This is a genomic window from Stenotrophomonas sp. 2694, from assembly GCF_040548715.1.
GTDB classification, from domain to species: domain Bacteria; phylum Pseudomonadota; class Gammaproteobacteria; order Xanthomonadales; family Xanthomonadaceae; genus Stenotrophomonas; species Stenotrophomonas indicatrix.
The window spans coordinates 169,772-226,074 of record NZ_JBEPSG010000005.1; the positions used below are offsets into that span (position 1 = coordinate 169,772).

The following is a 56,303-nucleotide window of genomic DNA, read 5'->3' on the forward strand; positions in this document are numbered from 1 at the left end:
GCGGTGGCGGCCGCCGGAAGTTCAGGGGCATCGGTCATAGCAGGGATCTCATCTGGAGCAGCAAGCGGATGCGCTCGCGCAGGGCGGAGGAATCATGCGGCGAAGGCGGAGTGAGGGCACTGGCGACTCGACTGACGGGCCATTGCAACACTGCGGCGATGGCCTGGTCGCGCGCAGCACCGTCGAGTGCCGCAGCGACGGGCGCGCGCAGGCGCAGGCGGTGCAGGAACAGCGCCTGCACGGCCAGGTACAGGCGCGTGCCATGGCCGAAGCGCAGCAGCAGTTCGCCACTGGCGCGGACGTGTTCCAGCAACGAACGGCGTTCGACCACCGGCGCGGGCAGGGCACTGCCGAAGCGTTGCGCGCGTGACCACAGCCAGCCGAGGATCGCCAGCAGCAGCGGCACCCACAGCGGCCAGCCCTGGTAGAAGATGCGCGCGCCCAGCGAGGGCGGGCGGCTGCCGTATACCAGCCACATCGTGCCGCGCCCATAGTTGGGATCGAGCAGGTAGCGCGTCAGGTCGCGGTGCGAGAGGTCATGCAGGCCATCGCGGGCAACGGCATCGGCGTCGACAGTGCGGCGGCGTGTTGATGCGGACGGGCCTTCACCGCGCATGACGTCCATGTCCGCCAGCACGTCGATGCGGCCCTTGCCGTGCGGCAGGCGCGCGAACACCAGTCCTTCCTGGCCACCCCAGCGGCGCTCGGCCGTGGCGTTGGCCTGGAAGCCCAGGCTGAAGCGCCGACCGCCGCAGAACTCGACGTGGCTGGGATCATCCACCACGTGGAAGGGTTGGCAGTCGCTGCCATGGAACAGGCTGTCCACGCCGATCCTGTCCAGCAGGGGGCCCTGCGTGCTGCTGGCATCGTCCTCGGCCGGTGGCTGCGTGCGCAGCAGCAGATGGCCACCCGTGCCGACCCAGTCCAGCAGGGCCTGCGCAGTGCGCGGCGGCATGTCGGCGGTATCCTGCAGCAGCACCACCGTATCGGTGGCGGCCAGTGGCATCTGTGCCAGGTCCAGCCGCTGCCGGGACTGCACCTCGATGCCGTCGGCGCGCAGCGCCTGGCCCAGCACATACAGCGGGTTGTAGCTGGCTTCGCCCTGTGGCGGCAGCACGACGGTCTCGGTCACCTTTTCATGCGTGCGCAGGAACAGGATGGTCAGCGGCACCCCGAGCAGGACCAGCGCGCCGAGCAGCAACGACCAGAACAGGCGCGGGCTCATGCCTGCCACCCGTACTGCTGGCGCAGCGTGCTGGCCAACGCGTCGAAATCGCTGCGGGTAGGCAGGCGCCCGCCGTAGGCGGCGTACTGCCACATGCGCACGATGCGCGCGAACAGTTCACGGTCGGTGCTGTCGGACATGCGCCGCGAGGCACGCAGGCACTGTGCTTCAGTGGCACCGGGCGGCAACGCGATGCCGGTGCGCTCCACCAGCGTGCGCACGCTGGCGCGATACAGCAGCGCCAGCGCCTGCCGTGGCCGTCCCTGGTCCCACAGCAGCCCAGCCTGGGTCGCCACATCCGGCGGCAGCACCACCGGCATTTCCACCTGCTCTTCGGTGATCTGCGGTGCCTTCTTTTCCTTGCGGCGGCCGGAACCGCGCAACCACGGCAGCCACAGCCGCGCGGTCAACAGCAGCACCAGCAGCAGGACCCCCAACAGCCCCCACAGGCCCCATTCGGCGAGCCGGGCCAGCCACAACTGGCGGCTCTTGCGCGACGTACGGTCCGCGTTGCTGCTGCTGTCCTTCTGCAGCTCTTTCTTGTCTTTCTGCTTCTCGGCGGCGTCTTCGATCGGCTTCCATCGGCTGACCTGCCGCGTCGGCCGCTGCAACGGATCTTCGTAGGCGCGGTTCACGGCCTGGCGGAAGCCAGCGGTATCCACCGGCGTGTCGCCGAAGATCAGCGCCGGTGTATTGGCCGGATCGTTTTCCGCAGTGGCCGCTTCTTCGGCTTCTTCAGCGTCTTCCGCTTCTGCGTCTTCATCGGCGCTGGCCGTGGTGGTCTGCGCGGCGTCCGGCGTGTCGGCGACCTGTGCGTGCACGGGCGCCAACGGCAGCGCCAGGCACAACAGCAGCAGCAACGAAGAGGCGACCGGCAGCAGGCGTTCGCGCAGGCGGCGCAGGGCGATTTCCACGTCCCAGGCTTCCATCTGCGTGCGTCGGTTCAAGTACAGGCCGAAGCCGGCGCCCACGTAGAACGGCCCGATCAGCGCCGCCGCCAGCCAGCACAACAGGTTGAGGCCAAGCTTGGCCCACGCAGGCGCCTCTACGCTGACCATCGCCCACGCTGCGCGCCAGGATTCGGGCAGCAGTTCCAGCGGGATGAAGATGAAGATAGTGGCGATCGCGCCCACCACCAGCACCAGCTCGAATGCCAGGCAGATCACCGCCAGCACCAGCGCAGGGCCCGCAGCGCCGGCGGCGACTGCACGCCTGCGTGGGCCACGCTGGGCGGGCGCATTGCCCTCCAGCAGATTGACCGGCAGGCACAGGCTGCGCAGGCCGCTGAAACGGCGCCAGCCCAGATAGCCCCAGAAGCCGCTGCCGCCCCACTGCCGCTGTGCGCGCAGCGCATCGCGCGGGCCGACCCGTTCGCCGAAGATGCCGCGCGAGAGCACGTACAGCGGTGCGCGTTCGAACAACGGTTTGCACCACCACATCGCCAGCCACGCCCAGCCGAAGGCATCCAGCCACCAGGCCAGTGCATTGAACAGCACGAACAACGGCGCACTGGCCAGCAGCCAGCTGCCCCACACACCGCGTGCGTGGCGGCGGGCCAGCGCGCTGCCCAACTCCATCGCTTCCCAGCTGCTGCGCGCGCGCAGCACCACGTCCAGATGGTCAATCCGCATGGCCACCTCCGCGTCCACCGCGCCACAGCCACAGCAGCACGCCGGCCCACAGCACCCCGGCCACGCTGAACTTCACTGCGGCCGGAATGTCGGCGATGGAAGACCAGAACGCTTCCACGAACGCGGCCAGCAGCAGCATGAAGGCCACGCCCAGGCACAGCCGCGCGCCGATGCGCCCGCCTTCGACCAGCGCATCCAGGCGGCGCCGCCGCCCGGGAGCCAGAAGTTTCATGCCCAACTGCAGGCCGGCGCCGCCGGCAATCACGATCGCGGTCAGCTCGAACGCACCGTGGCCGGCCACAAAGCGCCAGAACGGGCCGCCATGGCCGATGTGCTGCAGGTGGCCGGCGACCGCGCCGATGGTGATGCCGTTGAACAGCAGCACCAGCAGCGTGCCCAACCCCGCCAGCAGGCCGCTGGCGAAGGTGCGCAGGGCGATGCTGATGTTGTTCATGATGTAGTAGCCGAACATCATCCAGTCGGTGCCGCTGTCGCGGCCCAGGCGCTCGGCGGATGGATCGTACATGCGCTCCATCTCGGCGATCTGGCCGTTGTCCATCAGCAGGTGGATGCTGTCCGGGTACACCTGCACCAGCACGAAGCAGGCCAGCGCCGGCACTGCGAACATCGCCAGCGCTGCCCACATGCTGCGCGCCTGGCTGCGCACCAGCAGCGGAAAATCAGCAACCAGGAATTCCAGCGCGCGCCGCCAGCGGGTCGGCGGCGTGCGGTACAGCACGCCATGGCCGTGCTGCATCAACTGCTGCAGGCGTTGCACCAGCTGCGGGCTGTAGCCGCGTTCGCGGGCCAGCGCCAGCTGCTGGCACAGCCGTCGGTAACGCTGCGGGAAGCTGACATCGCCGGCTTCTTCCGCGCCCGGCCTGCGCCGACGCCGACGCGAGGCACCGGCGCGATGCTGCAGCCACTGCTCCAGGTCATGCCATTCCTGTTGATGGCGGGCGACGAACTGCTCTTGCTTCATCGTCGTCCCAGCAACCAGTTGGCCATTGCATACAGGCGCAGCACACCGACCTGGCCGGACGCGCTGGTCAACGGCTCGGCGATGCCGGCCAGTTCCTGCTGGCGTGCGGGTGACAGGCGTGGCGCGCGCTCGGCGAAGGCCATCACCGCCGCCTGTTCCTCCGGCCGCAGCGGTTGCGGCGGCGCCAGCGCGCTGTCGATGGTGGCCGGCGGCGGCAGGTAATGCGGCGGTGCATGTACCACCATCGTGCCGGCAACCAGATCGCCCAGGCGGCGGCCATGCGGATCGAACAGGCTGCTGATCAGGCCCAGTGCGTAGCCGAAAGGCAGCATGTCCACGGTGCGCAGCAGGTTGCGGGTGATCGAGGCCATCCAGCCCACCGGCGCGCCATCCTGCGCGAGCACCCGCAGGCCCAGCACGCGCTTGCCGAGGGTACGGCCCCACAGCGCTTCGCAGACGATGGGGTAGGCCCACATCAGCAGGAACATCAGCGCCATGTACAGGCCGCGGCCGAACTCATCGAGCAGGGCCAGCGGAATGGACAGCGCGGTGAGCGCGCCGAAGCGGACGGCCAGGTCGATCAGCCAGGCCAGCGCACGCGGCATCGGGCCGGCCGCAGGCAACTGCAGCGGCACGCCTTCCGGCGTTACCACCTCGCGGTAGGTATCGAGCATCGGCGCGGCCATCAGCGCGATGGCCGCCGAAGTGGGCGCTGGAGTCCTCTCCGGCGTGCAGCCACGGGCATGGGGGTCTCGACGGTTCCTGGTCGGGCCCAGACTTTAGCAGAGCCCGGCCATCGGCGAGGCGGCCTCAGCCCAGGTATTCGTCCTTCAGCCGCACGTAGTGGTCGGCCGAATAGTGCAGCGACTCGATCTCCTTGTCGCTGAGCGTGCGCGCCGGACGGGCAGGGTTGCCCACCCACAGTTCGCCTTCGCCCACCACCTTGCCGGGGCCGACCACCGCACCGGCACCGACGAAGCCATGGCGCTCGACCCGGGCACCGTCGAGGATGCACGCGCCCATGCCGATCAGGGTGTAATCGCCAATGCTGCAGGCGTGGATGATGCAGCCATGGCCGACGGTGACGCCTTCGCCGATCAGGGTCGGGTAGCCGGCCTTGTTGTACGGGCTGTGGTGGCTGACGTGGATGATGGTGCCGTCCTGCACATTGGTGCGTGCACCGATCCGCACGAAATTGACGTCGCCACGGATGACCGTGCCCGGCCAGATCGATACGTCATCGGCCAGTTCGACATCGCCGATGATCGTGCAGGCCGGATCGACATACACGCGCTGGCCGAGCACCGGCATCTTGTCGCGGAAGGGGCGCAGCGGGGTCATCGGCATCTCCGGCAGATCAGGGCAATCGCGATGATGATACCGCGTGCAGCACGCAGCCCTGTCGGTAGTGCCGGCCGCTGGCCGGCACCCGCAGAGGTTCTGTCGAAGGTGTATCGGGTTGCCGGCCAGCGGCCGGCACTACCGTTTTTTCATGCCACGCGTCCGCGCCGTGCGCGCTCCAGGTGCACCAGCAGCAGCGAGATCGCCGCCGGGGTCATGCCCGGAATGCGCTGGGCCTGGCCGATGGTCTGCGGACGCACACGCTCGAGCTTCTGCAGCGCTTCGGCCGACAGCCCGCGCACGATGGCGTAGTCGAAATCGCCGGCAATCGGCGTTGCTTCATGGCGCTGCTGGCGCTCGATCTCCTCGCGCTGGCGATCCAGGTAACCGGCGTACTTCACCCCGATCTCCACCTGTTCGGCCACCTTGCCATCGGCCACGGCCGGGCCGAGCGAGGGCACCCGCATCAGTTGCGCGTAATCCAGTTCCGGGCGCTTGATCAGGTCCAGCACGTTGGTTTCGCGGCTGACCGCCACGCCCAGCGTTTCCTGCACTTCTCGGCCCAGCGCATTGGCCGGCGTGGCCCACAGCGCACCCAGGCGCGTGCGCTCGGCGGCCACGGCAGCCTGCTTGGTTTCGAAGGCACGCCAGCGACGATCATCGACCAGGCCCATGTCTCGGCCGGCCGGGGTCAGGCGCTGGTCGGCGTTGTCTTCGCGCAGCTGCAGGCGGTACTCGGCGCGGCTGGTGAACATGCGGTACGGCTCGTTGGTGCCGTGGGTGATCAGGTCATCCACCAGCACGCCGAGGTAGGCTTCGTCGCGACGCGGGCACCAGCCCTCGAGGCCACGCACCTGGCGAGCGGCGTTGAGGCCGGCCAGCAGGCCCTGTGCGGCAGCTTCTTCATAACCGGTGGTGCCGTTGATCTGGCCGGCGAAGAACAGGCCGTTGACCAGCTTGGTTTCCAGCGAGGCCTTCAGCCCGCGTGGATCGAAGAAGTCGTACTCGATGGCATAGCCGGGGCGGGTGATGTGCGCGTTCTGGAAACCACGGATGCTGCGCACCATCTCCAGCTGCACGTCGAACGGCAGCGAGGTGGAAATGCCGTTGGGATAGATCTCGACGATGCCCAGGCCTTCGGGCTCGACGAAGATCTGGTGGCTGGCCTTCTCGGCAAAGCGCACCACCTTGTCCTCGATGGAGGGGCAGTAGCGCGGGCCGATGCCTTCGATCTGGCCGCTGTACAGCGGCGAACGGTGCAGGGCGTCGCGGATGATCTGGTGGGTCTGCTCGCTGGTGTGGGTGATCCAGCAGCTGACCTGCTGCGGATGCTCATCCACCGAGCCGAGGAAGGACATCACCGGGCGCGGCGTGTCGCCGGGCTGCTCGTCCATCACGCTGTAGTCCAGCGAACGACCGTCGATGCGCGGTGGCGTGCCGGTCTTCAGGCGGTCCACCTGGAACGGCCGCTCGCGCAGGCGTGCAGCCAGCGTGGTGGCGGGCGGATCGCCCATGCGGCCGGCTGCGTACTGGGTCGGGCCGACGTGGATCTTGCCGGCCAGGAAGGTGCCGGCGGTCAGCACCACGGCCTCGGCATCGAAACGCAGGCCGGTCTGGGTGATGACCCCGCGCACGTGGTCGCCCTCGATGACCAGGTCATCCACCGCCGCCTGGAACACGGTCAGGTTGGCCTGGCCCTCGACGATGGCGCGGATCGCCATGCGGTACAGGTTGCGGTCGGCCTGGCAGCGGGTGGCGCGCACGGCCGGGCCCTTGGAGGCGTTGAGGGTGCGCCACTGGATGCCGGCGCGGTCGGCGGCATGCGCCATCGCACCGCCGAGGGCGTCGATTTCCTTGACCAGATGGCCCTTGCCGATGCCACCGATGGCCGGGTTGCAGCTCATCGCTCCCACCGTTTCGATGTTGTGGGTCAGCAACAGGGTGCGCACGCCGGTACGGGCCGCAGCCAGCGCGGCCTCGGTGCCGGCGTGGCCACCGCCGATGACGATGACGTCGTAACGATGGAAGGAGTCGATCATGGGGGCTGTTCAGCAAGGGGCAGGCGCAGCCGGAGACGGCGCCGGGGTGGCGATTTTAGCGCCAATCGGGGCAGGGACGTTGGCGCCGGCCGGCCGGCGTCGAAATCAACCCTAAAGTTGGCAGGATTTTTGCAGATAACCCAATAGCACCCACCGTGGCTGGCGCCGCAGGCGCTGGTGACCGGAATTGGAACAGGGGCCGGTACAGGCGCACGGTGGGGAAGCAGAGGGGCCGGCAGTCGGGGGACTGTCCGGCCCTGTTTTTTGGGGCGGCTGGGAACGCGGCATCCACGCATGGCGTGGATCTACTGCCCGCGCGCCCTGGTGTCCCAAACAACAAACGGCCCCGCAGTGCGGGGCCGTTCGTCTTTAAAGGTGCCGACATCCGACAGGGCCGGAACAGGGGGGATCCAGATGTTCCTGTCGGATATCGACGTAGAGCTGTTTGGGACGGGCCCTTAACGCTTTTGTCACTTTGTGACGCTGGCCGTCACCACCTGCGTAGATTGAGGCTTGGACCGTGTGAAATGCAAGATGGAACAAGCGTCAACTGTGCGCTATCTCTCACGATCCATGGCACGCCAAGGGGAACTGTTCATCCTCGGCGCACGCGGAGCCGGAGCCGGACGCGCCTGCGGCGGCGGCGAGGGGCGCTCGACCCGCTGTGCAGGCTGCGGCGGTCGACGCATCGAATCCATGTTGCGCCAGGGCGAGCCGCCATTGTTCTGACGCGGCGGCGGTGGCGGGCGGTTTTCGCCGCCGTTGCCGGGACGCGGTGGCGGGCGGTGGTTGTGGTGCGGCGGGCGATAGATCGGCCGCTGGTAGTACGGGCCGCCATAGCCGTAATAGCCACCGCCGCCGTAATACGGATAGCCGTAGTCGGCCGGGTAGCCATAGGGGTAGCGGTACTCCACCGACGGCGCACCGTGGTAGTAGCCACCGCCGCGGCCACCGACATAGTCATAGGTGGTGCAACCGGTCAGGGCCAGCAGCAGGCCACCGGCAAGCATCAGGCGCGTTTTCATGATGGGTCCCCCCAGAGGACGGGTATGCAGGCAGCTTCAGCCGCCGGCGTTGAATCAGCCCTTAATTCCGCCGGCCAGGATGAATGGCGGTGTAGGCATGCATGCTGGCATGACCGATGGCGCCCTCGCCAGCGCGGGGCCATACGTTAATCTTGCGTCATGAGCGATTCACTGTTGCCCCGCGCTGATGACGTCCTCGCCGCCGCCGCGCGGATCGCGCCCCATGCCAGCGTGACCCCGGTGCTGCGCTCGCGCACGCTGGATGCGTTGGCCGGTGCGCAACTGGCGTTCAAGGCCGAGCACCTGCAGCGCGGCGGCGCGTTCAAGTTCCGCGGTGCGTGCAATGCGGTGTGGTCGCTGGACGCCGACCACGCCGGTGCCGGTGTGGTGACCCATTCCTCCGGCAATCACGGTGCCGCTTTGGCGCTGGCTGCCCGCACACGGGGCATTCCCTGCCATGTGGTGGTGCCGGAAGGGGCCGTGGCCGCCAAGCTGGCCAATATCGCCCGGCATGGCGCCACCCTCTGGCGCTGCCCGGCCACCATTGCCGACCGTGAGGCCACCTGCGCCAAGGTGCAGGCCGATACCGGCGCCACTCTGGTCCATCCGTACACCAACCCCGCGGTGATCGCCGGGCAGGGCACGGCCGCGCTGGAGCTGCTGCACAGCGAGGGGCCGTTCGACGTGCTGGTGGTGCCGGTGGGCGGTGGTGGCCTGGCCAGTGGCACTGCGTTGGCCCTGCGGCACGCCAGCCCGGGCACGCGGCTGGTGCTGGCCGAGCCGGCCGGTGCCGACGACACCGCCCGTTCGCTGGCGACCGGCAAGCGCCAGGAGGCATTTACCCCGGACACGATCTGCGACGGACTGCGCACGCTGATCGGCGCACCCAACTTCGCGCTGCTGCAGGCCGCGGGCGCCGAGGTCATCGTGGTTGACGATGCCGCCACCGTGGCGGCGATGCGCCTGCTGTGGGACGTGCTCAAGCAGGTGGTCGAGCCGTCCTCGGCGATCGTGCTGGCAGCGGTGCTTGCGCAGCCTGCGCGCTTCGCCGGCCTGCGCGTTGGACTGGTGCTGTCCGGCGGCAATGTCGATCTGCCTGCCCTGCGTTGGGGAGCGCCATGAGCCGCGGCCGCCATCGCGAACGTACCGGCCTGCTCGGTTGGGTGTGGCGGTTGTTCGTACTGCTGGTGATCTGGCTGCTGGGCGTGACCGCCTGGATCGTCTGGGTCGGCGAGCGCGACCAGGCGGCCAAGGCGGACGCGATCATCGTGCTGGGTGCGGCGGCCTACGATGCCAAGCCCTCGCCGGTGTTTGAAGAGCGCATCCGCCACGGCCTGGATCTGTACGACGCCGGCTACGCGCCACTGCTGATCTTTACCGGAGGCTACGGCGGCACCGGTGCGCGCTTCTCGGAATCGCAGGTGGCCCGGCGCTATGCGCTCAAGCACGGCATTCCCGATGAGGCGATCCTCATCGAGACCGCCTCGCGCAATACCGTGCAGAACCTGGTCGAGGCCAAGCGGCTGATGGACCAGCGCAAGCTGCATTCGGTGATCATCGTCAGCGACCCGCTGCACATGGCGCGCGCGCTGCGCCTGAGCAAGGCGCTGGGCATCCAGGCGTTGGCCTCGTCCACGCCGAGCACGCGCTTCCGCAGCTTCCATACCAGCTGGCGCTTCCTGGTGCAGGAGATCTACTTCTTCCACCGCGACCTGGTACGGCCGCCGTTGAGTTCACCGGCCAATACCTGAGCGGCTGCCGCTGCGCTCGCCGGGCATGGCCCGGCGCTACCCATAACGCGCGCCTGGCCGGGACCTGCTTTTGGTAGTTGCCGACCTTGGTCGGCACGGGAAGCACAGCGCCGATCAAGGTCGGCTGGTAGCGCCGGGCCATGCCCGGCGGCGCCTTCGAATCAGGTCTGCTTGCGCCGGATCGGGATCGCCGACACCGGCACGGAAGCAATGTCATGCCCACCTTCGCGGATCGGCGCGCCCGGATCCGGCGCCCAGGCATGGGCGTAGATCACTTCCCAGCTGCTGGGCAGCTTGCCATCGGCACGGCGCATCGGTTCGTACGCCGCCGCTGCCGCCGCGAACCGCCCCCGGCCGGTCAACGTATGGCGGCGATCGACCCGTGCGTTGGTCGCGCCCATCGCGCGCAGCTCGCGCATCAACGAGGGCAGGTCGTCGTAGGTCAGGGTGAACAGGTCGCGGTCCAGAACCGGATCACGGAAGCCGGCCATCATCAGCGCATCGCCGAACTGGGCGATCTGCGCGAAGCGGCTCACGTGCGGGCGGTCGTCGGCGGCGGCGAAGGCCTCGTTGAGCTCGACCAGCGTTTCCGGCCCGAACGTCGAACACACCAGCAACCCACCGGGCTTGAGCACGCGGCGGAAACCGGCGAACACCGCCGGCAGGTCGTCCACCCACTGCAGGCACAGGTTGCTGAAGATCACATCGACGCTGTTGTCGGCCAACGGCAGCGCCGTGGCATCGGCGGCCAGGCGCTGGAACGGCTTCCACCAGCCGGCCTGGCGCTTGGCCTGGTCGAGCATCGGCAGTGCCACGTCCAGCGCGATCACCTGCGCCTTCGGCCAGCGCTTCTTCATCAGCGCACTGGCATGGCCGGTGCCGGCACCGATATCCAGCACCACCTCCGGCTTGCGTGCCTCCAGGTAGTCCAGCGATTCCAGCAGCCGCGACTGCACCTCGCGCTGCAGGGCGGCGGCAGCGTCGTAGCTGGTGGCGGCGCGGGCGAAGGCGCGGCGGACATGGCGGGCATCGAAGTGGGACGGCATTGCAGAAGTCTCTTAGAACGTACCGGGGTAGGCGCCGCCGTCGATCAGCAGGTTCTGCCCGGTGAGGTAACCGGCCTGTGCACTGCACAGGAAGGCGCAGGCGGCGCCGAATTCGTCCGGCGTGCCGAAACGGCCGGCGGGAATCTGCTGGCGGCGGCGTTCGGCCACCGCCTGCACGTCCCCGCCCTGGCCGGCGGCGTGGGCGAAGTTGGCGCGCAGGCGGTCGGTATCGAACTGGCCGGGCAGCAGATTGTTGATCGTGACGTTGTGGACGACGGTGCGCCGCGCCAGCCCGGCGACGAAGCCGGTCAGGCCGCTGCGCGCGCCGTTGGACAGCGCCAGCGCGTCGATGGGTGCCTTCACCGATGACGAGGTGATGTTGACGATGCGGCCGAAGCCACGCTCGATCATCGCGTCCACGGTGGCGCGGATCAGCGCGATCGGCGCCAGCATGTTGGCGTCCAGCGCGGCGATCCAGTCGTCGCGCTCGAACGTGCGGAAGTCGCCCGGCGGCGGGCCGCCGGCGTTGGTCACCAGGATGTCGACCTGCGGGCAGGCGGCCAGCGCCTGAGCGCGGCCCGCCTCGGTGGTGACGTCGGCGGCGATCGCCCGCACTTCAGCGGCACCGGGCAGCGTACGCAGTTCTTCAGCCGTGGCCTGCAGCGCAGCGTCACCGCGGGCGACGATGACCACGTTCACGCCTTCGCGCACCAATGCGCGCGCGCAGCCAAGGCCAAGCCCCTTGCTGGCGCCGCAGACCAGTGCCCAGCGGCCGGAAATGGCCAGATCCATGCGTCAGTCCTGCACAAGCTTAGGAAGGCTCATTGTCCGCCATCGGCCGGTGACAGGCCGGCAACGAAGTGTTGCAGGGCGGCTGCAACGTCATCGGCGTGGCCGAGGAAGGGGGCGTGGCCGCCATGACCCACGGTCAACGACTGCCCCCCGGGCGCCAGCGCCGCAGCGGCCTGCATCGCCGCCGGCGAGACCAGACGGTCACGCTGGCCGGCAATCCACAGGCTGGGCTTGCCCAGTGCGGGCAGGGCACCGCGCAGATCGGTGTTCTCCAGCAGCTGCAGGCCCTCGTGCAGTGCGCGTTCGGTGGGCGCTCCGCGTTCGACCAGGCGCTGCCGCAGGGTGCGCAGTTCCTCGCGGGCATGCGCCGAACCCATCACGTCCAGTGCCAGGAAACGTTCCAGGGTGCCACTGAAGTCCTGCGCAAGGTCACGACCGAACTGCTCGAATACCGATGGCTCCACCGCATGCGGCCAGTCATCACCGCGCACGAAGCGCGGCGTGGCGGCGATCATCGCCAGACCACGCACCTTCGGCAGCGTGGCCGCCGCGTGCAGCGCGAACAGGCCGCCCAGTGACCAGCCGCACCACACCGCCGGCGGCGTGGCCGCGGCAATGGCGTTGACCACGAACGGCAGGCGCAGCGGGGTGCTGTCATCGCGGCTGTGGCCATGGCCGGGCAGGTCGACCAGATGCAGCGTGAATCGATCGGCCAAGCGCTGCACCAGCGGCGCAAACACGCCGCCCTGCAGGGCCCAGCCGTGGATCAGTACCAGGTCCGGCCCATGGCCGGTCACTTCAATATGCATGGGGAACTACACGATCACTCAGGCCAGCGCCGGCAACGACGGCGGCAGCACTTCACGCGCGGCAAAGGCCACGCGGTCGCGTGCAACGGCGATGGCTTCGACCAGGCCGCGTACCTGCTCAGTGGTGTGCAGCGCGGACAAGGTGACGCGCAGGCGCGCCTTGCCTTCCGGCACGGTCGGTGGGCGGATCGCGCCGACCAGCCAGCCGGCCTGCTCCAGCGCCTGCGACATCGCCATGGCAGTGTGGTCGTCGCCACACAACAGCGGCTGGATCGGCGTTTCCGATGCCATCAGATCCAGCCCATGACGTCGCGCTTCGCTGCGGAACAGGGCAATCAGATCGGCCAGCTTCGCCCGCCGCCAATGATCGCGGCGGGCCAGGCGCACCGCTTCCAATGCGGATGCCGCCAGCGCCGGCGCCATGGCGGTGGTGTAGATGTAGGGGCGTGCGGTTTCGGCCAGGTGCTCGATCAGGTCTTCGCGGCCGAGCACCAGCGCGCCGGAACCGCCGAGCGCCTTGCCCAGGGTGACCAGCTGCAGCGGCACATCGTCCACGCCCAGGCCGGCGGTGGCGACCGCGCCACGACCATCGCCGAGCACGCCCACGCCATGCGCATCGTCCACGTAGAACAGCGCCTGCTGCAGGCGCGCGACCAGCGACAGCGCACGCAGCGGCGCGACATCGCCATCCATGCTGAAGACACCGTCGGTAGCCAGCATCGCTGCGCCATCGGGCGCATGCTTGAGTTGGCGCATCGCACCTTCCGCGTCCAGGTGCGGGTAGCGGCGCAGGCGCGCGCCGGCCAGCCGGGTGGCATCGAGCAGACTGGCGTGGTTGAGCTTGTCCTGCACGCAGACATCGTTCTCTTCGCCCAGCAGCGCCTGCTGCACGGCCAGGTTGGCGGTGAAGCCACTGCCGAACAGCAAGGCACGCGGGTAACCGAGCCACTCGGCCACTTCGCGTTCCAATGCGTCGTGCAGCGCGTGGTGGCCGCAGACCAGATGCGAGGCCCCGGCACCGGCGCCTTCGCGCGCAGCGGCATCCTGCAGTGCGTTGACCACGCTGAACTGCTGGGCCAGGCCCAGGTAATCGTTGCTGCAGAAGCCGGTCAGCCAGCGCCCATCGACTTCCAGGCGCACACCATCGCGACGGGTGACCGTGCGCCGCGGGCGGCGACGGCCTTGTGCATCGCGCAACGCGCGCTGGGCTTGGAGGCGGGCGGTCAGGTCGGGGCGTGCCATGGCGGCTGGATGCGGCGACGGGGCGGCTAGGGTAGCGCGTTGCCGCGACGCCTGCTTGGCCGCCGGCTCAGGCCGCGTGGGCGCAGCCGCAGCCGGGGCCATCGGCGCTGATATCGGCATGCACGGTGCCGCCATGGTCATGACCGTCGGCGTCCACCTGCACCGCCATCGGCTGCAGGCCCAGGCGTGCGAACAGGGCCATGTCGCGCTCGCTCTCCGGGTTGCCGGTGGTCAGCAGCTTGTCGCCATGGAAGATGGAGTTGGCGCCGGCCAGGAAGCACAGCGCCTGCAGCTCATCACTCATCGCCTCGCGGCCGGCCGACAGCCGCACCATCGAACGCGGCATGGCGATGCGGGCCACGGCGATCATGCGCACGAACTCGAACGGGTCCAGCTCGGCACTGCCATGCAGCGGCGTGCCGGCCACCTGCACCAGCTTGTTGATCGGCACCGAATCGGGATGCGCCGGCAAGGTGGCCAGCGCCAGCAGCAGGCCGACCCGCTGCGCGCGTGTTTCACCCATGCCAACGATGCCGCCGCAGCAGGTCTTCAACCCCGCATCGCGCACATGGCCCAGCGTATCCAGGCGATCCTGGTACTGCCGGGTGTGGATGATCGACTCGTAGTAGTCCGGCGCGGTATCGAGGTTGTGGTTGTAGTAGTCCAGGCCGGCGTCCTTCAACGCGCGCGCCTGCTCGCCACCGAGCATGCCCAGCGTGGCGCAGGTTTCCAGGCCCAGCGCTTTCACCCCGGCGATCATTGCCGCCACCTTGGGGATGTCGCGGTCCTTCGGCGAACGCCACGCTGCACCCATGCAGAAACGCGAGGCACCGGCCGCTTTGGCTTGGCGGGCCTTGGCCAGCACCGCATCGGTGTCCATCAGCTTCTGTGCGTTGACCCCGGTGCTGTAGCGCTGCGCCTGCGGGCAGTACGCGCAGTCTTCCGGGCAGCCACCGGTCTTCACCGACAACAGCGTGGAGACCTGCACCTGGGCCGGGTCGAAGTGCTCGCGGTGGACGGCGGCGGCGCGGAACAGCAGTTCCGGGAAAGGCAGGTCGAACAGCGCCTGCAGTTCGTCGTGGTGCCAGTCGTGGCGGATGGCGGTTGCCATGGCGGGACCTTGGAAGGGCTGGAGCGAGGGCGCAGTCTGGGTGGGGTTGGGAACGCTGTCAACTATTAATATAAAATAGTGGTTTACAGGAAGTCGTCGCCCGGGTCAGTTGCAGCGGTGCTAAGTTCGCCGCTACGCATGGAACGTGAGAATCGGCATGGACACGCACAAGAACGCCGCAACCCTTCGCAACGCTGTGCTGTGCAGCCTGGCTGATCTGCCCGATGGAGGCTTGCGCGTGGTAATGGATGACCTGCGGAAATCGGACACCGCCGGTATGTGGCAGCACCGCACGTTCGTTACGTTCAAGGACTATCCACCAGGCATGCTTGCCGACCCGGTAGGCCTGTCCGAAGCGGAGTTGGCAGACTTTGGCTTCTTCGTGCTGGTCCGCCTGCTGGCTGTAAATGGCCGGCTGGCTGACACTGACGACGCGCCGGACTGCGATGCGCACCTCACCAACGAACAGCGGCACCGCATCGCAGCGCTGACCGAGGAGGACGTCGCGCGGATCGATCAGCAGCTGCTTTCCCACTGTGACGGTCAGTTCCGCAAAGTCGCCTATATCGTGGGCACGGCGATGTCGTTGGATCCCGAACGTCCGCCGGGAATTCCAGATGTGTTCTACGCAGGGCGTGTGCGCAAGCTGGTCGAGCGTGGCGCGCTGCAGGCTGCCGGCGACCTGTCGCGCATGCGCTACAGCGAAGTGCGCCGGCTCAGCTCTGCTTGAAGACGGTTCTCTGCCCGATCGCGCTGGACTTTCGAACGTCGGACCGGCCCAGCCCGGGAATCAGGAAATCGGCAGGGCTGCGGCCATGCTTGGTCTTCTCGGCAAGCCAGCGCGGCATCCGGCCGCGGCCCGACCACGTATTGCGCTTGTTGTCCGGGTCGCGGTACTTGGCCGCCACCTTGCCTGCCTTGCGCCGTGTGGCAGGTTTGCGGACCGGTGCAGCGGCCTCGGCGGGCGCAGCCCCGAGCAGCTCTTCAATCGTGTAGCCGCACTGCGCGGCGAAGGCGATCAGCTTGCGACGGACAACGGCCACGGGGCGGCGGCTGGCAACCAGCGCCCTCCGCTGCTCGGCAGCAGTCACAAGGGCGTTCAGTTCGCGCAGGCTCAGGTGTTCGACGTCGATTGTCATGCCGCGAAGGGTCCGGACATCCCGGCAGCCTGTCAAGCAGCGGACGGGTATCTCAGCCTAGGCAACCAGTCCCCCAGCCGGGCTGCCACCAGGCATCTCGCCACCAGTGTGGGAAGGCCCAGGGCGTCCAGCATGCAGCTGACGCTGTGGGGTATGTTGTTGAAAGGCGGCGGACCCAGCCGCTACCTTGTCGAGTACTTTTACTTTATCGATGCCGCTGAGCGTGGAACGAGACCAGACCGGAAACATGCCCACAGCTGACCGAAAGCTCCTGGTGCTCGATCTCGATGAAACGCTGGTTCATGCCAGTGCGCGTCAGTTGCACCGTCCTGCTGACACTCAAGTGGTGGGCTATCACGTCTACAAGCGTCCCTACGTTGACGACTTCCTGGATTTCGCATTCGCGCACTTCAACGTAGGGGTGTGGACATCTTCCGGCAGTCTGTATGCCGAGCCACTGGTGGCATGGTTGATGCCAGGGCGCACGCTGGAGTTCCTGTGGTCGTCCCAGCGTTGCAGTACTGCGCGTGATTGGGACACCGGTGGCTACACCAGCCAGAAGCGCTTGGCCAAACTGAAACGTCTAGGCTTCGCGCTGGAGCAGATGATCGGCATTGACGACACTCCCAGCAAGTACGCCAAGAACTACGGAAATCTGATACAGGTGCGGGAGTTCACTGGTGATGGTTGCGACGATGAATTGCTTCATCTTTCTCGATATCTGGATGTACTGCGCGCGCAGCCCAACATCCGGACCGTGGAGAAGCGCCGTTGGCGAGAGCGCATGATGGAGTGAATCGGCAGGATCATTGATTCACCCGCTTCCAGTGTCGTTTGCGGAAGTGTCACGCTGCGCACACCACCGCACTCCTGTGCGCGGTGCCCGCAGCCGGCCCCCTTTCTGGTTTCACCAACGTCTCTGCGCTTTCGTATGAAGCGGACGACCAGCAATGTTGAAGGGACGAGTGGGCGGGTTCTTCGCCGATTCAATGGTGCTGGCCGACGTTCCTTCCAGTACGATTCCGCGAACGTTCGCAAGCGCAAGGATGCCTTCGATGTCGACCGCTCAGCACTCTCGAATGATCAACGCTGCAGCCAGAACGGTGCTGCGCCCTCTGGGCTGCGTGCAGAAGGGACGCTCCAGAATCTGGATCGACGACCAGGTATGGTGGATCGGCGTGGTTGAATTCCAGCCCTCTTCGGGACGGAAGGGAAGCTGTCTGAATGTTGGAGCGTGCTGGCTCTGGCATGAGAAGGACTTCCTTTCATTCGACGCCGGGCACAGAGTGGGAACCTTCCACGAATTCATCGACGAGGAGCAGTTCTCGGCGGAGGCCACGCTGCTGGCCAGGCGTGCAGCGCAGGAAGTCCTTGCGCTGCGCGATCGCTTCCCCTCGATCGCCCACGCGCTGGCGTGGACTACTGCCAATGCATCGCCCACGCTATGGAACACGTACCACTCGGCGGTGTTGGCGGGGTTGGCGGGTGAGGTCGAACGCAGTGGGTTGCTGTTTACAGAAGTGATCGCCGATCCAAATGACGTGCCATGGGCCGTTGAGCTGAAGCAGAGGGTTGTCGGGCTGCTGCATTGCCTGGAGTCAGGGGCTGGCTTTGAACAGGAGATCGCGGCCACGGTCGGGCGAACGCGTATCGCGCTGGGACTGCCTGCCTGCCAGCGTGCAGCCAACGGGATCGAGTTTTGAGGGGAATTCACGGTGGTCGATCCGCTGCGTGCGGCTGACCCCCGGTGAGCCCAAGCCAGCCACGTCCAGCCTTGGGCTGCCGCCGCCAGGAGCAGGGCAAGCCCTTGCGTGGTTGCACCGTCCTATTGGCCATCCTGGCGCGGGCGAGTGCTGACCGGGGAGCTGGGGGGCTCCCCATCGTCATATCGCCCTGATCAGGAACAAGCGGAAGTCTGTTCCTTCTGACCCGGCTGGGATGCTGCACGCCATGCCCATCCTTGCAAGATTCCGTTCCCAGAATGCGTGCGCCACATGATCCTTGCGGAATGTGGCCAGCAGCCATTCTCCCGCCGTTGGCCGCACAAGCTCTGCGACCACTGCGGACGCGATGCCTTTGCCCCGATGCCTTGGAAGGATGAACAGATCGGCCAACTCTGGCAGGCGCCGCCCCTGGAACTCGACTTCATCCACCTGGACGAATCCGCACAGCTGGCCATCGAGCCAGAGCAGACGGGTCCACTCCGGCTCTTCCTGCAGGCGGGCCCGGACATCGGCAAGTGCGCAGTCGTAGAGACCATCGGCAAGGATCTCCTCACCACTCCAGGCAGAGGCTTCGAAGTAGTACAGCTGCATCAATCTGAAGACCACATCTGCGTCCTGCGCAGTTGCCTTGACCAGCGTCAGTCCGTCCATGCAGTAGAGGTCCATCCAGGGCGACTGCGCCCATCCTGATGATAGCTGGCGCAGGATCGGCCAGTACTGGTTCTGCAGTTCCGGCCGTATGTGGATGGAAGCGCGCGGTAGCAGGTGCGATGCAGGTCTACGGCCTGGCAAGGTGCAGCCCCCATCGGCCAACGCTCCCTGTACTGACATGCAGGCAGCCCCTTCACCGATGGGCAGCCTGCGCTTGCAGGGCGATGCTGCGGCATGCGCCTCCCACTGCCTTCTGTCCTTGGTGAACCGTTGCAGGCCGCCTTTCGCCTGTTGCTGCCCCTGCGCTGCCTGGTCTGCAGCGAGCGCGGTCACGACACCCTCGACCTCTGCGTCGCCTGCCTCGCCGACCTGCCGTGGGCGGGTCGCGCCTGCCTTCGCTGCGCGCTGCCGCTACCGGACGACGCCCTGCCCATCTGCGGCACCTGCCGTGACGAGCCGCCGCCGCAGACCGCTACCCACGCCAGCCTGCTGTACCTGCCGCCGATCGATCAACTGCTGGTCCGCTACAAATTCCACCAGGACCTGGCTGCCGGACGCCTGCTTGCGCAGTTGATGCTGCGCAACCCGCCACCATGGTCGTGCGCGCCGCTGGTACCCGTGCCACTGCACCGCAAGCGACTGCGTCAGCGTGGCTATGACCAGGCAGCCGAGCTGTGCCGGCTGCTGCGGACGCCGAAATGGCGCGGGCTGTACCGTCGCCGCCATACCGCGCCGCAGTCCGAACGCAGCGCCGAGCAGCGCCGCGACAACCTGTTCGACGCCTTCGATGTGCGCGGTGCCGTCCCTGCGCGGCTGACCATCGTCGACGACGTGATGACCACCGGCAGCACCGTGCTGGAAGTCGCCGAGACGCTGCGGCTGGTGGGGGCTGAAGATGTGCGGGCATGGGTCTGTGCGCGGGTGCCGTGATCGCACCTTTCATTCCGTAGGTCTAGGATGTTCGCGAACCCGGATCGAAGGAGTGGTCATGAATTCCCCTCTGTCTCCCTTGTTGTCGGCCGTTGGACGCAGCTGGTGGATCCTGCTGCTGTACGGTCTGGTCGCGCTGGGCTTCGGCATCATCGCGATCGGCTGGCCGATGTCAGCGGCCATCGCGCTGGCGTGGACGCTGGGTGTGATGGCGATCGTGGAAGGCGTCATCAGCCTGTTGGCGTTGATTACCGGTGGTAGTGGCGCCTCGCGTGGCTGGCTGCTGCTGTATGTGGTCGCCTCGCTGGGCTTCGGCATCCTGGCGGTGATCAATCCACTGGCCACCGCCAGCGTGCTGGTGCTGTTCCTGGCGGCATGGCTGCTGGTGGCAGGCATCTATCGCATCGTCTTCGCCATCCGCGTGCGCAGGCAGATCCAGGGTGAGTGGTTGCTGATTCTCAGCGGTGTGCTGGCCATCGTGCTGGGCCTGCTGTTCGCGGCCAATCCGTATGCCGGCGTAGCGGTAACCACGTTGTGGATCGGCATCGGCAGCCTGCTGTACGGCGTGCTGCAGGTGCTGGTGGCGTTCAAGCTGAGGAAGCTGCGCTGATGCGGGCCTGGAACAGAGGGGCGCTGCTCGGCGGCGGCCTCGCGGTGTTGCTGCTGGCGGGCTGCAACCGAGTGCTTCCGGCGGAGACCCGGCATCCGCCGCGGGAGGGGGTGCAGGTGCAGATGCGTGAGGTCGATCCCGATGGTCGCGCTACCCTGCAGTGGCAAGGGCGCAGCATCGCCGTGAAAGCGCCGCCGATGCTCACCAGTGCCGATATCGTCGACGTGCGAGCGGCGTTGGACGCCGCGCACCAGCCCGTACTGGAACTGACGTTCCGCAAGGAGTCCGCCGGCCGGTTGCTGCACGCGACCGAGGCCCTGGTGGGCAAGCAGGTGGCGCTTACCGTCGATGACCACGTGCTGTCCGTGGCCACCATAGCGGGCCCTTTTGGCGAGTCCATGCAGGTGGCCGGTACCAACATGAGCGTGGCCGAAGTGCACGACATGGCGCGCTACATCGTGCACGGCGGCCCTGCGCCGCCACAGCAGCGCTGAATCAGCGCTGCTTTCCTGCAAACCCGGCTTCGATCTCTTCCAGCGAGCGCCCCTTGGTTTCCGGCAGCCAGAATGCGGCCACCAGGAAGAACACGAACGTGCAGCCCGCCCAGAACAGGAACATGCTGGCGTAGCCGTAGTGTCCCACCGTCGGCAGGAAGATGGCGGCAATGGTGGTGGACACGAACTGGTTGATCAGCAGCGCGATGCTCATGCCGTTGGAGCGGATGCGGTTGGGCATCAGCTCGGACAGCGCCAGCCACACGCACACGCCTGGGCCAACTGCGAAGAACGCCACGAATACCAGGATGCAGGCAGCGACGGCCCAGCCATGCGCGGGCGGCGGAATCGGGCCGATACGGGCTTGCTCGATGCGCAGCGGTGCCTGCGCGGCACTGGCCGGGTCGGCGAACGGATTGAGGTGCAACGTGCGGAAGAACGCGCCGATGACGCTGTCCGACTGCACGGTGCCGGCGCGCTCGATGCGCAGCTCGCGGTCGGTCAGGTTGTCGCTGCGCAGCGCGCGCACGTTGGTGAAGTCGCCATAGGCGTAGGACACGGTCAGCTGCAGCGGCCGGCCTTCGCGGTCGATGCCACCGGCAAACCGCTGCCACTGCGCGTCATCCAGTACCAGTTGCAGGCCATCGCCACTCACTGCGGCCTGCAGGTGCGGCTGCACGTCGGCGCGGCCCCGTTCGGCCTGGAAGAACAGCGTTGCTGCGGCCAGCAGGGCCACGCAGATGCCACCGCTGCCCAGCATCAGCAGGAACTTGCGACCCTTGCGGTCGACCAGCAGCAGCGCGGCGACGGTCATCACCGCGTTGAGCAGTTTGATCGCCACGTCGGCGCCGTTGGCCACCGAGCCGGACAGGCCTGCCTGGTTGAGGATGTTGACCGCATAGGCCAGCACCGAGTTGATGCCGGTGGCCTGGGTGCAGGCCAGCACCACGCAGGCCAACACGAACGGCACCACGTAGCGGCGGCTGAGCAGCGGGTCACGCTTGCCGCTGCTGCTGCTCGATTCCGGAGCCTGGATCTGCGCCAGGGTGGGCTCGACGTCGGCAGCGGGCAGCACGCGCTGCAGGCTGCGGCGCGCATCATCGATGCGGCCACGACGCACCAGCCAGCGCGGTGATTCGGACAGCCAGAAGATGCCGGCGCAGAACAGCAGGCCCGGTGCCAGGCAGGTCCAGAAGATGGTGCGCCAGGCGTGGTCCTTCACCGTGAACAGCTCCTGCGCCTGCTGCGCGACCGGCAGCGAGCGCACCGACTCTGCGGCAGCGTCCACGGCATGGGCGTGGTACAGGCCGATCAACGCGGCCAGCACCAGGCCGACGGTCAGCAGCAGCTGGAACATCGCCGCGCCGCGGCCGCGTCGTTCCGGGCTGAGCACTTCGGCCAGGTACAGGGGAATGACCACGCCGATCAGGCCGCCGCTGACACCCTGCAGCAGGCGCCCCAGCAGCAGCGGGGTGTAACCCGACGCCAGCGCCATGATCGGGATGCTGGCAGTGAACAGCACGCCGGCCAGCAGCATCGCGCCACGGCGGCCGATGAGGTCGGCGATCATGCCGGCGAACAGCGAGGACAGCACGCTGCCCAGCAGCACCGCAGCGACGACGAAACCGAGCTGCTGGCTGCTGAGCTGCCAGGCGTGGCTGGCAGTCGCTTCGAGGTAGGGCAGGGCACCGGCGATGATGCCGATGTCGATGCCGTACAGCAGGCCACCGAGGCCGCCGATGAAGAGCAGGTAACGTACGGGCCAGCGCGGGGCGGTGGAAGCGGGTACGGCAGGTGCAGTGGCTGCGGTCATCGGCTCGTTCCTGGACTAACGGGATGGTGCGTGGCTGATGCAATGCGCTTGCGCGCCTTGTGTGCGGCATCCGGGCCGCATGGCGTGTGTCAGTCCAGATCGATCAATCGACCGCCCACCACGACCTGCTGCAGGCGCAGTTCCGCATCCAGCACCACCAGGTCGGCGCGGGCGTCGGGCGCAATGCGGCCGCGATCGCTCAAGCCCAGGTAATCGGCCGGGAAGGTGGACACGCGCTGCGATGCGTCAGCCAGATCCAGACCCACCTGCACCAGGTTGCGCAGCGCCTGGTCCATGGTCAGCGCGCTGCCGGCCAGCGAGCCGGTGGCCAGGCGCACGCAGCCGCCGCACTTGTGTACGCGCTGCTCGCCCAGCGCGTACTCGCCATCGGGCATGCCGGTGGCGGCGGTCGCGTCGGTTACCGCATACAGGCGCGGAATCGCGCGTGCGGCCAGACGGATCACGCCGGGATGGATGTGCTGCAGGTCGGGAATGATCTCGGCGTACTGCGCATGCGCCAGGGCAGCGGCGGCGATGCCCGGCCGGTAGTGGTCGACGCCGGTCATGCCGTTGAACAGATGGGTGAAACCGGAAGCGCCGGCCTGCAATGCGGCCACGCCTTCCTCGTAGGTGCCGGCACTGTGGCCGAGCTGCACGCGGATGCCGAGTGCGGACAGCGCGGGGATCAGTGCGGTGTGCTCGCCGATCTCCGGCGCCAGCGTCATCACCCGGATCGGTGCCAGCGCGTGCAGCTGCCGCACCAGCGCCATCGTCGCCTCGATCGTACGATTGGGTTGTGCGCCCAGCCGCTGCGGGCTGATGAAGGGGCCTTCCAGGTGCACACCGGCGATGCAGGCGGCATCGGCATCGGGCGCTGCCATCGTTGCCGCAACGCCCTGCAGCGCGTATTCGATCTCGTCCAGGCCAGCGGTCATGGTGGTCGCCAGCAGCGTGGTGGTACCAAAGCGCGCATGGGTGCGGGCGATGGTGCGGGCCACGTCGCCGCCCTGCATCAGGTCGACGCCGGCCGCGCCATGCACGTGCAGGTCGATGAAGCCGGGCAGGATCACCGACTGTTGCGGGTCATCGCCGCCGCTGTGGTCATCTACCTGCAGCTGGCGCACGTGTGAATCGAACTGGACCTGGCCGCGACGCCAGCCCAACGGGGTGAGGATGCGGCCGTGCAGGGAGCGGGTGTCGGTCATGCGGGCGGCTCGGCGATGATCACTTCGATGCCCAGCCGCTGCAGCCCCTCGCGGGTCGCGTCGTCGATGCCGGCATCGGTGATGATGGCGTGGATCTGATCGAGGCGGGCGATGCGGTGCAGGCTGACGCGTCCGAATTTGGAGGCGTCGGTGAGCACCACGATGCGCCGCGCGCGTTCGACCATGCGGTGGTTGAGGCGGGCTTCGGCTTCGTCGTGGGTGGTCAGGCCGAACTGCAGGTCCAGGCCATCCACACCCAGGAACAGCGTGTCGAAACTGTAGGAGTTGAGGCTGGCTTCAGCTTGGCTGCCCTGCAGCGACAGCGATTGCTGGCGCAGCAGTCCGCCGGTCAGCAGCACGGTGATGCCGGCGGCGTTGGCCAGTTCCCAGGCGATGTTCAGGCCGTTGGTCATCACCGTCACATCGCGGTGTTCGCGCAGGTGGCGGGCCAGGGTCATCGTGGTGGAGCCGGAGTCGATGATGATGTTGTCACCGGCCTGCACCAGGCGCGCGGCCGCCGTACCGATGGAATCCTTCAGCGGCAGGTTCAGCGCATCCTTTTCGTGGATGTCCTGTTCCTGCGGCGGTGTACGCACCAGGGTGGCACCGCCGTGGGTACGCGTGGCCAGCCCCTGCGATTCGAAGTGGGTCAGGTCGGCACGGATGGTCACCGCCGACACGCCGAAGCGCTCGACCAGATCGGCCACCTGCACCGAGCCGTGCTCGATCAGCAGCTGCAGGATCTGTTGCCGACGGGAGCGGGTGTTGCGCATGGCCATTCTCGGTTTCGCAGGGAAAGGTAGAGATTAGCCGTTCGCAAGATCGGCGGCAGCCGGACTTGCGTTGTGCTTGCGGGTTCCAGCCTGGTTGGCGCTGCAGGCGCGGGCGTATTCGCCCAGGCACAGGCCGATGCGATGCTGCACCAGGGCGGTAGGCGTATTGGCCAGGGTGCCCTCGCGCACGGCGCGGTACTGCTCCGGCAGGTACTGGCTGAGCAGCACCAGCGGCGGCGCGTGCTGTTCCAGGTTGGCGAACAGGGTCTGCACGGCCTGCACCAGCGCCGGCTCGCCCCAGTAGTAGCGGCAGCGGTCACTGAAGGAATAGCTGCGCAGCAGGCGCAGGGTCGCTTCGTCGCCCTGGTAATAGGACTGCCAGGACTTCGGCTGCGCCACCATCACCTCGTCCAGCACCTGCGGCAGGCGCGAGCACTGCGCGGCCGGCAGCAGCTCGGCTTCGATGGCAGCGAGTGCGAACAACGCTTCGCGGTAGGCGAAGGTGGCCGCGGGGCCGACCTTGAGGATGGCGAAATGGTCGCGCACCAGGGCATGCAGGCCGCTTTCGCGCTGGTAGTCGGTCGAATGCGCTTCGAACACGATGCGCGGCTGCTGTTCGAGGAAGTCGGCCAGCTCGCTGGCGGCGGCCGCATCGTACTCGTGCACGCTGCTGTGGTCGAAGTCCACGCCCGGCTGCACCACCATGGCCAGCACACGCTGCCATGCATCGCGCAGCAGCGGGGTATCGAAGGCCTGCCGGTGGATGGCCAGGGTCTGCGCAGCGGCGGCCGGGGTGGTCACCTGCAGGCCACCGGCCAGCGAGGCTTCGCCACCGGGAATCGGCACTTCGGTACCGATGACATAGACCGGCGGCGGCAGGCCGTGCTCGGCGGCGGTGCGCTCGGCGATCTCGGCCAACTCGGCCGAACGTGCAGCAACGATGGCATCGGGCAGCGGCACCGGGTCATCGGCGCAGGACATGCTGCAGTCCAGGTGGATCTTGTGGAAACCCGCGGCGACGTAGGCCTCGATCAGCACGCGCGCATGGGTCATCGCTTCGGCGGCCGGGCGCTTCTGCCACGCGTTCGGGCCAAGGTGGTCACCGCCGAGGATCAAGCGCTCGCGCGGGAAGCCTTCCTCATCGGCCAGGGTGCCGACGTAGTCGCGGTACTGCGGCGGGGTCATGCCGGTGTAGCCGCCGAACTGGTCGACCTGGTTGGAGGTGGCTTCGATCAGCAGCACGGTATCGTGCGCCAACGCCACGTGCATGGCCGCGCGCAGCACCTGTTCGTTGCTGCAGCAGACGCTGTACAGGCCGACGTTGTGGCCGGCGCGGTGGGAGGCAAGCAGGGTCTGCAACGGGGACATGGTCAAGCTCCGGACATCAGGAAAACGAGGGTTGGCAGGCCAGCAGGGCGGCACCGCGTGCACCACCGGCATCGCCGAAGCGCGGCGGCACGATGGGCGGCACCTGCACGCCGTTGAACAGATGCGCGGCGATGGCTGCCGGCAACTGCTGGTACAGCGGTGCGTACTGGGACAGGCCGCCACCGAGCACGATCACGTGCGGGTCCAGCGCCAGCACCAGGGCGGCCAGGCTGTGGCCGAGCAGGTCGCGATGGATGTCCAGTGCCTGCCGTGCACGCGCATCGCCGGCCTCGGCCAGGGCGACCACCACGCTGGCATCGGCAGCGCTGCCACCGAGGTGGCGCTCGATCATCGCCAGGCCACTCCCGGATACGTAGCGCTCCACGCAGCCTTGCAGGCCACAGGCGCAATCGATGAGCGGCAGGCCATGGCGCTGCAGCAGGTGACCCGGCACGCTCCAGTGGCCCCATTCGCCGGCCAGGCCGTTGAAGCCGGACAGCAGGCGCCCCTGCAGGCAGAAGCCGCCACCGGCACCGGTGCCGAGGATGGCGCCGAACATGCTGGGGTAGCCATCGGCGGCGCCACCGTGCGCTTCAGAGAGCGCAAAACACTGCAGGTCGTTGCCGAAATGCAGCGGGCGCTGCAGGCGTGCCTGCAGATCAGCCGCCACGCATTGACCGGTCAGCGCAGGCACATTGGCGCTGAGCTGGCGGCCGTTGCGACGATCACGCACGCCGGGCAGGGCGATGCCGATGGCCGCATCGCTGCGACCCAGCGCAGCATCGGCTTCAGCAACCAATGTCACCACCGCTTGCAGGAAGCCGTCGTAGTCGCCCTGCGGGGTAGCCACGCGGCGGCGCCAGGTGACCTGCATCGCCGCATCGCACACCACCAGCTCGATCTTGGTGCCGCCGATGTCGATGCCGTAGCAGGCGTTGGCGATCAGCTCAGCCATGGTGGATGGTGACACCCTTGACCACGCGGTTGACGGTGCCGTCCGGGAACGGATTGTCGGGGGTCAGGCCGAGTGCGGCCGAACGCTGCAGCGCGTACAGCTGCGCAAAGCCCAACCACACCGGCGCCAGCCACGGGTCATCCAGGGCAGGCACGGTGAGGGTGTAGTCATCGTCGGCGCCGATATCCGAATGCGGGCCGATCGACAGTACCTGGCCAGCCACGCCGTCGCGGCGCAGTTCTTCCAGCAGGTCCTGCTCATAGCGGCGCGCCAGCGGCTGCACGCTGCGCAGCACGACCACCAGGGTGCTGCCGTCCAGCGTGGACTTCGGTCCATGGCGGAAGCCGAGCGGAGTGTTGGCCAGCGCCAGCACGCGGCCGGCGGTGAGCTCCAGCACCTTCAGCGCAGCCTCGCGCGCCAGGGCTTCCAGCGGACCGCTGCCAAGGTAGATGACCCGGTTGAACGGGCGCTGCGCCAGCGCGGCCACAGCTGCATCCCACTGCGCCTGGCCTTCGCGGGCCAGACCGGCAATCTGCTGCAGGCGCGCGATGCGCGCATCCCACGGCGAACGGTCGAACACGGTCAATGCCGCCAGCAGCATGCAGGTCAGGCTGCTGGTCATGGCGAATGCACGGTCGCAGCTGGCCGACGGCATCAGCAGGGTGCAGGTGTCGGCACGGCCAGCGCCACGGCGGGCCAGCTCGCCCTCGGCATTGCAGGTGATGTCCAGGAAGCGCGCATCGTCCACGTCACTGCGCACGCGGTCGACGGCGGCAACGCTTTCGGGGCTGGAGCCGCTGCGGCCGAACGACACCAGCAGGGTCGGACGGTCGCGCTGCAGGTACAGCGCAGGATGGGTGAGCAGGCTGGTGGTATGCACCACGCGCACCTCGGCCGGCCACTGCGCGTTGATGGCATCGGCCACCATTTCAGCGATGAAGCCGGAACTGCCGGCGCCGGTGAACAGCACGCGCTGGTTCGGGTCGTTGAGGCTGTCGCCGAGGAAGGCCTGCAGGCGGTCGCGGGCACGCGACAGATCCTGTGCAAGGGCTTCCCACAGCGCCGGCTGCTGGGCGATTTCGGTAGCGGTATCGGCTCCGCCGCGGCGCTGCCAGGCGGACACATCGGAAAGCAGGGTGACGTCCATTCGGAGGTTCCAGTTGGGCCAGCGCACCATCTGCGTTTTCTTTCGAAATGTCAAATACCGAAAGTAAAAAGAAAGATATCGCGGTGATGACTTTCCTCGGGTGGCATCACTCTGGAAACGAAAGAAACCGCCGGATGCCGTATCGCACAATGCTTAACAGGCGCCTGCAAGCGGTTACACAAAGTATTGCGCCGCAACAACTTTCGTTTCATGTAAATATATCTTCCTTTTTCCTTTCAATTTGTTGACATCTTTCGAATCGCTGCCCTAGAGTCGGCCCAACCGCTTTCGAAACGCCCGGTGAACGGGTTGGGAGTCCGTGTGGAAATCTGCGTTCGTCGTTCGCCACTGCTGCTGGCCCTGTTGCCGGCACTGCTGTCGGCGTCCCTGTCGGCCCAGGCCGCACCGGTCGGCAACCTGCGCTCGGTCAGCGCCAGTGCCAGCACCGACGGTGTAAATGGCTGGGACCTGCAGACCGACAACGGCACGCGCATCCGCATTGAACTGCCGGCCACCGACATCATCCGCGTACAGGCCGGCCGCAACGGCAAGCTGACCGGTGCCGGCGACAAGGCCGCGCCGATCGTGCTGCCGCAGCCCAAGGCCAACGTGCAGGCACAGCTGGAAGAAGACGCGCAGGAGATCCGCGTGCGTACCGCTGCACTCGTGCTGCATGTGCAGCGGCAGCCGTTGCGCCTGCGCCTGGAGCGCCTGGACAACGGCCAGCCCACCGCGCTGTGGCAGGAACTGCAGCCGCTGGACCTGGATGCCGCGCAGAGCGTGCAGGTGCTGTCCTCGCAGGCCGATGAAGGCTATTACGGCGGTGGCCAGCAGAACGGCCGCTACCAGTTCAAGGGCCGCGAACTGGACGTCTCGTACTCCGGTGGCTGGGAAGAGGGGGATCGCCCGAGCCCGGCACCGATGCTGCTGAGCAGCCGTGGCTGGGGCATGCTGCGCAATACGTGGAGCGATGGCAGCTACGACCTGCGGCAGAGCGACCAGGCCACCCTGCTGCATCGCGAAGACCGCTTCGATGCGTACTACTTCGTTGGCGCCGACCTGCCGAAGCTGATCGAGCGCTACACCCAGCTGACCGGCCGCCCGAACATGGTCGCGCGCTGGGCGCTGTCCTACGGCGATGCCGATTGCTACAACGACGGCGACAACAGCAAGAAGCCCGGCACCGTGCCCGAGGGCTGGAGCGACGGCCCGACCGGCACCACGCCGGATGTGATCAACAGCGTGGCCAAGCAGTACCGGGCCAACGACATGCCCGGCGGCTGGATCCTGCCCAACGATGGCTATGGCTGCGGCTACAAGCAGTTGCCGGAGACGGTGAAGGGCTTGGCCGGGTACGGTTTCCGCACCGGCCTGTGGACCGAAAACGGCGTCGACAAGATCGCCTGGGAAGTGGGCAAGGCCGGCAGCCGCGTGCAGAAGCTGGACGTGGCCTGGACCGGCAAGGGCTACCAGTTCGCGATGGATGCCAACCGCCAGGCGTTCAACGGCATCCTCGACAATTCCGATTCGCGCCCGTTCCTGTGGACGGTGATGGGCTGGGCCGGCATCCAGCGCTATGCCGTGGCCTGGACCGGCGACCAGAGCAGCAGCTGGGACTACATCCGCTGGCATGTGCCGACCCTGGTGGGTTCGGGCCTGTCCGGCATGGCCTACGCCAGCGGCGATGTGGACGCGATCTTCGGCGGCAGCGCCGAGACCTTCACCCGCGACCTGCAGTGGAAGGCGTTCACCCCGGTGCTGATGGGCATGAGCGGCTGGTCGTCGAATGCGCGCAAGCACCCGTGGTGGTACGACGAGCCCTACCGCAGCATCAACCGCGATTACCTGAAGTTGAAGATGCGCCTGACCCCGTACATGTATGGGCTGGTGCATGAGGCTGCGCAGACCGGTGCACCGCCGGTGCGTGGCCTGATGTGGGACAACCCGCGCGATCCGCACGCGCAGGATGAAACCTACAAGTACCAGTTCCTGCTCGGCCGCGACCTGCTGGTTGCACCGGTGTACCGCAGCCAGGCCGCCAGCCGTGGTTGGCGCCGCGACATCCACCTGCCCGCCGGCGGCTGGATCGACTACTGGGATGGCCGCCGCGTGCAGGCCGCCGCCGATGGCCGCCAGCTGGACCGCCAGGTGGACCTGGCCACGCTGCCGGTGTTCGTGCGTGCCGGTGCGATCCTGCCGATGTACCCGTCGATGCTGTTCGACGGCGAGAAACCGCTCGATGAAGTGACCTTCGACCTGTACCCGCAGGGTGATTCGCAGTACACGCTGTACGAAGATGACGGCAACACCCGCCGCTACCAGCAGGGCGAATCGAGCACGCAGCGGATCAGTGTGCAGGCGCCGGCACAGGGCAGTGGCCCGGTACAGGTGCAGATCGATGCGGTACAGGGCCAGTACAACGGCCAGCTGGCACAGCGCCGCTATGGCCTGCGCGTGCTCAGCCGGCAGGCGCCGCGTGCGGTGCAGGCCGCTGGCCGCGCGCTGCCGGCGCTGGCCGACGCGACCGCATTCTACAGCGCCAGCGAGGGTTGGTACTTCGATGCCAAGGAGCGTCGCGGCACCCTGCATGTACGCACCGCGGCGCAGGACATCCGCCAGCCGCTGCAGCTGCAGCTGGACTTCGCCGTCGCCGCAGCGGCCGCCGACGATGCCTATCCGGCTGCACCGGTGCTGGGCCGCGAACTGCCGGCCGACAGCCTGCTGGTGGTCAACCGCCCGGCCGAAGAACCCGGCCATGCGCTGGAAAATGCCTTCGATGATGATCCGGCCACCTGGTTCCGCAGCGTGCGCAACCAGGCCGTGCGCACCGGTGCCCATGAGTGGGTGATCGGTTTCGGCGAACGGAAGATGATCGATGGCATCGACATCGCGCCGCGCAACGACAAGAACTGGAAGCACGGCCAGGTGCGCGACTACGAGGTGTACCTGGGCGACAGCAACGGCGAGTGGGGTGAACCGATTGCCCGCGGCCACCTGCAGCTGAAGGAAGGCACGCAGCGCATCGACTTCCCGGCCCACGCCGGCCGCCTGCTGCGCTTCCGCGTGTTGAGCGTGCAGAACCCCGAAGGTGACGGTGCCTCCAGCACCGATCCGATGGTGACCGCTGCACAGGGCAGTGCGCGTGCCTTCGACGCGCTGCAACCGCGCGACGTCGGCCCGATTGCGCTGTCCACCTTCCACATCCTCGAACACCAGGAACCGGAGCGACCGGCCCGGCAGCGCTATCTCTCCGAGCTGCCGGTGCCGGCCGCGCTGGCCAGCCAGGTGCACGCCGACAAGGCGTTCACCGGCGACGCCGGCATGCGCATGAACGGCCTGCAGTTCCGCCGCGGCCTGGGCGTGTCCGCCAACAGCCGCATCGACCTGCGCCTGCAGGGGGGATGGCGCCTGCTGCGTGCCGACCTCGGCATTGACGACGCCTGCCGCACGGCCGGTGGCCTGCAGTTCCAGGTCTGGGGCGACAACCGCCTGCTGTATGACAGCGGCCTGGTGAAGGCACCCGGCGTGGTCAAGCCGGAGCTGGACATCCGTGGCCTTTCCACCCTGAGCCTGCGCACGCTGGGTGCGCAGGGCAGCCAACCCGCCCAGGTCTGTGCCAACTGGGCCAACGCCGTGCTGATCGGCCAGGAGGGCGACTCCGCCAGCATCGTCGCCCCATGACCGCCACGTAACACCGCTCCTCCCCCGCCCATTCCGACTACGGCTTCACCACGACGGTGGGAGCCGTGGCCCGGGAGCGTTTTGCCCGCTGATCCACCATTCGCGCCGCACCCCTGCCAGGAGAGAACCCCGATGTTGCCCGCCCGCCACCACCGCCCCCCCTGTCGTTCGATCGCACCGTTGTCGCTGGCCATCGCCGGCGTGCTGCTGTCGGTCGCCGTTCCTGCCTTCGCCCAGGAGAGCAAGGACAAGGCCACCGACCTGGCCCGCATCGAGGTCACCGGTTCCAACATCCGCCGCACCGACGTTGAAACCGCCTCGCCGGTGCAGGTGATCAGCAAGCAGGACATCCAGAACATGGGTGCGCGCACGCTGCTGCAGGTGCTCGACAACCTGCCGGCCGCCCGGCCAGCGCAGCAGGATTCGCGCTCGCTGTTCACCGGCTCCGACGGCGCTTCGCAGGCCAACCTGCGCGGCCTCGGCGCACAGGGCACGCTGGTGCTGTTGAATGGCCGTCGCCTGTCGTACTACGGCGCGCCGGCGGGCTTCCAGACCCAGTTCGTCAACATCGATGCGATTCCCGCCGCCGCCATCGAACGCATGGAAGTGCTGACCGACGGCGCCTCGGCCGTGTACGGCACCGACGCGGTGGCCGGCGTGATCAACGTGATCACCAAGCGCAACTTCCAGGGCGCGGAGATCAGCTTCACCAACGACACCTCCTCGCGCATCGATTCCTACGGCGAGCGCCAGGCCAGCATCACCGCCGGCTTCGGTGACCTCACCGAGAACCGCTTCAACATCTACGGCGCGGTGAACATGTACCGCCGCGACGCGATTCCGCTGGCCGACTTCTATGACAAGCGCCCGGACCAGTACTACGTCAACAACCCCAACTACCTGAACAACCTGCGCCTGGGCGTGGGCAGCAAGCCGGGCGAGTTCAACCCGGGCAGCTATTTCGCGTTCGATCCGGTGACCGGCCGCCGCGTGCAGGAAGCCGCGCCGGGCTGCAAGAACGTGCTGACCAGTGAAGCGGCCGGCCCGCGTTGCGTCTGGGAAACCTGGATGAACAACGAGATCGACGCGGGCGCCAAATCCGAGCGCAACACCGCCTACCTCAACGGCACCTTCCTGGTGGGCGACAGCACCGAGATCTTCGCCGAGGCCACCTATACCGATATCGACCTGCGTGCCAACGGCGGTACCCCGCGCAGCTACGGCACCACCACCGGCAACCCGACCAGCTGGTTCTCGCGCGATACCGGCAACAACGTCAACCAGTTCCTGTATCCGTTCCTGGGCCCGAACAACGAGTACAACCACGCCAGCCCCGAGCTGAAGGCCATGATGGGTGGCGTGGTCGGCCTGCAGTACCTGCTGCAGGATGCCGGCGCCAACTACTTCGGCCAGCGCAACACCGACAAGAGCTACCGCGTGCTGACCGGCGCGCGCGGCAACGTCGGTGACTGGAACTGGGAAACCGCGTTCGCCACCGCCGGCACGCACTCGACCACCTACCAGACGATCAACGTCAACGTGAAGGGCTTCGAGAAGGCCTTCGGTCCTTACAGCATCGACCCGGGCACGGGCCGTGTGATCATCTCCGATCATCCGGCGTACAAGTTCGGTGAGATCAGCGAGGCCAACGCCGCACTGATCCGCGGCGCCTTCCCGACCTTCGACATCCAGTCGTGGACGCGCCTGCATACGCTGGACGGCAAGATCGAAGGCCCGCTGTTCCAGCTGCCGGCCGGTGACATGCGCGCCGCGTTCGGTTTCAACGCCAGCCGTGAAACCTTCTACACCCCCGGCAACGCCGACGCGGCCGCCGGCCTGATCACCCAGCAGGGTGGCTCGTGGTTCGATGGCGCGCGCAACACCTATGCGCTGTTTGCTGAAACGGTGGCGCCGATTACCGAGAAGCTGGAGTTGGATGCGGCCGTGCGCGTGGACAAGTACCCGAACTTCAGCGCCAACGTCGCGCCGAAGATCGGCTTCAAGTACCAGGCGTTCGACCAGCTGATGCTGCGCGGTACCTATTCCACCGGCTTCCGCGCCCCCAGCCTGGCCGAGTCCGGCAACGGCGGCGTGTACGCGCAGCTGGGCGGCTACCGTGATGAACTGCGCTGCGCCGAGACCAACGCCATCGCCAACCTGCTGCTGAAATCGCAGCGCGGCGGCGATGTTGACCTGGGCAAGAGCCTGCTCAACGTGGACTGCAGCCGTACCGTGGCCCGCATGACCCAGCCGAACCAGAACCTGAAGCCGGAGAAGGCGAAGATCGCCACGCTGGGCTTCGTCTACGAGCCGGCCAGCTGGCTGTCGGTGTCGGCCGACTACTGGTTCATCTACCGCGACAACGAAATCGTTGCTCCGGACTACCGCCGCGCCGAAGACATCATCTCCTCGTCGCGCTCGCCGATCACCGACAGCGACCGCGCCAACCTGGCGCAGCTGGCGGCGATGTGCGCCGACCCGGCAAGTGGTGTGAGCTGCCCGGGAACGCTGCCGGGCTACTCGGCCGGCAACGTGGCCAGCGTGGTGGGCCAGTACAAGAACCGCGGCAAGACCCTGATCGATGGCTTCGACATCGATGCGCGCAGCCGTTTCTCGCTGGGTGAGTGGGGCGGGCTGAACATCGGCCTGGCCGCCACCATCGCCAACCGCAACCGCTTCTACATGGATGAACAGAACGGCTGGTACTACGGCGACGTGGTGGGCTATTACAACAACCCGCGCCTGCGTGCGACGCTCAATGCCGACTGGACCTACAAGCAGGTCACCACCAGCATGTTCGTCAACTACGTGGGCGGCACCAAGTGGGCCACCGACCAGATCGACGAAGAAAGCAACAACAAGGAAACCTGCACCGGCGGTTACCTGGCCCTGGAAAAGAGCAAGTGCGATGGTGCACCGTCGTGGTGGACCGCCAACATGAGCGTCACCTGGCGCCCGGATGACGCGTGGAACCTGAGCTTCACCGTCAAGAACCTGTTCAACCGCCTGCCGTTCTACGATCCCAACAGCTTCCTGGGTGACTCCAGTGACTACGCCACCATCTTCGGTCGTGGTTACAGTGTGACCATCGGCTACCGGTTCAAGTAATTCCGTTTGCGTGACCAGGCGCGCCGGCCCAGGCTGGCGCGCCTTCAAGAGGAGAGTGTTTGCCATGAAGCGTAGGGAATTCATCGCGGCCAGCGCCGCTGTCGCCGCCAGCAGCCTGCTGCCGCAGACCCCGGCATGGGCACGTGGCCGCAAGGTACGCCTGGCCGTGATCGGTACCGGCATGCGTGGCCTGGTGCTGCTGAAGGAACTGGTGCGCCGCGACGACGTGGAGGTCGTTGCCCTGTGCGATATCGAGCCGATCATGCTCGGCCGCGCCGTGGAGATGGTCAGCAAGGCGGGCAAGCCGGCGCCGAAGACCTACGGCCAGGACCGCGACATCAACGCATGGAAACGCCTGCTGGAGCAGAAGGGCATTGATGGCGTGATCATCGCCACGCCGTGGGAGTACCACGCACCGATGGCGATTGCCGCGATGCAGGCCGGCGTGGCCGTGGGCTGCGAAGTGGTGGCCGGCATCACCCTGCAGGATCACTGGGATGTGCTGAAGACCCAGCTGAGCACCGGCACCCCGTACATGCTGCTGGAAAACGTCTGTTACCGCCGTGACGTGATGGCGGCCCTGCAGATGGTGCGGCAGGGTCTGTTCGGCGAACTGGTGCACCTGCAGGCCGGTTACCAGCACGACCTGCGCGGGGTGAAGTTCAACTCCGGCGACCCGAACCAGCCCTACGACAGTGGCGTGGAATTCGGCCCCAAGGGCTGGAGCGAAGCACGCTGGCGCACCGAACACTCGGTGGAGCGCAATGGTGAGCTCTACCCCAGCCACGGCATCGGCCCGTGCGCAATGTATACCGGCATCAACCGCGGCAACCGTTTCACCCACATCAATGCATTCGCCACCAAGGCGTGTGGCCTGCACGAATACACCGTAGCCAAGAGTGGTGGTACCACCCATCCGAGCACCAAGGTGAAGTTCAAGCTCGGCGACATCGTCACCACCACGCTGGCCTGCGAGAACGGCGAGACCATCCTGCTGCAGCACGACACCTCGCTGCCGCGACCGTATTCGATGGGCTTCCGCGTGCAGGGCACCAAGGGCCTGTGGATGGACGTGAACCATTCGATCCACATCGAAGGCCGCAGCCCGCCGCACCAGTGGGAAGAGTTCAAGAAGTACCAGGACCAGTACGAACATCCGCTGTGGAAGCAGAATGCCGATACCGCTGCCAGCGCCGGCCATGGCGGCATGGACTGGTTCGTGATCCATGCGTTCGTGGAAGCGCTGAAGGCCAAGGCGCCGATGCCGATCGACATCTACGACGCAGTGACGTGGAGTGCGATTACCCCGTTGAGCGAGCAGTCGATCGCCAACAGTTTCCAGACGTTGGAGTTCCCGGACTTCACTGCGGGCCTGTGGCAGAAGCGCAAGCCGATTTTTGCGTTTGACGGGAAGTACTGAGGTCTACGCCCTTCCACGCTGTGACGGAGACGCCGGGTATTGCCCGGCGTTGCTGTATGTGGCGCCCCCCTGCCAAGCCCATGTTAGGCTCGGCTTCGTGCCGGACAGTTGATGTCAATCGACAGAGAGGGGCTGCCTGATGCGCCTGCTGACCTTCACCTGTCCACTTTGCGGCGCTGCCGGGCAGCGATTCCCGCTGCTTTCCGCATCGAGACGGCAGGCGAAGACGGCATGCAGGGGATGTGGCGTGGTGCTGCGCTCGGATCCCCGTTTGGGACTGCATACGCTCTACCTGCTTTATACGCAGATCGTCGTACTGCTGGCTGCATTGCCCATGATCTCGGCGTATGCCTCGGGCCGATGGTTCTGGCTGGCTGCGATCTGGGCCGTGGTGTTGGTGTTGTCTTGGTTCCCCGGCGTGATCAGGCACGCACGAAGTCCGATCGTGCGCGCCTGGCGCGATCCCGATTACAGCTATGCGCGCAGGCCGGGCGCCACCACTACGCGCGCCGCTGCAAACTCTGGGCAGGGTAGCGATGTGCCAGGTGCCAGCCCATGATCCGACCGATCATTCTCCTCCTGACCGCAAGCCTGGCCGCGTGTGCATCGCACCCGGCCGATGCCGTGCAGTGTCCCGAGGCCACGATCACCTACGTCGGCAGTGAAACCGTGGATGCCGTGGTCCTTGGCAGGTTCCAGATCACTACGGAGGGATCGCAGGCACTACGGCTGCCACTGGCCAGCGTGGATCGGCAGGCGCATGCACACGCGGTATCGACCGATATCCGCGACGAACACGGTCTGGCCTGGCGTCCCTTCAGTGTTGTTCTGGAAGAGCTCAAGCCGCCGGCGGCGGACCTGGTAGTTGCACGTGGTGAGATTGAAACCTTCCTGTACGACGGCAAGGGCGCCTTCCTGCCCGGTGCCGTGCAGAAAGGGCAGGAGCTTTCCATCGTCGTGCGCGATCTTCAAGGTTGCGCACATCGCTCGATGCCGTTCGCTCCTGAGCCGCGTTGACGTGGAAGCGCAAGCGAGAGGCCTGGAGTGACGGGTACGAGCAGAGAAAGATGGCGCGCCCGGAGGGATTCGAACCCCCGACCAATGGCTTCGGAAGCCACTACTCTATCCGGCTGAGCTACGAGCGCGTGGTGGAACCGCCGCGCCGTCGGCCAGGGCCGGGGCGGGCATCGCAACGCAATGAGGCGGTGCGGGATGGGCATTCTATCCAGTTTCGCCGCACAAATCTCCCCCCGCCGGCAAAGTCGGTCCGAAGGCACAGGAGTATCCTAGTGTCATGGCTGATACCCCCCTTTCCGCGCCGCATCCGGCGCCGACGCCGCGTTGGCGGCATTACTGGTCCCTGATGCGCGCCGATCGCCCGATCGGTACGCTGCTGCTGCTGTGGCCCACCTGGTGGGCGTTGTGGCTGGCCGCTGGCGGCCTGCCGCCGCTGTGGACCCTGTTCGTGTTCACCGCTGGCGTCTGGCTGACCCGCTCGGCCGGTTGCGTCATCAACGACTACGCCGACCGCTGGCTCGACCCGCACGTAGAGCGCACCAAGGCGCGACCGCTGGCGACCGGCGCAATCAGCGGCCGGGCGGCGTTGGTGCTGTTCGCGGTGCTGATGCTGGTGGCCTTCGGCCTGGTGCTGACCCTGAACGGCCTGACCATCGCGCTGAGCTTCATCGGCGTGTTCCTGGCGGCCAGCTATCCCTACCTGAAGCGCTACACCCATCTGCCGCAGGTCTACCTGGGCATGTCCTTCGGCTGGGGCATCCCGATGGCCTTCGCCGCCGTGCAGGGCGAGGTGCCGATGCTGGGCTGGCTGCTGTATGCCGGCAACATCCTGTGGTCCACCGCCTACGACACCTGGTACGCCATGGTCGACCGCGAAGACGACCTGAAGATGGGTTCGCACTCCACTGCGATCCTGTTCGGCGATCTGGACCTGGTCATCCAGGGCGTGCTGTACGCGCTGTTCCTGGCCACGATGGCGCTGGTGGGCGTGCGCGGCGGGCTGGGTGGGTACTACCTGGCCGGCGTAGCGGTGGCGACGCTGCTGGTGGTGTACGAGTTCTGGATCTGCCGCAACCGCGAGCGTGGGCCGTGCTTCAAGGCCTTCCTGCACAACAACTGGGTGGGTGCCGCGCTGTTTGCCGGTATCGCCGTGGATCTGGCGCTGCGTTGAGAAGGCCGCCGGGCATGGCCCGGCGCTACCCGGCGCCCATGTGCACGGGTCAGAATCCTCGGCCGAACTGGTAGCGCCGGGCCATGCCCGGCGGGCGGCCACCTACGACCAATAGGTGGCTGACAGCCCGCACCCCACCGCCCAGAATCAGGCCATCGAACCTGGGAGGGTAGGTGATGGCCTCGACGGCAGCAGTACAGGACGGCTGGATGGCGCGCGCCGCGCTGCGCTCGGCCGCCTGGGCGGAAAAGTGGTTCCCCGATGCGTACGTATTCGCGGTGCTCGGCGTGGTCATCGTCGCGCTGGCGGCGATGGGCTTCGGCGCCACCCCGCAGGCTACCGCCAGCGCCTTCGGCGACGGCTTCTGGAGCCTGATTCCCTTCACCATGCAGATGGCCTTCGTGGTCATCGGTGGTTATGCGGTAGCCACCGCACCGGTGGTCGCGCGCTTCATCGACTACCTGGCCCGGGTGCCACGCACCGGTCGTGGTGCCGTGGTGTACGTCGGCCTGGTCAGCATGCTGGCCTCGCTGCTCAGCTGGGGCTTCTCGCTGGTGTTCGGCGGCCTGCTGGTGCGCGCGCTAGCCCGCCGCACCGAGCTGCGCATGGACTATCGGGCTGCCGGTGCCTCGGCCTACCTGGGCCTGGGCGCGGTGTGGGCGATGGGCCTGAGTTCGTCGGCGGCACAGTTGCAGGCCAACCCGGCCAGCATGCCGCCGGGGCTGGTGGAGATCACCGGCGTGCTGCCGTTCACCGAAACCATCTTCCTGTGGCAGTCGATCGCGTTGACCTCGGTGTTGATCGTGGTTTCGCTGCTGATCGCCTGGCTGACCGCGCCGGCTGCCGGCAGTGCGCGTACCGCCGAAGATTTCCCCGGCGCGGCGCAGGCCGAACCGGAGCCGCTGCAGCGCCGCACCCGTCCGGGCGAGTGGCTGGAGTACAGCCCGTTGTTGACCGTGCTGCTTTCGCTGCTGGCCTTCGGCTGGCTGTTCAACGAGTTCGCCAACAAGCCATTGGTCAGCGCGATCGCCAACCTCAACACCTACAACTTCATGTTCATCTCGCTGGGCCTGCTGCTGCACTGGCGCCCGCGCAGCTTCCTCAACGCGGTGGCCAAGGCGGTACCGAGCACCACCGGTGTGCTGATCCAGTTCCCGCTGTACGGCGGCATCGCGATGATCCTCACCCACGCTGCCGGTGGCGACGGTGAGACGCTGGCGCACCGGCTGTCGAGCCTGTTCGTGCACGTGGCCAGCACCGATACGTTCGCGCTGGTGATGGGCGTGTACTCGGCGGTGCTGGGCTTCTTCGTACCGTCCGGTGGCGGTAAGTGGATCATCGAAGCGCCCTACGTGATGCAGGCCGCGAACGAGCTGAAGGCGCACCTGGGCTGGGCGGTGCAGGTCTACAACGCGGCCGAAGCGCTGCCGAACCTGATCAATCCGTTCTGGATGCTGCCACTGCTGGGCGTGCTCGGCCTGAAGGCCCGCGACATCGTCGGCTTCACGTTCATCCAGCTGCTGGTGCACATCCCGCTGGTGCTGGGGTTGCTGTGGCTGCTGGGCATGACCCTGGCCTACGTGCCGCCGGTGATGCCGTAGCGCAAGCACGGGGTCATGTGGGGTCAGAACCTCCCCGCTGGAGAGGATCCGACCCCGGGGTCAGATCCCTTTCGAAGGAAGGGCTCTGACCCCGGAGACCCTCAGCCAGCCGCCGCCTGCTTCTCGATCTCGGCCTTGCGCAGCAGGAAGCGCTGCAGCTTGCCGCTGGGCGTCTTCGGTAGTTCCGTCACGAACGCCACCTGGCGCGGGTACGCATGGGCGGACAGCCGGCGTCGCACATGCTGCTGCAGTTCCTGCGCCAGCGTGTCGCTGCCGCTGAACCCAGCGCGCAGGATCACGAACGCTTTGACGATCTCGGTGCGCTCTGGATCGGGTACGCCGATCACCGCCGTTTCCGCCACCGCAGGGTGTTCCATCAGCACGCTCTCCACATCGAATGGACCGATGCGATAGCCCGACGAGGTGATCAGGTCGTCCGAGCGGCCGATGAAACTGATCGAGCCGTCGTCCTCGCATTCCACCGAATCACCGGTGAGGTAGTAGCGATCGCCCAGCGCCGGTGTGTCGGCACCGTAGTAGCCGGTGAACCACATGATCGGCGACTGCTGCAGGTCCACGGCGAGGATGCCGGGCGTGCGCGGCGGCAGTTCGTTGCCGGCATCGTCCAGTACCGCCACGCGGTAACCGGGCATCGCAAAGCCCGATGATCCCGGCCGCACGGCGTGGTCCAGTGCGTGGTGGTTGTTGACCACCATGCCGGTCTCGGTCTGGCCGTAGTGGTCGAGCACCGTGGTGCCCAGATGGGCGGCGAACCAACGGGCGATCTCCGGGTTCAGCGGTTCGCCGGCGCTGCTCACCACCCGCAGCTTGCCGTTGATGGCCGCACTGGCCTCGGGTCCGGCGGCGATGATCTGCCGGTACGCTGTGGGCGAGCCGGCAAGATTGGTGACACCCAGCCGCGTGACGATGTCGTTCAGCCCCTGCACGCTGAAACCGGCTTCGCTGAAGGTGGTGGCCTGGCCCAGCAGCAGCGGGCCGATCACGGCGTAATACAGCCCGTAGGCCCAGCCGGGATCGGCGATGTTCCAGAACACGTCCTCTGGGCGCAGGTCCACGGCCAACTGCATGTAACTGGCAAAGGCCAGCAATGCGCGCAGCGGCACCGGCACGCCCTTGGGGCTGCCGGTGGTGCCGGAGGTGGACAGCAGTGCCATCAGCGCATCGCCGCGCAGCATCACCGGCGCGAAATCAGGTGTGGCATCGGCGGTGCGTGCGGTCCAGTCGATGTCGCCGGCACGTAGTGTCTGCTCCGGTGCCAGGAGGGTGGCGACCGGCGGGCAGCCATCGACCTCGTCCAGCTTGCTGCGGTTCATGCTGTCGGTCACCACCAATGCGGTGCGCCCGGTTTTCAACCGTGTTTCGATGGCCTTGGGGCCGAACGCAGTGAACAGCGGCTGGTAGATCGCACCCACCCGCCAGGTGCCGAGGATGGTCGCCAGCAGGTCCGGTGTACGCGGCAGCAGGCCGGCCACCACATCGCCCTTGCCGATGCCCTGCGCGGCCAGCACCTGGGCAACACGCGCGGAGGCATCGCGCAGGTCCTCGAAGGTGTACCGATGCAGGGCACCGTGGGCGTCCACCCAGCGCAGCGCCAGCGCATTGCGGCCGCAGTGGCGGTCGCAGCACTCCACGCAGGCGTTGATGCCGGTCTGCAGGTCACCGTGCAACTGTCGCTGTCCGCGCTCGATGCTGAAATCGGCCAGTGCCTGTTCGTAGGTGGGGCGTTCTGCAGTGTCGCGGGCCATGCGCATCTCCGGGGTGACGTCATTCCGACGATAGGCGGCGGCCCTGCATGCTGCAAATGGGACCATGGGCGTAGGCCGCCGCTGCGCGCGCCGCGGCGGGCAGGCACGCTGAATGCGTTCGTTTCCGGCTGCAGCATGACGACATGCCAAACCCGCATGAATCCTTCAGTCGCTTGTGCCGCAAGGGCTGGCGCCGGTTCATTCACGCACGTACACATGGGTGTAGCCCGCTCACAACGCATGGTTAACCCATCGCTGCCGACGATGGCCCCGTCCACCGCATTCCGCGCGTGGCATTTGGAGATCGGACATGGCACAGCAGAACCAGAACCCGAACCAGAAGCAGCAGGGCCAGCAGAACCAGCAGGATCAGCAGCAGGGGCGCGGCCGCGACCAGCAGCAGCAACAGCAGCAGGAACAGCAGAAGCGCAACCAGAACCAGCAGCAGGGCGGGCAGGACGAGGAAGAGTGATCCTGGCAGCCGCCATCCATCACCGACGAAGCCCCGCCCCGCGCGGGGCTTCGCTTATTCCAGCACGCCGATCCGCTGCAGCACCGGTGTTGCAGCCATGTCGTTGGGGTTGGTACCGGGCAGGCCCTGCGGCACCTCCATGCCCATGCCGCGATACAGATCAACCCAGTGCCGGGAGATCTCACCGGTCTGCGGGTTGCGGAAGTTCATCGGCTGCAGTGCGAACACATGGAGCGCACGGAACGCGCGCTCGATGAAATCCGAGCAGTAGTAACTGTCGTCGTTCAACACGTAGGCAGTGTTGTACGGTTTGCCCAGCATCGTGCGCGCGGTGGCCACGGCATCGGCGATGGCATTGTCCGGCGGCGCACGCAGGCGATAGACCACGATCTGCCGCTGCTTGCCTCTCGCGTCCTCGCGGAAATGTTCCAGCGTCTGCCGGCGCGAGCCCTTCTCATCGGCGTGCAGCACCTCCCAGCCCTGCGGTGCGGATGCCACCAGCGCGACATGGTCGAAGCTGGGCGCGCCTTGTTTTCCGGTCGCATCGTCGATGGCCGCACTCAGGCCGCCATGGCCGGCGGTGACGAACAGCAGGTCGCCTTCCTGGACCTCCAACGCGGCCACTGAGCAGGGCCACAGCGCAGGTACCAGCAGGGATAAGACAAGCAGGAATACGCGCATCGGGCCAAGGTCGAAGCGGGGGGGGGCGGGGTAGTCTAGCGGCAGCCGCGACGACGATGGCTTCAATAGTAATGTGATATCCATCTCATTTCTGAGTGTCGGGATATTCCTGACAGCGTGTGTTGAAACTGAATTGACAAAGGCATGGCTATCCTTGCCTCCCTACCGCGCCGGAACCGCGCGCGACCGCCCGGAATCAGGAGGATCCCGTGAACCAGCTTCGCCCCGTTGCCCTGCTTGCCCTTGCGTTGGGGCTTGCGCTGTCGGGCTGCAAGCCCGCCCCGCAGGCTGCCCCCGCTGATGCCGCCGCACCCGCTCCGACCAGCACGGCTGCGGCCACGACGCCCGTCGCACCGGGCGCCACGACCGCGGCAGAGGCCGCTGGCAACTGCCCCCATCCGGTCTTCGACGAGTTCCTCAAGCACTTCGGCAACGAGATCGCGTTGCAGGAAACGTCCACGGCCGATCCGCTGCTGGACAGCCACATCGACGCCGAAGCCGAGCCGGAGCCGCGCAAGGTGGAGGAGAAAGTGCCACTGGCCAAGGTCGAATGGCCGGTGATGCCGGATCCGGCCACGCTGCAGCGGCAGGGTCGCCAGATGCAGGTCACCCGCCTGCCCGACGGACAGGTGCAGGTGCAGATGCGCACTCCCGATACCAGCGACCAGCAGACCTACACCTTTGCCCAGAAGCCGTGCTGGCAGCTGGTCAAGCGTGAGGACGAATCGATCTGATCCTCCGCGCGACCGCCTGCGGGGGTCGCGTGGTTCACCCCAAGGAGCATCGCATGCGCCTGTTTCCCGTTGCCCCCGTGCTGGCCCTGATGCTCGCTGCCTGCAGCGGCCCGGAGGCATCCGCGCCGGCGGCGACCCCTGCTTCTTCGAACCCGGCAACGACGCCGGCCGCACCTGCCGCCGCGGCCGCATCCCTTCCCACCTCCCCTACGCGCGATGAGACCGGCATGCATATCGATTGCCAAGGCACCCGCCTGCACCTGGCGGCCCTGCCCACCCAAGACACGGACGCTTCCCGGCTGACCACGCTGGAAATCGAAAAGGACGGCACACGCCAGGCCATTGCCGTACCCAAGGAAATGGACGGCTACACCGCCGTCGGCCTGGCCTGCGTGCAGGACCGGAGCGGCACGCCGTATTTCGTCGTGCAGTACGGTGAACTGCCGTTCGGCTGCAGCTTCTGCGAGTGGTACTACCTGTACGACGCCAGTGGCCGCCAGCTGACCCACAGCACGCCGCCGCTGCGTGGCACGGAAGGCGATGAGCAGGAGCCCAACAACGACGAGTACGAGAAGCTGATCGACACGCTCGGCATCAAGCACCCGGAGGTGAACTACATCGAAGACTGAGCGCAGCGGCAGGACGTCGCATGTGCGCTGCGAGCGCAGTACCGCAACACCGGAAGTACCAGGAGCAGTACCCCTTAAGGAAATTCCCTTTTTCATAGAATGGATAGCACAGACATGGCAGACATCTACCAGGACATGGTCCAGCCCCGCGGGGCGGCCTACAGCAGTGACCGCATCAAATCGTGGAGCCACTACCGCGAGCCGATCGACCAGAGCGACGGGCGCCTGCACGGGAACTCCCGCCGCTGGGGCGATGCAACCCCGGAAGTGCAGTCACGGGTGATCGACACGCTCATCGAGTCGGCGCGCGAGAAGGGACTGACCCCGCGCGAAACCGCACACGTACTGGCCATCGCCCGCGTGGAATCGGGATTCAACCCCGATGCTGCCGCAGGCACCACCTCGGCCTCGGGCCTGGGCCAGTTCATCGACAAGACCGGCAATCACTACCACCTCAACAACCGTAACCGCTTCGACGTCGGCGCCCAGTCCGATGCATTGGTTGACCACTACATTGACAACCGCAACCTGGCACACAAGCGCGGCCAGGGCGAGGAATACATCTACAAGTACCATCACGATGGTCCGACCCGCGACTACGGCGGCCTCAACCTTTCCGAAAAGAAGGTGATGCCATACGTGGACAGGTACGAGCAGTTCGTGGAGCAGCGCCTGGCGCAGACCCACGGCCAGTCCCATGGTGGCCAGACCGCAGCCGCCGTGGGCGCCGCTGCACAGGCGCAGGCCAAGCCGGCAGCGGCACATGCTGAAGGCCAGACCCGCAACTTCGAGCAGACCATGCAGGTGATGCTGCCCCCGCAGAACGGGGTCAAGCCGCACGTTACCGGTGAGTTCGGCGAACACCGTGCGCACAAGCCGCACGGCGGCACCGACTTCAACTACGTCGGTGGCCAGCACGGCCGCAACCTGCAGCATCCGACCGTCAATGCGCCGATTTCCGGCACGGTGACCTTCGTCGGTGGCGACTACGGCACGGTGAAGATCAGAGATGCGCAGGGCAACTCGCACGAGATCCTGCACCTGCAGTCGACCCAGGTGAAGGAGGGCCAGCCGATCAAGGCCGGCGAACCGATCGGCACCATGGGTGGGCGTGGCCCCGGTGGTGCAGGGCAGTATGCCCAGCACGTGCATTACCAGTTGAAGGATCCGCACGGCAAGCTGGTCAGCCCGCAGGATTTCTGGGACCAGGGCAAGCTGAAGGAAACCGGCAAGGGTGGCCATGCGCACGATGGCGACCACGGCGGTGTACTGCGCCAGGGCGCCAAGGGCGAGGAAGTGACTGCCATGCAGAAGGAGCTCAACCGCTTGGGCGTGCGCGACAGCCACGGCAACCGGCTGAGCGAGGATGGCAACTTTGGTGCCAATACCCGCGATGCGCTGACTGCCTACCAGAAGCAGCAGGGGCTCTCCGCCGACGGCGTGGCCGGTCCGGCCACGCTGGGCAAGCTGGCCGAAGGCCGCAGCCATGCCGAGGCGGCGCCGAAAGGGCCGCAACTGGGCGACAAGGCGCATCCGGATACGCCGCTGCACAACGCGATCCGCGGCCACATGCCGGGCATGATCTGCAACGAGATGGCCGCCCATGTGACTGCCCAGGCCAAGGCCGCCGGCATCGATTCGCCGGAGAAGCTGCAGGGCGTGACCTTGCAGGATGGCAAGGCATTCGTGATGGGCACCGTTCCCGGCTTCCGCACTGCGGTGGACATGACCCAGACGGCGCCAAGCGTGCAGGAGACCAGTGCTGCACTGCTGGCCAAGCATGAGCCCTCGCAGCAGCACGTACAGGACGAGCAGCAGCGAGTGGCCATGGGCCGTTGACCGCTGCCTGACAAGAGGTGTGTGGCAAAGGAGGCCGGCCGGGGCGACCCGGCCGGCTTTTCCCTTTCCGGAGTGAGGAAATACACGGATGCCGTTCCGAAGCCTGTGTACCACCGTCATTGCCGAGCAACGGGTCGGCCCCACGTCGTGCTCTGCACGTGCAGAGCGCGGCAGCCCCATGAGCCCGGTGCCGCAGACGCGCGTTGCCAGGCCGTGGGCATGGCTTGCACTGCTGCTCTGCCTGCTGCCGCTGCTGGCGCTGGCGGCAGCCCCGGTCCCAGCGTTGAATGACCCGGTGGTGGACACCGCCAATGCGCTGTCCGCCAGCACCCGCGCCGCGCTGCGCGAGCAGGCATTGCAGCTGCAGGCACGCAAGGGCGCGCAACTGCAGGTGCTGGTGGTGCCCAGCGTTGGCGAGGAAGGCATCGAAGCCTATGCGCAGCGGGTCTTCGACCAATGGCAGCTGGGCCGCGCCGGCGTCGATGATGGCGTGCTGCTGCTGGTGGCGGTGCAGGATCGGCGCGTACGCATCCAGACCGGTTATGGCCTGGAAGGCACCATTCCTGATGCGTATGCCGCGCGCATCATCGACAAGGCGATCGTGCCGCGGCTGCGCGAGGGAGACCTGGACCAGGGCGTGCTGGACGGCACCGCGGTGCTGGTGGCGCTGGTCGACGGCGAGCAAATGCCGCCCTGGGAAGATCCGTCGGCACGCAACGTGTTGCCCGCGGACTGGCGCACGGGGGATTCGGTCGTCGCGCTGACGTTGTTGGCGGGCTTCCTGGCCGGTCTGTGGCGCTCGCCACCGCGTCTGCTGGCGACCAGGACCGAAGCCGATTTCACCGGTAACCGCCGCGAGCGGCGGCGCAAGGCACTGGCAGCCAATGCGGCGATGCCCAGGTCAACGTGGCCGACATTGCCTGCCTGGGGCAGACCGCTGCTGGTGACGGCGGTGATCGCCGCGGGGGGGCTTTCTGCGTCGCTGCTGCTGCCGCGCCACGTGCTGCCGGCGTTGGTCTTCGTGCTGCTGCCCGCCGTACCGGTGGCAACCCTGCTGGGCTGGTGCTGGCGTCGCAGCGGCGGCGTACGCATCGTGCTGTACGGCATGCTGGCCGTCAGCACCGGCTTCTTCGCGGTGATGCTGGTGCGCGGCCAGTTGCCGCCCAGCCTTGCGCTGCACGCGCTGCTGAACCTGGCGGTCGGCATCGCCGCCATGCTGGTGTTCTTCCTGGTGCAGGCCGGTCGCGCGCGCTGGCGGAAGAACCGCAACAGCTTCGCCATCCGCTTGGTGGTGCTGGTGCTGCTGACCGGTGGCTATGCGCTGGGCGCGCTGCTGGCCATCGACCGTGCCGGCGACGAGAACGCCCGCGTGCTGGCGACGATCGTGTCCAGCATGGGCACGCTGTTCCTGTACTTCATCTGGGTGTTCACTCTGCTGCCCGGCGAAAAAGCCCGCGGCGGCCGGGGGGCGTCCAGAGGCTACCGCTCCTCGTCCAGCACCTCGTCGTCCAGTGCGTCCTCGAGCAGTTCCAACGACTGGTCCGGTGGTGGCGGCCGCAGCGGAGGCGGTGGCGCCTCGGGCAGCTGGTAACTCAGGCCGCCTGCACCCGCCAGCCCAGCGCGGCATCGTGCAGCTCGCCGCTGCCGCTCACATCGGCCACCTGCAGCTGCAGGCCCTGCGCGTTGGGCAGGTCCTTCTGCTCGGGGAACCAACGGCGATCGGCAGCGACCACGATCAGCAGGCCCTCGTCATCGCCCATCGGCGCGAACTGAGGCGACGGCGGGCTGATCGGCCGCAGGCCGAAGCGCTGGTTGGATTGTTCACGCACCGCATCGACATCATGGCTGGGCAGGCCGACCTCACTCAGGCAGGTCAGTTCGCTGACATGGAAGGCGCCAGTGCGATCGCTGGCCGGCAAGCGGCTGCGGCCGATCAGTTCCAGGATCAGGCCATCGGGTCCGGTGAAATACACCGACTGCGACTGCCAGCTGCTTTCCAATGCGAAGTAGTCCAGCCCTTCCGGATTGCATTGCAACGGCGTGCGTGCGCGCAGCCAGCTCATGGCCTCGGCGAAGCGGTTGTCCGGCACATTGAAGGCAAGGTGCACGCCGCCTACCGGACGGCCATTCGCCGGTTGCAGCTGGATCGTGCTCCAGCCAATGCGGACCTGGTCGCCGGCCACCTCCAGCTGCAGCACGTCGCGGAAGTACGCGGCGACGCTGGCAACATCGGATACCGGCAGAGAAAGATGCAACAGGCGCATGATCGATCCTCCGTGGAGCGCTGGGTGCAGTGTAGTCCCGCGCACCTTTGCGCCGCGTCATCACCTGTGCAACGAATCGTTGTTGCCAGCCCTGGCATCGAGCCGTGCTCGACTGTCTTCAGCGCAAGGCTTCCCCGAAAAAGCGCACCGCGTCTTCCACCGCCACCGCATGCGTCTGCACCTTCGGTACCGCAGTCATGCACAGCGCCTGCAGCCGCTCGTCTGCCAGTGGCGTGCAGGCAGACAGGAAATCGTAGTGGCCGACACCGGGCAGCGCGTGCAGCGTTGCTTTCGGAATCAGCGCCGCCGCCACATCACCGTTGGTCACCGGCGGCGCCACTTCATCCGCTGAACCCAGCACGATCATCACCGGCTGCCGCAACACCTTTAGCTGCTCCGGTGCAAACGCCTGCACGATGGCGGGCGCCAGCACGAACACCGCGCGCACGCCGGCAATCGAACGATCATCCTGTGCATGCTGCACGTACGGTTGCAGTTGTGGTGACGCCGCCGCAGCAAGACGCGCCGCCATCGTATGCGCGGCCGCTTCCTGCTGCGGCCTGCACACGCCGTCGTCCGGGTGCGCCTGGCAGAACGCCAGCAGCCGCGTCATGTCCGGCCGTGCGCCGGCGCTGAGCAGTGCGGTGAAGCCGCCAGCGGAATAACCCACCACGCCCAGCCGCGACGCATCAACATGTGGCCCCAGCTGCGGGTCGGCCTGCACGGCCGCCAGCGCCGCCTTCAGGTCGTCGGCGCGCAGCCAGGTCAGCACGCTGCCGGCCAGCGTCATCTCATCGGCGCCGTTGTTGCCGGGATGGTCCACGGCGATCACCAGGTAGCCAGCCCGCGCCAGCGCGGTGCCCAGCCACCCCATCATGCGCGCGGTGCCGCCATTGCCATGCGACAGCAACAGGGTTGGCAGGCGCCCGCCGGCAATGGGGGCATCCTTCGCCGCGCGCCCCACCTCGAACAGCGGCGCATCCGGTGGCCCGATGGTCAGCGGCGTTTCTTCGCTGCCTGGCATTGCCGGGTACCACACGGTGAAGCGCAGCACCCCGCGCCGAGCACCGTCGCGGATCGCCGCGCTGTTCAGCGTTGTCACGCCGTGACGTTCGCCGGCAATGGTGGGAGTGGCCGCCATCGCCATCGGCGCCAGAGCAGCCAACAGCAGGGGCAGCATCCATCGTGTCGCGCGTATCATCGGTTTCTCCGGGTCAGTCAGGGCGGTGATCGACCGGCAGCCAGATCTCCACGCCGCCATGGCCGGTATGCTCGTCGAAGCGGGTGTCGTAGCGTTCAAGATCCGGCGCGTTGGCCAGGTGGAGGCTGCTTGCCGGCAGGTACTGGTCCAGCAGCCAGAACCAGGTCGAGCGGATGGTGGAGATATGGCCGCCATGCCAGGCCACCAGGTAACGGCGCGCAGGCACATCCACCCGCTGCCAGTGTGCAGGCACCGATGGCAGTGCGTTCACCGGCAAGGCTGCGATGTAGTCGAAGCCACCCTCGTCGTCGCTGTTGCAGCACACACCGAAACTGACCGGTGCCGGTGTTGGCCATTCGCGGTTGAGCTGTGCCCACTGCCCGGGAATCGCACCGCCGCTGTCGCGGCTGTGGCGCATGCCGATGCCGGCCACCTGGAAGGGCGTGCAGTCGATCAGCCTGGGCGCCTCGGTGCAGGCCTGTGGCGCGTCGTCGAGGCGGATCGCGTGCACCAGTGCCAGTTCCTGCAGGCCCCGCTCGCGCACGCGCTCCGGGGTCTGCCCGAACTGCTCGCAGAAGGCACGGGTGAACGCGGCATGCGTGCTGTAACCGGCTGCCAACGCCACCTGCAGGATGTCGCCGGCACCGTTGGCCAGCTGTTGCGCGGCGGCGGTCAGGCGGCGTCCGCGCAGGTAACGCACCACCGAGGTGCCGGTGCGGGCCTGGAACAGGCGTGACAGGTGGAAGGGCGACAGTCCGGCGGCTGCCGCGATGTCGGCCAGCGCCAGCGGCTTGTCGGCATGGCTTTCGATGTACCACAACGCTTTGCCGGCTGCGCTCATCGCGCTGTCCCTCGTTCGAATGCCGGGCAGCGTACCGGATCGACGGGGTGGGGCGCTTAGCAGTTCTTGCGCCGGCAGGGCTTTGCGTTTGCCGTTGCACCGGCAACAATGCGGTCTTCATGGACACGATCGAGGCCAGGGACATGCCGGAAGTCACCGCTATCAGCCAGACCGCGCAGATCGCCGCATGGTGATGATCATTGCGATTGCCCTGCTGCCGGCGCTGCTGCCACTGGCGCTGCTGGTGCTCATGTGGCGGCGGGCACCGCGCTGGCGCGGGGACCCCTGGCTGTACCGGGTGATGTTCTCATTGCTGGCGGCACTGCTGGCGCCCACGTTGTTGATGGCAGGCCATGGCGGCCTGCCGTGCCCGACCATCGGTGGCCTTGTGCTGGTGCTCATGGACCTTGAGTGGATCGGCCAACTGCAGGTGAACCTGATTGCCTTCGGAACCGAGGACACTGCCATCCTCTCCGCGCCTTTCCTGTTCGTTTTCGCGATCGCGCTGTTCATCCCGCTGCGCACGGTGCGGCCCGCCGTCTTCGGCTTCGACGACGACACTGCATAGCGCAGAGCCCGGCATAGGTGGCGGCTGCACCTCCAGTGGTCGCAACTGTCGTCTCCACGTCATCGCTGCTTCACATCCCGCCCCGAGACTGCGCGCCTTGTCCAGGTCCCACCTGGCCCTGTCGTGCCTTCCCGGAGTCCTGCCGTGCATCGTTCGAAGCTGTCGCGTTCCATCCTCCTCGCCCTTGGTCTGGTCAGCGCAGGAGGCGCGATCGCTGCAGATGCCGGAACGGCAGGCACCAGCAGCAGTGGCAACGCCGCTGCGCCCACCCAGCTCGATGCGATGCTGGTCACCGGTACCCGTGCCTCCAACCGCACCCAGTTTGAAACCCTGGCGCCGGTGGACGTGTTCACCAAGCAGGACATCCAGTCGGTCGACTCCACCGACCTGAAGGACGTGCTGGCACAGCTGGTGCCTTCGTTCGTGGTGCAGCGCCTGCCGATGGCCGATGGCCAGGTGTTCGTGCGCCCGGCCACGCTGCGTGGCCTGTCGCCGGACCAGACGCTGGTGCTGGTCAACGGCCGCCGCTTCCATCGCAGTGCCTTGCTTGGCAACCGCGGCGCACAGGCTGCCGACCTGGCGCAGATTCCGACCAGCGCCATCAAGCGCATCGAAGTGTTGCGCGATGGGGCGTCGGCACAGTACGGCTCGGATGCCATCGCCGGTGTCATCAACATCATCCTGGAGGACAGCCCGGGCACCGAGATCACTGCGGGCTATTCGCAGTACGCGCAGGGCGATGGCGGCTCGCGCGACTTCAGTGCGCGCACCGGCTGGGCGCTGGGTGACTACGGCAGCCTCGCCCTGTTCGCCGAATCGTCCAACTCCGACGCGACCTCACGCACGCGCCAGCGCCCCGACGCCATCGCCTTCCAGGCCGCGCATCCCGAACTGGACGTGCCCAACCCGGTGCAGCGCTGGGGCCAGCCGGAGCTGGAAAGCCGCCGCGTGGGCTTCAACCTGAAGGCCAATGCCAGCGACACCTTGGAGTTGTATGCCTTCGGCCTGTACAGCCACAGCGACGGCGTCAGCGATTTCAACTGGCGCAACCCCGATACCACCACCGGCGCGTACCGTACGACCAGCATCTTCCCGGGCTGGAACCTGCGCTCGCTGTATCCGGTGGGCTTCAGCCCGCAGTACGGCAACACCCAGAACGACCTGCAGCTGGTCGCGGGCCTGCGTGGTGAGATCACGCCCAAGCTGCGCTGGGACCTGAGCGCCTCGTATGGCCGCAATGCCATCGACTACAGCCTGGACAACTCCATCAACGCCTCGCTGGGCCCGGACAGCCCGACCTCCTTCGACCTCGGCCGGCTGACCCAGACCGAGAAGAACGCCAATGCGGACTTCAACTACGAATGGGACGTGGCTGCGCTGTCGAAGCCGGTCAACGTCGCCTTCGGCGCCGAATTCCGCCAGGAGACCTACCAGGTGCGCGCCGGCGACCCGGCCTCGTATGCGGTGGGCCGTGGCGCTGCGGCGGGCCTGGAAGCCAATTCCAACGGCGCGCCGGGCTTCTCGGCCAGCCAGGCCGGGCAGTGGAGCCAGCGCAGCAAGGCCGCCTACGTGGACATGGAAGTGCCGCTGGGCGAGCGCTGGAGCATCGGCGCGGCCGGTCGCTATGAAGACTTCTCCAGCTTCGGCAGCACGGTGGATGGCAAGCTGTCGGCACGTTTTGCGATCACCCCGGACGTGGCGCTGCGCGGCACGCTCTCCACCGGCTTCCGCGCGCCCACGCCGGCCCAGCTCAACACCACCAGCACCACCCAGGGCCTGGACACGCGCACGCTGCAGATCTTCACCAGCGGCCGCCTGTCGCCCAGCGATCCGTTGGCGCAGCTGCTGGGTGCCAAGCCGCTCACCCCGGAAGAATCGCGTACGGCCTCGCTGGGCCTGACCTGGCGCACCGAGCTGGGCCTGTCCGGGTCGGTCGATGTCTACCGGATCACGCTCAGCGACCGCTTCAGCCAGTCGGCCAGCTTCGCCATTCCGGCCGGCACGCCGAACCCGCTGGGCTATACCTCGGTGAACTACTTCACCAACGATTTCGACACCACCACCACCGGCGTGGATGTGGTCGGCAACTACCTGCGCGACCTCGGCGCAGGGCGGATGACGCTGACCCTGGCTTACAACTACAACCAGACCCGCGTCGACAACGGCAGCACCTCGGTGGCCACCAACGAGACCCAGCGCGTGCTGTTCGAAGACCGCCTGCCCGAGCACAAGGGCAGCTTCACCGGCAGCTGGGACGTCGGCGCGTGGTCGTTGATGGCACGCGTGCGCTATTACGGCAAGTGGACCGACTCCACCGGCAATGCCACCGGCGACATCTACCAGCAGTTCGGTGCGATGACCTTCCTCGACCTGGCCGTGGGCTATCGCATCAACGAACACCACAGCCTGCGCGTGGGCGCCGACAACGTGTTCGACCGCTACCCGGACGAAGCCACGTTCCAGGCCAGCCGTGGCCTGATCTATTCGCGCAACGCGCCGTACGACACCGATGGTGCCAACGTGTACGCGCAGTACCGGCTGACCTTCTGATGGACCGCAGCCGCCGCTCCCTGCTGCGCGCAGGTGCGCTGTTGCCGGCCAGTGCGGCGCTTGCCGCGCTGGCTGCTCCGGCAGCCGCGCGCTACGCTGTGCCGATGGACATTCCTGCACCTTCCACGACGCCGGATGTGCTGGCCCGTGACGAGTCGTACTGGTCCGCCGTCGCCAGCCACTTCGACATCACCGATGAAGTGAACCACCTGGAGAACGGCTACTGGGGCGCGATGGGCAAGCAGACCCTGGCCAGCTACCAGCGGCATACCGCCGAAGTGAACCGGGGCAATGCCTGGTACGGTCGCCACGCGTTCCCGGCGCAGTACCTGGCCGTGCATCGGCAGGTGGCCGACATGCTTGGCGTCGGCGCCGACGAGATCGCGCTGACCCGTGGCGCAACCGAAGCGATGCTCGCGCTGATCGGTGGCTACAACCGGTTGGCCGCGGGCGACCAGGCGCTGTACGCCGACATCGACTACGACAGCATGATCAACGCGATGCGCTGGTTGCAGCAGCGTCGTGGCGTGCAGGTCGAGCGCATCGCACTGCCGGTGGTGCCCACCCATGAGCAGATCCTGCAGGCCTACGATGAGGCGTTCGCGCGCCTGCCGCGCCTGAAACTGGTGCTGCTGACCCAGGTCAGCCACCGCCATGGGCTGGTGCTGCCGGTGGCCGAGCTCGCCGAGCGTGCGCGGGCGCGCGGCATCGATGTGATTGTTGACGCCGCACATGGCTTTGGCCAGATCGACTACGCGGTGCCGGACCTGAAGGCCGATTTCGTTGGCATCAACCTGCACAAGTGGATCGGCGCACCGGTGGGCGTGGGCGCGATGTACGTGCGCAAAGGACGCGTGGCCGACCTGGATCCGTACATGGGCGAGACCGACGACGGCCGCGTGGGCAGTCGCGTGCACACCGGCACGGTCAACTTCGCCGCCTATCTGGCGCTGCCGGAGGCCATCGCGCTGCATCAGCGTATCGGCGCAGCGAACAAGCAGGCGCGGCTGCGCTACCTGCGTGAGCGCTGGACGGTGGCGGCGCGGCAGATGGCGCATATCGAGGTGCTGTCGTCGCCGGATCCTGCGTTGGCCAGTGCATTGGCCAGCTTCCGCCTGCGTGGCCATGACTCGGTGGAAGACAACCTGGCGCTGCAGAGACGGCTGCTGGATGAACATCGGATATTCACCACCCATCGCGATGGCCTGGACTCCGGCGCCTGCGTGCGGGTGACACCATCGGTGTTCACCCGCCCCGCGCAGATGGATGCGCTGGTGCAGGCGTTGGCCGCGCTGGGGTAGTGCCGGCCGCTGGCCGGCAACCTCATGACCGTAGTGTGCATGCCGTTGCCGGCCAGCGGCCGGCACGACCAGGTGCAACACCCATCCACGCATGGCGTGAACGGGCATTGCCAACCAAGGTTGGCATCTACCGGAACAGGCCCAGTAGATCCACGCCATGCGTGGATGCCCTTCCACTACCGGTCAATCGCCGGCAACGCATCGGACAACAACAACCGATCGATCCGCCGCAGCGCGTTTTCCAGTTGCCGCCGGTCCGCAGCCAATCCCAACGACAGCCGCACCCCGCTCGCGAACGGCGCGCCCGGCGGACAGAACGCCGATGAAGGCGCGATCGCCAGGCCCTGCAGCTGCGCCGTGCGCACCAGCGTGGCGTCGGTCCACGGCGCTGGCACCCGGCACCACGCATGCAGCCCATCGGCGCGCTCCAGCAACGAGGGCGCCAGCAGATACCGCGCCATCCGCGTGCGCTCGCGCGCTTCCTCGCGTACCTGCGCCAGCAGCGCCTGCGCCGAGCCATCCAGCAGCAGCTGGCTGGCCAGCGCGGAGACCAGCGGGTGACCCATCAACCGCGTGGCACGCAGTGCGGTGGCCATCGCCTCGGCATGGGCGGCGCCCGGGCATTGCACGAACGCGGTACGCAGGCCGGGGCTGATCACCTTTGAAAGCGTGGCCACATGGAACACGTGTCGCGGTGCCAGCGTCGCCAGCGGAATGGGCGCAGTGACGGCCAGGTGCCAGTACGGATCGTCCTCGATCGCCAGCAGGCCTTCGCGCTCCAGCACCCGCGCCAGCGCTTCGCGCCGCGTGGTGGGCACGGTCAGTGCCGTCGGGTTCTGGCAGGTGGGGTTGAGGTAGACCAGGCGCGCGCCACATTCCCGCGCCCGGCGGGCCAGCGCCTCCGGGCACATGCCATGTTCGTCGCCCTCCACCGCGACCAGCCGCCGTCCCAGTGCGGCGGCGGCCTGCAGCAGACCCGGATACACCAACCGGTCGCAGAGGATCGCATCGCCCTCGCGCCCCTGGCTGAGCAGGATCGCCGCCAGCGCCACCTGCGCGCCTTCGGTCAGCAGCAGGCGTGCGTCGTCCACCGTGCCCAGCATCGGCTGCAGCCAGCGCGCCGCCGCGTGGCGGTCGGTCGGGTTGCCACCGCCCAGGTGATAGGTCATCAGGTTCGGCGCATTGCTGCGCGCAAGCACCGCCGCGGCGCCTCGACGCAGCATTTCCGCCAGTGCATCGGCGTCGGGTACCGGTGGCACGTTCATGCTGAGATCGACGGCCTGGTCAAAGCCCGCCTTGGGCGGCGCGATGAAGCTGCCCTGTGGCCCGCGTGCTTCGATCAGTCCACGCTTGCGTGCTTCATCGAAGGCGCGGGTCACCGTGGTCAGATCCACGCCGAGCTGCTGCGCCAACGCGCGCTGCGAGGGCAGCCGTTGCCCGGGGGCAAGGCTACCGCGATTGATGGTGCGTTCCAGCGTGTTGACGATGCGCAGGTAGATCGGGCCGCTGTGCACGTGCACGTCCTGCACCCAGCCCAGCCCTGCAATGCCAGGCCCTGCGACATCGGGTCGCGGCATGTACGGAGGATGTCGGGGCGTATCGTTGCTTCCAACGGCGGGAGCCTGTCCATAACCATCGGTCGGTTCGGACAGGTGA

The 56,303-nt window shown here is 67.3% G+C and carries 50 protein-coding genes and 1 tRNA gene (2 of these 51 running past the window's edge); 23 read left to right on the forward strand and 28 right to left on the reverse strand.

Annotated features, from left to right (window positions below; translation table 11 throughout):
- From ABIA73_RS08750 to ABIA73_RS08785, 8 genes are all read right to left on the reverse strand, one after another.
- Positions 1–38, reverse strand: partial view of an AAA family ATPase gene (locus ABIA73_RS08750; RefSeq protein ID WP_025877520.1) — the beginning only. The gene continues 949 nt to the left of window position 1, outside the view; 38 of the gene's 987 nt are visible here — the first part of the coding sequence; it begins with the start codon at positions 36–38; its stop codon lies off the left edge, out of view.
- Entirely contained in the window at positions 35–1,225 is a 1,191-nt protein-coding gene (locus tag ABIA73_RS08755) for a DUF4350 domain-containing protein (RefSeq protein WP_025877518.1), read from the reverse strand. The genes ABIA73_RS08750 and ABIA73_RS08755 overlap by 4 nt, the downstream gene beginning before the upstream one ends.
- On the reverse strand, positions 1,222–2,856 hold the full coding sequence (locus ABIA73_RS08760; protein WP_354275652.1) for a DUF4129 domain-containing protein: 1,635 nt from the start codon (positions 2,854–2,856) through the stop codon (positions 1,222–1,224). Before ABIA73_RS08760 ends, ABIA73_RS08755 begins: the two co-directional genes overlap by 4 nt.
- The gene (locus ABIA73_RS08765) at positions 2,846–3,838 is read right to left on the reverse strand and encodes a stage II sporulation protein M (protein WP_032976855.1); all 993 of its coding nucleotides are present in this window, start codon (positions 3,836–3,838) and stop codon (positions 2,846–2,848) included. Before ABIA73_RS08765 ends, ABIA73_RS08760 begins: the two co-directional genes overlap by 11 nt.
- Complete coding sequence (locus tag ABIA73_RS08770; RefSeq protein ID WP_032976856.1) at positions 3,835–4,524, reverse strand: RDD family protein; 690 nt, start codon at positions 4,522–4,524, stop codon at positions 3,835–3,837. The genes ABIA73_RS08765 and ABIA73_RS08770 overlap by 4 nt, the downstream gene beginning before the upstream one ends.
- 124 nt (positions 4,525–4,648) lie before the next feature.
- Entirely contained in the window at positions 4,649–5,179 is a 531-nt protein-coding gene (locus tag ABIA73_RS08775; RefSeq protein ID WP_132825857.1) for a gamma carbonic anhydrase family protein, read from the reverse strand.
- A gap of 149 nt (positions 5,180–5,328) precedes the next feature.
- Complete coding sequence (mnmG, locus tag ABIA73_RS08780; protein WP_080149610.1) at positions 5,329–7,218, reverse strand: tRNA uridine-5-carboxymethylaminomethyl(34) synthesis enzyme MnmG; 1,890 nt, start codon at positions 7,216–7,218, stop codon at positions 5,329–5,331.
- A 557-nt stretch (positions 7,219–7,775) separates the two neighbouring features.
- Complete coding sequence (locus tag ABIA73_RS08785) at positions 7,776–8,243, reverse strand: hypothetical protein (protein WP_032952020.1); 468 nt, start codon at positions 8,241–8,243, stop codon at positions 7,776–7,778.
- Between the two features lie 159 nt (positions 8,244–8,402).
- On the opposite strand from ABIA73_RS08785, the gene ABIA73_RS08790 reads away from it, so the two are divergent.
- Together ABIA73_RS08790 and ABIA73_RS08795 are read left to right on the forward strand one after the other, a co-directional pair.
- Positions 8,403–9,365, forward strand: a complete 963-nt coding sequence (locus ABIA73_RS08790) for a pyridoxal-phosphate dependent enzyme (RefSeq protein WP_354275653.1) — start codon at positions 8,403–8,405, stop codon at positions 9,363–9,365.
- Entirely contained in the window at positions 9,362–9,994 is a 633-nt protein-coding gene (locus tag ABIA73_RS08795) for a YdcF family protein (RefSeq protein ID WP_025877503.1), read from the forward strand. Before ABIA73_RS08790 ends, ABIA73_RS08795 begins: the two co-directional genes overlap by 4 nt.
- A gap of 161 nt (positions 9,995–10,155) precedes the next feature.
- Here ABIA73_RS08795 and bioC read toward each other — a convergent pair whose 3' ends face one another.
- From bioC to bioB, 5 genes are all read right to left on the reverse strand, one after another.
- Positions 10,156–11,040, reverse strand: a complete 885-nt coding sequence (bioC, locus tag ABIA73_RS08800; RefSeq protein ID WP_025877501.1) for a malonyl-ACP O-methyltransferase BioC — start codon at positions 11,038–11,040, stop codon at positions 10,156–10,158.
- Between the two features lie 12 nt (positions 11,041–11,052).
- Positions 11,053–11,832 carry an SDR family oxidoreductase gene (locus tag ABIA73_RS08805; protein WP_354275654.1) on the reverse strand — a complete coding sequence of 260 codons (780 nt, stop codon included), beginning with the start codon at positions 11,830–11,832 and terminating at the stop codon, positions 11,053–11,055.
- A 29-nt stretch (positions 11,833–11,861) separates the two neighbouring features.
- Positions 11,862–12,641 carry a pimeloyl-ACP methyl ester esterase BioH gene (gene bioH, locus ABIA73_RS08810; RefSeq protein WP_059065511.1) on the reverse strand — a complete coding sequence of 260 codons (780 nt, stop codon included), beginning with the start codon at positions 12,639–12,641 and terminating at the stop codon, positions 11,862–11,864.
- Positions 12,642–12,659: 18 nt separating this feature from the next.
- Positions 12,660–13,883 (reverse strand): 8-amino-7-oxononanoate synthase, encoded by a 1,224-nt coding sequence (bioF, locus tag ABIA73_RS08815; RefSeq protein WP_059065509.1) that lies wholly within the window; start codon positions 13,881–13,883, stop codon positions 12,660–12,662.
- Positions 13,884–13,950: 67 nt separating this feature from the next.
- Positions 13,951–14,994, reverse strand: coding sequence for a biotin synthase BioB (gene bioB, locus ABIA73_RS08820; protein ID WP_301865771.1), 1,044 nt, complete (start codon positions 14,992–14,994; stop codon positions 13,951–13,953).
- A gap of 157 nt (positions 14,995–15,151) precedes the next feature.
- Between bioB and ABIA73_RS08825 the strand changes: the two genes are divergently transcribed.
- Positions 15,152–15,724 carry a DUF3658 domain-containing protein gene (locus ABIA73_RS08825; RefSeq protein WP_032952018.1) on the forward strand — a complete coding sequence of 191 codons (573 nt, stop codon included), beginning with the start codon at positions 15,152–15,154 and terminating at the stop codon, positions 15,722–15,724.
- Here ABIA73_RS08825 and ABIA73_RS08830 read toward each other — a convergent pair.
- On the reverse strand, positions 15,711–16,133 hold the full coding sequence (locus ABIA73_RS08830) for an H-NS histone family protein (RefSeq protein WP_025877491.1): 423 nt from the start codon (positions 16,131–16,133) through the stop codon (positions 15,711–15,713). The two genes, ABIA73_RS08825 and ABIA73_RS08830, sit on opposite strands and share 14 nt — an antisense overlap.
- Positions 16,134–16,407: 274 nt before the next feature.
- Between ABIA73_RS08830 and ABIA73_RS08835 the strand changes: the two genes are divergently transcribed.
- Both ABIA73_RS08835 and ABIA73_RS08840 read left to right on the forward strand, forming a co-directional pair.
- A complete protein-coding gene (locus ABIA73_RS08835; RefSeq protein ID WP_313282335.1) occupies positions 16,408–16,929 on the forward strand; it encodes an NIF family HAD-type phosphatase in 522 nt (173 codons plus the stop codon).
- 259 nt (positions 16,930–17,188) lie between these two features.
- The gene (locus tag ABIA73_RS08840) at positions 17,189–17,836 is read left to right on the forward strand and encodes a hypothetical protein (RefSeq protein WP_354275655.1); all 648 of its coding nucleotides are present in this window, start codon (positions 17,189–17,191) and stop codon (positions 17,834–17,836) included.
- Positions 17,837–18,016: 180 nt separating this feature from the next.
- On the opposite strand, the gene ABIA73_RS08845 is transcribed toward ABIA73_RS08840, so the two are convergent.
- Complete coding sequence (locus ABIA73_RS08845) at positions 18,017–18,508, reverse strand: GNAT family N-acetyltransferase (protein WP_189487025.1); 492 nt, start codon at positions 18,506–18,508, stop codon at positions 18,017–18,019.
- A 234-nt stretch (positions 18,509–18,742) separates the two neighbouring features.
- On the opposite strand from ABIA73_RS08845, the gene ABIA73_RS08850 reads away from it, so the two are divergent.
- From ABIA73_RS08850 to ABIA73_RS08860, 3 genes are read left to right on the forward strand one after another with little or no spacing between them, the layout of a single operon-like run.
- The gene (locus ABIA73_RS08850) at positions 18,743–19,438 is read left to right on the forward strand and encodes a ComF family protein (RefSeq protein WP_354275656.1); all 696 of its coding nucleotides are present in this window, start codon (positions 18,743–18,745) and stop codon (positions 19,436–19,438) included.
- A 58-nt stretch (positions 19,439–19,496) separates the two neighbouring features.
- Entirely contained in the window at positions 19,497–20,048 is a 552-nt protein-coding gene (locus ABIA73_RS08855) for an HdeD family acid-resistance protein (RefSeq protein WP_025877483.1), read from the forward strand.
- On the forward strand, positions 20,048–20,542 hold the full coding sequence (locus ABIA73_RS08860) for a SecDF P1 head subdomain-containing protein (protein WP_354275657.1): 495 nt from the start codon (positions 20,048–20,050) through the stop codon (positions 20,540–20,542). Before ABIA73_RS08855 ends, ABIA73_RS08860 begins: the two co-directional genes overlap by 1 nt.
- Position 20,543: 1 nt before the next feature.
- On the opposite strand, the gene ABIA73_RS08865 is transcribed toward ABIA73_RS08860, so the two are convergent.
- The 6 genes from ABIA73_RS08865 to ABIA73_RS08890 all read right to left on the reverse strand — a co-directional run bounded on the left by ABIA73_RS08865 (position 20,544) and on the right by ABIA73_RS08890 (position 27,803).
- Complete coding sequence (locus ABIA73_RS08865; protein WP_301865759.1) at positions 20,544–22,355, reverse strand: MFS transporter; 1,812 nt, start codon at positions 22,353–22,355, stop codon at positions 20,544–20,546.
- Between the two features lie 89 nt (positions 22,356–22,444).
- The gene (gene nagA / locus ABIA73_RS08870) at positions 22,445–23,560 is read right to left on the reverse strand and encodes an N-acetylglucosamine-6-phosphate deacetylase (RefSeq protein ID WP_354275658.1); all 1,116 of its coding nucleotides are present in this window, start codon (positions 23,558–23,560) and stop codon (positions 22,445–22,447) included.
- The gene (locus tag ABIA73_RS08875) at positions 23,557–24,333 is read right to left on the reverse strand and encodes a DeoR family transcriptional regulator (RefSeq protein ID WP_032976943.1); all 777 of its coding nucleotides are present in this window, start codon (positions 24,331–24,333) and stop codon (positions 23,557–23,559) included. The genes nagA and ABIA73_RS08875 overlap by 4 nt, the downstream gene beginning before the upstream one ends.
- A 33-nt stretch (positions 24,334–24,366) precedes the next feature.
- Positions 24,367–25,701 carry a D-tagatose-bisphosphate aldolase, class II, non-catalytic subunit gene (locus ABIA73_RS08880; protein WP_301909438.1) on the reverse strand — a complete coding sequence of 445 codons (1,335 nt, stop codon included), beginning with the start codon at positions 25,699–25,701 and terminating at the stop codon, positions 24,367–24,369.
- 16 nt (positions 25,702–25,717) lie between these two features.
- Positions 25,718–26,656: an ROK family protein gene (locus tag ABIA73_RS08885; protein WP_309908337.1), complete on the reverse strand. Its 939-nt coding sequence runs from the start codon at positions 26,654–26,656 to the stop codon at positions 25,718–25,720.
- Positions 26,649–27,803 (reverse strand): SIS domain-containing protein, encoded by a 1,155-nt coding sequence (locus ABIA73_RS08890; RefSeq protein WP_025877469.1) that lies wholly within the window; start codon positions 27,801–27,803, stop codon positions 26,649–26,651. Before ABIA73_RS08890 ends, ABIA73_RS08885 begins: the two co-directional genes overlap by 8 nt.
- Positions 27,804–28,124: 321 nt before the next feature.
- Between ABIA73_RS08890 and ABIA73_RS08895 the strand changes: the two genes are divergently transcribed.
- The 5 genes from ABIA73_RS08895 to ABIA73_RS08915 all read left to right on the forward strand — a co-directional run bounded on the left by ABIA73_RS08895 (position 28,125) and on the right by ABIA73_RS08915 (position 37,029).
- A complete protein-coding gene (locus ABIA73_RS08895) occupies positions 28,125–31,484 on the forward strand; it encodes a TIM-barrel domain-containing protein (RefSeq protein WP_354275699.1) in 3,360 nt (1,119 codons plus the stop codon).
- Positions 31,485–31,616: 132 nt separating this feature from the next.
- The gene (locus tag ABIA73_RS08900) at positions 31,617–34,592 is read left to right on the forward strand and encodes a TonB-dependent receptor domain-containing protein (protein ID WP_032976876.1); all 2,976 of its coding nucleotides are present in this window, start codon (positions 31,617–31,619) and stop codon (positions 34,590–34,592) included.
- 64 nt (positions 34,593–34,656) lie between these two features.
- On the forward strand, positions 34,657–36,012 hold the full coding sequence (locus tag ABIA73_RS08905) for a Gfo/Idh/MocA family protein (protein ID WP_218788157.1): 1,356 nt from the start codon (positions 34,657–34,659) through the stop codon (positions 36,010–36,012).
- Positions 36,013–36,151: 139 nt separating this feature from the next.
- The gene (locus tag ABIA73_RS08910) at positions 36,152–36,571 is read left to right on the forward strand and encodes a hypothetical protein (RefSeq protein ID WP_025877461.1); all 420 of its coding nucleotides are present in this window, start codon (positions 36,152–36,154) and stop codon (positions 36,569–36,571) included.
- Entirely contained in the window at positions 36,568–37,029 is a 462-nt protein-coding gene (locus ABIA73_RS08915) for a hypothetical protein (RefSeq protein WP_059065485.1), read from the forward strand. Before ABIA73_RS08910 ends, ABIA73_RS08915 begins: the two co-directional genes overlap by 4 nt.
- Positions 37,030–37,080: 51 nt before the next feature.
- Here ABIA73_RS08915 and ABIA73_RS08920 read toward each other — a convergent pair.
- Positions 37,081–37,157, reverse strand: a tRNA-Arg gene (locus ABIA73_RS08920).
- A 149-nt stretch (positions 37,158–37,306) separates the two neighbouring features.
- On the opposite strand from ABIA73_RS08920, the gene ubiA reads away from it, so the two are divergent.
- Both ubiA and ABIA73_RS08930 read left to right on the forward strand, forming a co-directional pair.
- Positions 37,307–38,200, forward strand: coding sequence for a 4-hydroxybenzoate octaprenyltransferase (ubiA, locus tag ABIA73_RS08925; protein ID WP_025877458.1), 894 nt, complete (start codon positions 37,307–37,309; stop codon positions 38,198–38,200).
- Between the two features lie 176 nt (positions 38,201–38,376).
- On the forward strand, positions 38,377–39,801 hold the full coding sequence (locus ABIA73_RS08930) for a short-chain fatty acid transporter (protein ID WP_177177048.1): 1,425 nt from the start codon (positions 38,377–38,379) through the stop codon (positions 39,799–39,801).
- Positions 39,802–39,902: 101 nt separating this feature from the next.
- Here the strand turns inward: ABIA73_RS08930 and ABIA73_RS08935 are convergent, their stop codons facing one another.
- Positions 39,903–41,567: an AMP-binding protein gene (locus ABIA73_RS08935; protein ID WP_354275659.1), complete on the reverse strand. Its 1,665-nt coding sequence runs from the start codon at positions 41,565–41,567 to the stop codon at positions 39,903–39,905.
- 310 nt (positions 41,568–41,877) lie between these two features.
- Here ABIA73_RS08935 and ABIA73_RS08940 point away from each other — a divergent pair, with 310 nt between their 5' ends.
- Positions 41,878–42,039, forward strand: coding sequence for a hypothetical protein (locus tag ABIA73_RS08940; RefSeq protein ID WP_164745118.1), 162 nt, complete (start codon positions 41,878–41,880; stop codon positions 42,037–42,039).
- A gap of 54 nt (positions 42,040–42,093) precedes the next feature.
- On the opposite strand, the gene ABIA73_RS08945 is transcribed toward ABIA73_RS08940, so the two are convergent.
- Complete coding sequence (locus tag ABIA73_RS08945; protein ID WP_354275660.1) at positions 42,094–42,720, reverse strand: YiiX/YebB-like N1pC/P60 family cysteine hydrolase; 627 nt, start codon at positions 42,718–42,720, stop codon at positions 42,094–42,096.
- 209 nt (positions 42,721–42,929) lie between these two features.
- Between ABIA73_RS08945 and ABIA73_RS08950 the strand changes: the two genes are divergently transcribed.
- The 4 genes from ABIA73_RS08950 (at position 42,930) to ABIA73_RS08965 (ending at position 47,513) form a co-directional block, all read left to right on the forward strand.
- A complete protein-coding gene (locus tag ABIA73_RS08950) occupies positions 42,930–43,454 on the forward strand; it encodes a hypothetical protein (RefSeq protein ID WP_059065466.1) in 525 nt (174 codons plus the stop codon).
- Positions 43,455–43,507: 53 nt separating this feature from the next.
- Entirely contained in the window at positions 43,508–44,083 is a 576-nt protein-coding gene (locus ABIA73_RS08955) for a hypothetical protein (RefSeq protein ID WP_223483019.1), read from the forward strand.
- A gap of 114 nt (positions 44,084–44,197) precedes the next feature.
- A complete protein-coding gene (locus tag ABIA73_RS08960) occupies positions 44,198–45,922 on the forward strand; it encodes a peptidoglycan-binding protein (RefSeq protein ID WP_140228291.1) in 1,725 nt (574 codons plus the stop codon).
- A gap of 178 nt (positions 45,923–46,100) precedes the next feature.
- Positions 46,101–47,513, forward strand: a complete 1,413-nt coding sequence (locus ABIA73_RS08965) for a TPM domain-containing protein (protein ID WP_354275700.1) — start codon at positions 46,101–46,103, stop codon at positions 47,511–47,513.
- Position 47,514: 1 nt separating this feature from the next.
- Here ABIA73_RS08965 and ABIA73_RS08970 read toward each other — a convergent pair whose 3' ends face one another.
- From ABIA73_RS08970 to ABIA73_RS08980, 3 genes are all read right to left on the reverse strand, one after another.
- The gene (locus tag ABIA73_RS08970) at positions 47,515–48,186 is read right to left on the reverse strand and encodes a VOC family protein (protein WP_354275661.1); all 672 of its coding nucleotides are present in this window, start codon (positions 48,184–48,186) and stop codon (positions 47,515–47,517) included.
- 118 nt (positions 48,187–48,304) lie between these two features.
- Complete coding sequence (locus ABIA73_RS08975) at positions 48,305–49,366, reverse strand: alpha/beta hydrolase family protein (protein ID WP_425505525.1); 1,062 nt, start codon at positions 49,364–49,366, stop codon at positions 48,305–48,307.
- 34 nt (positions 49,367–49,400) lie between these two features.
- Positions 49,401–50,228: an AraC family transcriptional regulator gene (locus ABIA73_RS08980; protein WP_093819354.1), complete on the reverse strand. Its 828-nt coding sequence runs from the start codon at positions 50,226–50,228 to the stop codon at positions 49,401–49,403.
- A 187-nt stretch (positions 50,229–50,415) separates the two neighbouring features.
- On the opposite strand from ABIA73_RS08980, the gene ABIA73_RS08985 reads away from it, so the two are divergent.
- From ABIA73_RS08985 to ABIA73_RS08995, 3 genes are all read left to right on the forward strand, one after another.
- The gene (locus ABIA73_RS08985) at positions 50,416–50,796 is read left to right on the forward strand and encodes a hypothetical protein (protein WP_099844020.1); all 381 of its coding nucleotides are present in this window, start codon (positions 50,416–50,418) and stop codon (positions 50,794–50,796) included.
- Positions 50,797–50,940: 144 nt separating this feature from the next.
- Positions 50,941–53,346 carry a TonB-dependent receptor plug domain-containing protein gene (locus tag ABIA73_RS08990; protein ID WP_088101820.1) on the forward strand — a complete coding sequence of 802 codons (2,406 nt, stop codon included), beginning with the start codon at positions 50,941–50,943 and terminating at the stop codon, positions 53,344–53,346.
- On the forward strand, positions 53,346–54,647 hold the full coding sequence (locus ABIA73_RS08995; protein WP_354275662.1) for an aminotransferase class V-fold PLP-dependent enzyme: 1,302 nt from the start codon (positions 53,346–53,348) through the stop codon (positions 54,645–54,647). Before ABIA73_RS08990 ends, ABIA73_RS08995 begins: the two co-directional genes overlap by 1 nt.
- A 176-nt stretch (positions 54,648–54,823) precedes the next feature.
- Here the strand turns inward: ABIA73_RS08995 and ABIA73_RS09000 are convergent, their stop codons facing one another.
- Positions 54,824–56,303: the 3' portion of an aminotransferase-like domain-containing protein gene (locus ABIA73_RS09000; RefSeq protein ID WP_354275663.1), read on the reverse strand. 50 nt of this gene lie beyond the right edge of the window; only the last 1,480 of its 1,530 coding nucleotides appear in the window; its start codon lies off the right edge, out of view; the stop codon is at positions 54,824–54,826.

Bases quoted from the DNA above. Each gene is read 5' to 3' on its own strand.
- ABIA73_RS08930 (WP_177177048.1), top strand. From the start codon at position 38,377: ATGGCCTCGACGGCAGCAGTACAGGACGGCTGGATGGCGCGCGCCGCG.
- ubiA (WP_025877458.1), top strand. From the start codon at position 37,307: ATGGCTGATACCCCCCTTTCCGCGCCGCATCCGGCGCCGACGCCGCGT.
- ABIA73_RS08900 (WP_032976876.1), top strand. From the start codon at position 31,617: ATGTTGCCCGCCCGCCACCACCGCCCCCCCTGTCGTTCGATCGCACCG.
- ABIA73_RS08905 (WP_218788157.1), top strand. From the start codon at position 34,657: ATGAAGCGTAGGGAATTCATCGCGGCCAGCGCCGCTGTCGCCGCCAGC.
- ABIA73_RS08790 (WP_354275653.1), top strand. From the start codon at position 8,403: ATGAGCGATTCACTGTTGCCCCGCGCTGATGACGTCCTCGCCGCCGCC.
- ABIA73_RS08840 (WP_354275655.1), top strand. From the start codon at position 17,189: ATGTCGACCGCTCAGCACTCTCGAATGATCAACGCTGCAGCCAGAACG.
- ABIA73_RS08825 (WP_032952018.1), top strand. From the start codon at position 15,152: ATGGACACGCACAAGAACGCCGCAACCCTTCGCAACGCTGTGCTGTGC.
- ABIA73_RS08805 (WP_354275654.1), bottom strand. From the start codon at position 11,832: ATGGATCTGGCCATTTCCGGCCGCTGGGCACTGGTCTGCGGCGCCAGC.
- ABIA73_RS08785 (WP_032952020.1), bottom strand. From the start codon at position 8,243: ATGAAAACGCGCCTGATGCTTGCCGGTGGCCTGCTGCTGGCCCTGACC.
- ABIA73_RS08855 (WP_025877483.1), top strand. From the start codon at position 19,497: ATGAATTCCCCTCTGTCTCCCTTGTTGTCGGCCGTTGGACGCAGCTGG.
- ABIA73_RS08775 (WP_132825857.1), bottom strand. From the start codon at position 5,179: ATGACCCCGCTGCGCCCCTTCCGCGACAAGATGCCGGTGCTCGGCCAG.
- ABIA73_RS08760 (WP_354275652.1), bottom strand. From the start codon at position 2,856: ATGCGGATTGACCATCTGGACGTGGTGCTGCGCGCGCGCAGCAGCTGG.
- ABIA73_RS08910 (WP_025877461.1), top strand. From the start codon at position 36,152: ATGCGCCTGCTGACCTTCACCTGTCCACTTTGCGGCGCTGCCGGGCAG.
- ABIA73_RS08890 (WP_025877469.1), bottom strand. From the start codon at position 27,803: ATGGACGTCACCCTGCTTTCCGATGTGTCCGCCTGGCAGCGCCGCGGC.
- ABIA73_RS08945 (WP_354275660.1), bottom strand. From the start codon at position 42,720: ATGCGCGTATTCCTGCTTGTCTTATCCCTGCTGGTACCTGCGCTGTGG.
- ABIA73_RS08765 (WP_032976855.1), bottom strand. From the start codon at position 3,838: ATGAAGCAAGAGCAGTTCGTCGCCCGCCATCAACAGGAATGGCATGAC.
- ABIA73_RS08940 (WP_164745118.1), top strand. From the start codon at position 41,878: ATGGCACAGCAGAACCAGAACCCGAACCAGAAGCAGCAGGGCCAGCAG.
- ABIA73_RS08830 (WP_025877491.1), bottom strand. From the start codon at position 16,133: ATGACAATCGACGTCGAACACCTGAGCCTGCGCGAACTGAACGCCCTT.
- ABIA73_RS08955 (WP_223483019.1), top strand. From the start codon at position 43,508: ATGCGCCTGTTTCCCGTTGCCCCCGTGCTGGCCCTGATGCTCGCTGCC.
- bioB (WP_301865771.1), bottom strand. From the start codon at position 14,994: ATGGCAACCGCCATCCGCCACGACTGGCACCACGACGAACTGCAGGCG.
- ABIA73_RS08875 (WP_032976943.1), bottom strand. From the start codon at position 24,333: ATGCGCAACACCCGCTCCCGTCGGCAACAGATCCTGCAGCTGCTGATC.
- ABIA73_RS08935 (WP_354275659.1), bottom strand. From the start codon at position 41,567: ATGGCCCGCGACACTGCAGAACGCCCCACCTACGAACAGGCACTGGCC.
- ABIA73_RS08995 (WP_354275662.1), top strand. From the start codon at position 53,346: ATGGACCGCAGCCGCCGCTCCCTGCTGCGCGCAGGTGCGCTGTTGCCG.
- ABIA73_RS08985 (WP_099844020.1), top strand. From the start codon at position 50,416: ATGGTGATGATCATTGCGATTGCCCTGCTGCCGGCGCTGCTGCCACTG.
- ABIA73_RS08880 (WP_301909438.1), bottom strand. From the start codon at position 25,701: ATGTCCCCGTTGCAGACCCTGCTTGCCTCCCACCGCGCCGGCCACAAC.
- ABIA73_RS08975 (WP_425505525.1), bottom strand. From the start codon at position 49,366: ATGCTGCCCCTGCTGTTGGCTGCTCTGGCGCCGATGGCGATGGCGGCC.
- ABIA73_RS08970 (WP_354275661.1), bottom strand. From the start codon at position 48,186: ATGCGCCTGTTGCATCTTTCTCTGCCGGTATCCGATGTTGCCAGCGTC.
- nagA (WP_354275658.1), bottom strand. From the start codon at position 23,560: ATGACCGACACCCGCTCCCTGCACGGCCGCATCCTCACCCCGTTGGGC.
- ABIA73_RS08860 (WP_354275657.1), top strand. From the start codon at position 20,048: ATGCGGGCCTGGAACAGAGGGGCGCTGCTCGGCGGCGGCCTCGCGGTG.
- ABIA73_RS08965 (WP_354275700.1), top strand. From the start codon at position 46,101: ATGAGCCCGGTGCCGCAGACGCGCGTTGCCAGGCCGTGGGCATGGCTT.
- ABIA73_RS08885 (WP_309908337.1), bottom strand. From the start codon at position 26,656: ATGGCTGAGCTGATCGCCAACGCCTGCTACGGCATCGACATCGGCGGC.
- mnmG (WP_080149610.1), bottom strand. From the start codon at position 7,218: ATGATCGACTCCTTCCATCGTTACGACGTCATCGTCATCGGCGGTGGC.
- bioF (WP_059065509.1), bottom strand. From the start codon at position 13,883: ATGGCACGCCCCGACCTGACCGCCCGCCTCCAAGCCCAGCGCGCGTTG.
- ABIA73_RS08770 (WP_032976856.1), bottom strand. From the start codon at position 4,524: ATGGCCGCGCCGATGCTCGATACCTACCGCGAGGTGGTAACGCCGGAA.
- ABIA73_RS08915 (WP_059065485.1), top strand. From the start codon at position 36,568: ATGATCCGACCGATCATTCTCCTCCTGACCGCAAGCCTGGCCGCGTGT.
- bioC (WP_025877501.1), bottom strand. From the start codon at position 11,040: ATGCCGTCCCACTTCGATGCCCGCCATGTCCGCCGCGCCTTCGCCCGC.
- ABIA73_RS08755 (WP_025877518.1), bottom strand. From the start codon at position 1,225: ATGAGCCCGCGCCTGTTCTGGTCGTTGCTGCTCGGCGCGCTGGTCCTG.
- ABIA73_RS08865 (WP_301865759.1), bottom strand. From the start codon at position 22,355: ATGACCGCAGCCACTGCACCTGCCGTACCCGCTTCCACCGCCCCGCGC.
- ABIA73_RS08850 (WP_354275656.1), top strand. From the start codon at position 18,743: ATGCGCCTCCCACTGCCTTCTGTCCTTGGTGAACCGTTGCAGGCCGCC.
- bioH (WP_059065511.1), bottom strand. From the start codon at position 12,641: ATGCATATTGAAGTGACCGGCCATGGGCCGGACCTGGTACTGATCCAC.
- ABIA73_RS08980 (WP_093819354.1), bottom strand. From the start codon at position 50,228: ATGAGCGCAGCCGGCAAAGCGTTGTGGTACATCGAAAGCCATGCCGAC.
- ABIA73_RS08795 (WP_025877503.1), top strand. From the start codon at position 9,362: ATGAGCCGCGGCCGCCATCGCGAACGTACCGGCCTGCTCGGTTGGGTG.
- ABIA73_RS08845 (WP_189487025.1), bottom strand. From the start codon at position 18,508: ATGGACGGACTGACGCTGGTCAAGGCAACTGCGCAGGACGCAGATGTG.
- ABIA73_RS08960 (WP_140228291.1), top strand. From the start codon at position 44,198: ATGGCAGACATCTACCAGGACATGGTCCAGCCCCGCGGGGCGGCCTAC.